The organism is Erwinia persicina (genome assembly GCF_014838825.1).
In the GTDB taxonomy this organism is placed as follows: domain Bacteria; phylum Pseudomonadota; class Gammaproteobacteria; order Enterobacterales; family Enterobacteriaceae; genus Erwinia; species Erwinia persicina_A.
Window position 1 is genome coordinate 115,344 of record NZ_JACYMO010000005.1, and the last position, 57,671, is coordinate 173,014.

At 54.4% G+C, this 57,671-nt stretch carries 48 protein-coding genes and 2 pseudogenes (2 of these 50 cut by a window edge); 28 read left to right on the top strand and 22 right to left on the bottom strand.

The features are described 5' to 3' along the window. Positions 1-553: the 3' portion of an alpha/beta hydrolase gene (locus IFU29_RS14005; RefSeq protein WP_191934461.1), read on the top strand. The gene continues 302 nt to the left of window position 1, outside the view; 553 of the gene's 855 nt are visible here — the last part of the coding sequence; the start codon falls outside the window, past its left edge; the stop codon is at positions 551-553. Positions 554-590: 37 nt separating this feature from the next. Here IFU29_RS14005 and IFU29_RS14010 read toward each other — a convergent pair whose 3' ends face one another. Continuing rightward, a complete protein-coding gene (locus tag IFU29_RS14010; protein ID WP_191934462.1) occupies positions 591-1,412 on the bottom strand; it encodes an alpha/beta fold hydrolase in 822 nt (273 codons plus the stop codon). A 292-nt stretch (positions 1,413-1,704) separates the two neighbouring features. On the opposite strand from IFU29_RS14010, the gene IFU29_RS14015 reads away from it, so the two are divergent. The 3 genes from IFU29_RS14015 to IFU29_RS14025 are packed head-to-tail and all read left to right on the top strand — an operon-like array spanning position 1,705 to position 4,394. Continuing rightward, the gene (locus IFU29_RS14015; RefSeq protein WP_191934463.1) at positions 1,705-2,346 is read left to right on the top strand and encodes a hydrolase; all 642 of its coding nucleotides are present in this window, start codon (positions 1,705-1,707) and stop codon (positions 2,344-2,346) included. Positions 2,347-2,397: 51 nt separating this feature from the next. Further along, positions 2,398-2,817 carry a DoxX family protein gene (locus IFU29_RS14020; protein WP_191934464.1) on the top strand — a complete coding sequence of 140 codons (420 nt, stop codon included), beginning with the start codon at positions 2,398-2,400 and terminating at the stop codon, positions 2,815-2,817. Further along, positions 2,814-4,394 (top strand): MFS transporter, encoded by a 1,581-nt coding sequence (locus tag IFU29_RS14025; protein WP_191934465.1) that lies wholly within the window; start codon positions 2,814-2,816, stop codon positions 4,392-4,394. Before IFU29_RS14020 ends, IFU29_RS14025 begins: the two co-directional genes overlap by 4 nt. Positions 4,395-4,441: 47 nt before the next feature. Here IFU29_RS14025 and IFU29_RS14030 read toward each other — a convergent pair whose 3' ends face one another. Beyond that, positions 4,442-4,981, bottom strand: coding sequence for a MarR family winged helix-turn-helix transcriptional regulator (locus tag IFU29_RS14030; protein ID WP_191934466.1), 540 nt, complete (start codon positions 4,979-4,981; stop codon positions 4,442-4,444). A 63-nt stretch (positions 4,982-5,044) separates the two neighbouring features. Between IFU29_RS14030 and IFU29_RS14035 the strand changes: the two genes are divergently transcribed. Next, a complete protein-coding gene (locus IFU29_RS14035; protein ID WP_191934467.1) occupies positions 5,045-5,908 on the top strand; it encodes an EamA family transporter in 864 nt (287 codons plus the stop codon). Between the two features lie 51 nt (positions 5,909-5,959). Here the strand turns inward: IFU29_RS14035 and IFU29_RS14040 are convergent, their stop codons facing one another. Beyond that, positions 5,960-6,868, bottom strand: a complete 909-nt coding sequence (locus IFU29_RS14040) for a LysR family transcriptional regulator (protein WP_191934468.1) — start codon at positions 6,866-6,868, stop codon at positions 5,960-5,962. Between the two features lie 130 nt (positions 6,869-6,998). Between IFU29_RS14040 and IFU29_RS14045 the strand changes: the two genes are divergently transcribed. The 3 genes from IFU29_RS14045 to IFU29_RS14055 are packed head-to-tail and all read left to right on the top strand — an operon-like array spanning position 6,999 to position 10,124. After that, the gene (locus IFU29_RS14045; protein ID WP_191934469.1) at positions 6,999-7,640 is read left to right on the top strand and encodes a hydrolase; all 642 of its coding nucleotides are present in this window, start codon (positions 6,999-7,001) and stop codon (positions 7,638-7,640) included. A 38-nt stretch (positions 7,641-7,678) separates the two neighbouring features. Next, positions 7,679-8,263: an antibiotic biosynthesis monooxygenase gene (locus tag IFU29_RS14050; protein ID WP_342214477.1), complete on the top strand. Its 585-nt coding sequence runs from the start codon at positions 7,679-7,681 to the stop codon at positions 8,261-8,263. Continuing rightward, the gene (locus tag IFU29_RS14055; RefSeq protein ID WP_191934471.1) at positions 8,253-10,124 is read left to right on the top strand and encodes an amidohydrolase; all 1,872 of its coding nucleotides are present in this window, start codon (positions 8,253-8,255) and stop codon (positions 10,122-10,124) included. The genes IFU29_RS14050 and IFU29_RS14055 overlap by 11 nt, the downstream gene beginning before the upstream one ends. A 77-nt stretch (positions 10,125-10,201) precedes the next feature. Here IFU29_RS14055 and IFU29_RS14060 read toward each other — a convergent pair whose 3' ends face one another. Next, positions 10,202-11,065 (bottom strand): hypothetical protein, encoded by an 864-nt coding sequence (locus IFU29_RS14060; protein ID WP_191934472.1) that lies wholly within the window; start codon positions 11,063-11,065, stop codon positions 10,202-10,204. Positions 11,066-11,088: 23 nt separating this feature from the next. Then, on the bottom strand, positions 11,089-12,066 hold the full coding sequence (locus IFU29_RS14065) for a hypothetical protein (RefSeq protein WP_191934473.1): 978 nt from the start codon (positions 12,064-12,066) through the stop codon (positions 11,089-11,091). 182 nt (positions 12,067-12,248) lie between these two features. Here IFU29_RS14065 and IFU29_RS14070 point away from each other — a divergent pair, with 182 nt between their 5' ends. The 11 genes from IFU29_RS14070 to IFU29_RS14120 all read left to right on the top strand — a co-directional run bounded on the left by IFU29_RS14070 (position 12,249) and on the right by IFU29_RS14120 (position 24,787). Then, positions 12,249-13,169, top strand: a complete 921-nt coding sequence (locus tag IFU29_RS14070) for a substrate-binding domain-containing protein (RefSeq protein WP_244633707.1) — start codon at positions 12,249-12,251, stop codon at positions 13,167-13,169. Positions 13,170-13,849: 680 nt separating this feature from the next. Then, on the top strand, positions 13,850-14,485 hold the full coding sequence (locus IFU29_RS14075; protein ID WP_191934474.1) for a common pilus major fimbrillin subunit EcpA: 636 nt from the start codon (positions 13,850-13,852) through the stop codon (positions 14,483-14,485). Between the two features lie 55 nt (positions 14,486-14,540). Continuing rightward, complete coding sequence (locus IFU29_RS14080) at positions 14,541-15,206, top strand: pilus assembly protein (protein ID WP_191934475.1); 666 nt, start codon at positions 14,541-14,543, stop codon at positions 15,204-15,206. A 29-nt stretch (positions 15,207-15,235) separates the two neighbouring features. Beyond that, on the top strand, positions 15,236-17,824 hold the full coding sequence (locus IFU29_RS14085; protein WP_191934476.1) for a CS1-pili formation C-terminal domain-containing protein: 2,589 nt from the start codon (positions 15,236-15,238) through the stop codon (positions 17,822-17,824). Next, positions 17,805-19,415, top strand: coding sequence for a receptor (locus IFU29_RS14090; RefSeq protein WP_191934477.1), 1,611 nt, complete (start codon positions 17,805-17,807; stop codon positions 19,413-19,415). Before IFU29_RS14085 ends, IFU29_RS14090 begins: the two co-directional genes overlap by 20 nt. A gap of 80 nt (positions 19,416-19,495) precedes the next feature. Further along, on the top strand, positions 19,496-20,068 hold the full coding sequence (locus IFU29_RS14095) for a hypothetical protein (protein ID WP_191934478.1): 573 nt from the start codon (positions 19,496-19,498) through the stop codon (positions 20,066-20,068). A gap of 91 nt (positions 20,069-20,159) precedes the next feature. Further along, positions 20,160-20,354 (top strand): hypothetical protein, encoded by a 195-nt coding sequence (locus tag IFU29_RS14100; RefSeq protein WP_137269207.1) that lies wholly within the window; start codon positions 20,160-20,162, stop codon positions 20,352-20,354. 77 nt (positions 20,355-20,431) lie between these two features. Next, on the top strand, positions 20,432-20,617 hold the full coding sequence (locus tag IFU29_RS14105; RefSeq protein WP_191934479.1) for a hypothetical protein: 186 nt from the start codon (positions 20,432-20,434) through the stop codon (positions 20,615-20,617). Positions 20,618-20,638: 21 nt separating this feature from the next. Further along, positions 20,639-22,795, top strand: coding sequence for a peptidase domain-containing ABC transporter (locus IFU29_RS14110; protein WP_244633708.1), 2,157 nt, complete (start codon positions 20,639-20,641; stop codon positions 22,793-22,795). Next, complete coding sequence (locus IFU29_RS14115) at positions 22,792-23,526, top strand: hypothetical protein (RefSeq protein WP_191934480.1); 735 nt, start codon at positions 22,792-22,794, stop codon at positions 23,524-23,526. Before IFU29_RS14110 ends, IFU29_RS14115 begins: the two co-directional genes overlap by 4 nt. A 4-nt stretch (positions 23,527-23,530) precedes the next feature. Continuing rightward, complete coding sequence (locus IFU29_RS14120) at positions 23,531-24,787, top strand: HlyD family secretion protein (protein WP_191934481.1); 1,257 nt, start codon at positions 23,531-23,533, stop codon at positions 24,785-24,787. A gap of 592 nt (positions 24,788-25,379) precedes the next feature. On the opposite strand, the gene IFU29_RS14125 is transcribed toward IFU29_RS14120, so the two are convergent. From IFU29_RS14125 to IFU29_RS14145, 5 genes are all read right to left on the bottom strand, one after another. Continuing rightward, positions 25,380-26,264, bottom strand: a complete 885-nt coding sequence (locus tag IFU29_RS14125) for a winged helix-turn-helix domain-containing protein (RefSeq protein ID WP_191934482.1) — start codon at positions 26,262-26,264, stop codon at positions 25,380-25,382. Between the two features lie 1,599 nt (positions 26,265-27,863). After that, positions 27,864-29,216, bottom strand: a complete 1,353-nt coding sequence (gene gorA / locus IFU29_RS14130) for a glutathione-disulfide reductase (RefSeq protein ID WP_191934483.1) — start codon at positions 29,214-29,216, stop codon at positions 27,864-27,866. Between the two features lie 183 nt (positions 29,217-29,399). Next, positions 29,400-30,188: a nucleotidyltransferase domain-containing protein gene (locus IFU29_RS14135; protein ID WP_191934484.1), complete on the bottom strand. Its 789-nt coding sequence runs from the start codon at positions 30,186-30,188 to the stop codon at positions 29,400-29,402. 10 nt (positions 30,189-30,198) lie between these two features. Further along, on the bottom strand, positions 30,199-31,416 hold the full coding sequence (locus tag IFU29_RS14140) for an RtcB family protein (RefSeq protein WP_274604295.1): 1,218 nt from the start codon (positions 31,414-31,416) through the stop codon (positions 30,199-30,201). Positions 31,417-31,418: 2 nt separating this feature from the next. After that, positions 31,419-32,552, bottom strand: a complete 1,134-nt coding sequence (locus tag IFU29_RS14145; RefSeq protein ID WP_191934485.1) for a slipin family protein — start codon at positions 32,550-32,552, stop codon at positions 31,419-31,421. 495 nt (positions 32,553-33,047) lie between these two features. On the opposite strand from IFU29_RS14145, the gene rtcR reads away from it, so the two are divergent. Then, positions 33,048-34,631, top strand: a complete 1,584-nt coding sequence (gene rtcR / locus IFU29_RS14150) for an RNA repair transcriptional activator RtcR (protein WP_191934486.1) — start codon at positions 33,048-33,050, stop codon at positions 34,629-34,631. A 19-nt stretch (positions 34,632-34,650) separates the two neighbouring features. Then, positions 34,651-35,565 carry a ribonuclease Z gene (gene rnz, locus IFU29_RS14155; RefSeq protein ID WP_191934487.1) on the top strand — a complete coding sequence of 305 codons (915 nt, stop codon included), beginning with the start codon at positions 34,651-34,653 and terminating at the stop codon, positions 35,563-35,565. Between the two features lie 35 nt (positions 35,566-35,600). Here the strand turns inward: rnz and IFU29_RS14160 are convergent, their stop codons facing one another. Next, positions 35,601-36,443, bottom strand: a complete 843-nt coding sequence (locus IFU29_RS14160) for a 23S rRNA (adenine(2030)-N(6))-methyltransferase RlmJ (protein WP_062748183.1) — start codon at positions 36,441-36,443, stop codon at positions 35,601-35,603. 94 nt (positions 36,444-36,537) lie between these two features. Further along, positions 36,538-37,362, bottom strand: a complete 825-nt coding sequence (locus IFU29_RS14165) for a CPBP family intramembrane glutamic endopeptidase (RefSeq protein WP_191934488.1) — start codon at positions 37,360-37,362, stop codon at positions 36,538-36,540. Positions 37,363-37,590: 228 nt separating this feature from the next. On the opposite strand from IFU29_RS14165, the gene prlC reads away from it, so the two are divergent. Both prlC and rsmJ read left to right on the top strand, forming a co-directional pair. Further along, entirely contained in the window at positions 37,591-39,633 is a 2,043-nt protein-coding gene (gene prlC / locus IFU29_RS14170; protein ID WP_191934489.1) for an oligopeptidase A, read from the top strand. Between the two features lie 7 nt (positions 39,634-39,640). Then, complete coding sequence (gene rsmJ, locus IFU29_RS14175) at positions 39,641-40,390, top strand: 16S rRNA (guanine(1516)-N(2))-methyltransferase RsmJ (protein WP_191934490.1); 750 nt, start codon at positions 39,641-39,643, stop codon at positions 40,388-40,390. Positions 40,391-40,512: 122 nt separating this feature from the next. On the opposite strand, the gene uspA is transcribed toward rsmJ, so the two are convergent. After that, positions 40,513-40,950: a universal stress protein UspA gene (gene uspA / locus IFU29_RS14180; protein ID WP_191934491.1), complete on the bottom strand. Its 438-nt coding sequence runs from the start codon at positions 40,948-40,950 to the stop codon at positions 40,513-40,515. Positions 40,951-41,260: 310 nt separating this feature from the next. Here uspA and uspB point away from each other — a divergent pair, with 310 nt between their 5' ends. Continuing rightward, complete coding sequence (uspB, locus tag IFU29_RS14185; RefSeq protein ID WP_062748195.1) at positions 41,261-41,596, top strand: universal stress protein UspB; 336 nt, start codon at positions 41,261-41,263, stop codon at positions 41,594-41,596. A 104-nt stretch (positions 41,597-41,700) separates the two neighbouring features. On the opposite strand, the gene pitA is transcribed toward uspB, so the two are convergent. Beyond that, positions 41,701-43,200 (bottom strand): inorganic phosphate transporter PitA, encoded by a 1,500-nt coding sequence (gene pitA, locus IFU29_RS14190; RefSeq protein ID WP_191934492.1) that lies wholly within the window; start codon positions 43,198-43,200, stop codon positions 41,701-41,703. Positions 43,201-43,441: 241 nt separating this feature from the next. On the opposite strand from pitA, the gene IFU29_RS14195 reads away from it, so the two are divergent. Continuing rightward, entirely contained in the window at positions 43,442-44,626 is a 1,185-nt protein-coding gene (locus IFU29_RS14195) for an aminoacetone oxidase family FAD-binding enzyme (RefSeq protein WP_191934493.1), read from the top strand. A 158-nt stretch (positions 44,627-44,784) separates the two neighbouring features. Next, complete coding sequence (locus IFU29_RS14200) at positions 44,785-45,804, top strand: alpha/beta hydrolase (RefSeq protein WP_191934494.1); 1,020 nt, start codon at positions 44,785-44,787, stop codon at positions 45,802-45,804. A 65-nt stretch (positions 45,805-45,869) separates the two neighbouring features. Here IFU29_RS14200 and IFU29_RS14205 read toward each other — a convergent pair whose 3' ends face one another. Both IFU29_RS14205 and IFU29_RS14210 read right to left on the bottom strand, forming a co-directional pair. Continuing rightward, positions 45,870-46,109 (bottom strand): helix-turn-helix domain-containing protein, encoded by a 240-nt coding sequence (locus tag IFU29_RS14205; protein WP_191934495.1) that lies wholly within the window; start codon positions 46,107-46,109, stop codon positions 45,870-45,872. 328 nt (positions 46,110-46,437) lie between these two features. After that, positions 46,438-47,031 (bottom strand): annotated as a pseudogene (locus tag IFU29_RS14210) (BCCT family transporter); the annotation flags it as partial. A 4-nt stretch (positions 47,032-47,035) separates the two neighbouring features. Here IFU29_RS14210 and IFU29_RS14215 point away from each other — a divergent pair. Beyond that, positions 47,036-48,205: pseudogene (locus IFU29_RS14215) on the top strand (choline dehydrogenase); the annotation flags it as partial. 64 nt (positions 48,206-48,269) lie between these two features. On the opposite strand, the gene IFU29_RS14220 reads toward IFU29_RS14215, so the two are convergent. The 5 genes from IFU29_RS14220 to IFU29_RS14240 all read right to left on the bottom strand — a co-directional run bounded on the left by IFU29_RS14220 (position 48,270) and on the right by IFU29_RS14240 (position 55,793). Next, complete coding sequence (locus tag IFU29_RS14220) at positions 48,270-49,328, bottom strand: diguanylate cyclase (protein ID WP_191934496.1); 1,059 nt, start codon at positions 49,326-49,328, stop codon at positions 48,270-48,272. A gap of 134 nt (positions 49,329-49,462) precedes the next feature. Next, positions 49,463-51,622, bottom strand: coding sequence for a ferric-rhodotorulic acid/ferric-coprogen receptor FhuE (gene fhuE / locus IFU29_RS14225; RefSeq protein ID WP_244633709.1), 2,160 nt, complete (start codon positions 51,620-51,622; stop codon positions 49,463-49,465). A gap of 329 nt (positions 51,623-51,951) precedes the next feature. Further along, positions 51,952-53,265 (bottom strand): c-type cytochrome, encoded by a 1,314-nt coding sequence (locus IFU29_RS14230; RefSeq protein WP_191934497.1) that lies wholly within the window; start codon positions 53,263-53,265, stop codon positions 51,952-51,954. Between the two features lies 1 nt (position 53,266). After that, positions 53,267-55,039, bottom strand: coding sequence for a GMC family oxidoreductase (locus IFU29_RS14235; RefSeq protein ID WP_191934498.1), 1,773 nt, complete (start codon positions 55,037-55,039; stop codon positions 53,267-53,269). 37 nt (positions 55,040-55,076) lie between these two features. Next, on the bottom strand, positions 55,077-55,793 hold the full coding sequence (locus IFU29_RS14240; protein WP_191934499.1) for a gluconate 2-dehydrogenase subunit 3 family protein: 717 nt from the start codon (positions 55,791-55,793) through the stop codon (positions 55,077-55,079). Between the two features lie 465 nt (positions 55,794-56,258). Between IFU29_RS14240 and IFU29_RS14245 the strand changes: the two genes are divergently transcribed. Continuing rightward, positions 56,259-57,275: a LacI family DNA-binding transcriptional regulator gene (locus tag IFU29_RS14245; RefSeq protein ID WP_191934500.1), complete on the top strand. Its 1,017-nt coding sequence runs from the start codon at positions 56,259-56,261 to the stop codon at positions 57,273-57,275. Positions 57,276-57,332: 57 nt separating this feature from the next. Here IFU29_RS14245 and ahr read toward each other — a convergent pair whose 3' ends face one another. After that, on the bottom strand, positions 57,333-57,671 hold the 3' end of the coding sequence (gene ahr / locus IFU29_RS14250) for an NADPH-dependent aldehyde reductase Ahr (RefSeq protein WP_191934501.1). Its footprint extends 678 nt past the window's final position; only the last 339 of its 1,017 coding nucleotides appear in the window; its start codon lies off the right edge, out of view; it ends in the stop codon at positions 57,333-57,335.

Consider the following 57,671-nt stretch of genomic DNA (forward strand, 5'->3'; position numbering starts at 1 on the left):
GGGAGAACACTGGCAGGATGGCAATCGCGTGGCGTTTCAGGATGCCCAGCGTGCCATACGGCTGGTGCGGTCAATGGAAAATAACGTGCACCTGCTCGGCTTCTCCGCCGGCGGGCATATGTTCGGTCTTGCGGCGGCGCGCCCGGATTATGCCTCCTATGCCCCGCAGGATACGATCGACCAGATCGTGCCGAAAGCGGACAGCGTCGGGCTGATCTATCCGGTGATCACCCTCGAACCGCCGTATACCCACACCAATACGCACCTGTCGCTGGTGGGCAATCACCCCTCCCCGGCGGAGGAAGCAAACTGGTCGGTACAAAACTACGTGACCCGCGCCTATCCCCCGCTGTTTCTGGCGCAGGCAGAAGATGACCACACCTCTGACCCGGAAAACAGCGTGATCATGCACGATACCTGTCGTAAGGCAGGGGTCTCGGTTCAGATGATCCGTATTTCGCAGGGGGGGCACGGCTTTGGCCTCGGCAAGGCCGGTACGCCAGCCGCCATCTGGGATGAGGCCTATGCGGTGTGGCTGGCGGCCAGAACCTAGCGGCCGACCTTCTGTTTCGGTCGGCCTGTGGGAGGTGTTACTGCTGTTGCAGGAACGCCAGCAGATCCTGATTTAAGCGATCCTGATGGGTTACCGCAAAGCCGTGAGGCGCATCGTCGTACACTTTCAGTTCTGAGCCCGGGATCATCGCGGCGGCCAGCTTGCCGGTGGCTTCAAATGGCACAATCTGGTCGTTGCTGCCGTGGATCACCAGCGTGGGTACGGTCACCTTCGCGATATCTTCACGGAAATCCGTTGTTTCAAAGGCGGTGACACAGTCAATGGTGCCCTTCAGCGAGGCCAGCAGCGCGATATTCTGCGTCTGGATCAGGACGCCGTCTGAAAGGGTTTGTCCGGCGTTGATCCCGTAAAACGGTGTGGCAAAGTCTTTAAGAAACTGTGCGCGATCTTTGCGTAATCCGTTACGAATGCCGTCAAATACTGCTTTTTCCACGCCTTCAGGATGGTCGTCTGTCTTGCCGAAAATTGGCGTTACCGCCCCCAGCAGCACCAGCGCACTGACGCGGTCGCTGCCGTAGCGGCCGATATAGCGCGTCACGTCCCCGCCGCCCATTGAAAAGCCCACCAGGGTGATCTCTTTCAGGTCAAGATGCTCAATCAGGTCGTTGATGTCGGAGGCAAAGGTATCGTAGTTATAGCCGTCCCACGGCTGGTCAGAACGGCCAAAGCCACGGCGGTCAAAGGCAATAGCCCGATAGCCACGTTCGGCAAGGAAATTCATCTGGCTGTCCCACATGTCGGCATCCAGCGGCCAGCCGTGGCTGAACAGAACCGGTTTACCGGTACCCCAGTCTTTGAAATACATTTGCGTGCCGTCAGTGGTGGTGAATGTGCTCATATCTGTAACCTCTAAGGTGGATGACGTGATGTTGTGGCTTACGTTAACTCCCCGGTTAAAAGAAAGATAAGGCATTAATTTTGACAACTTGTCCGAAAATCCTTATCAAGATATCTCTATGATTTAGTTATTCATTCCTTTCTGTTTACTGGCAAAACGCCTGTCAAAAAAATCTGAACGAGTTGCCAAATTCTTTCCGCTATCCGCCTTGCCCCGCCGGACGTAATCTTGTTTCCAGCAGCACAACACTCACTCACACCATCGCTGACGGATAACGAAGAGGAATAAAAAAATGTCTAAATTCGACCTGCTGGACCCACAGAACTCCGCCCTGATTTTCATCGACCACCAGCCGCAGATGTCGTTCGGTGTGGCTAACATCGATCGTCAGCAGCTTAAAAATAATACGGTAGCCCTGGCGAAAGCGGGCAAAATTTTTAACGTGCCGACGATTTACACCTCGGTAGAAACGGAAAGCTTCAGCGGCTACATCTGGCCGGAGCTGCTGGCGGTGCATCCGGAGGTGCAGCCGATTGAGCGCACCTCAATGAACTCATGGGAAGATGAGGCCTTTGTGAAGGCAGTGAAAGCGACGGGCCGTAAGAAGCTGATTATCTCCGCCCTGTGGACCGAAGTGTGCCTGACCTTCCCGGCGCTGATGGCGATGAAAGAGGGGTTTGAGGTGTATGTGGTGACCGACACCTCCGGGGGCACCAGCGTGGATGCGCACGAACGTGCTGTCGACCGGATGGTGCAGGCGGGGGCGGTGCCGGTGACCTGGCAGCAGGTGCTGCTGGAGTACCAGCGCGACTGGTCGCGTAAAGAGACATATGACGACGTGATGGACCTGGTGCGCGAGCACAGCGGCGCGTACGGCATGGGCGTGGATTATGCCTACACCCTGGTCCATAAAGCCCCGGCCCGCAAAGCCTGATAACCCACTGATGCCGGGGCTGACCACGCGTCGCCCCGGCAGGAGAGAACCATGCGTAACGCTTCCCTTTCTGCTCTGTCCTCCGGCGCGTCCGGATCGGTCACCGTCCGCTGGCTGGCGCTGTTAGCCCTCTGCTCTGCCTACCTTCAGGGCGGGCTGGTCAAGCTGCTGGATTTTCCAGGCGCCATCGCCGAGATGCAGCATTTCGGCCTGTCGCCGGCCGCGCCGATGGCGGCGGCGGTGATCGTTCTGGAACTGGTCGCATCACTGATGATCCTCAGCGGTCGGGGACGCTGGCTGGGCGCGCTGGCGCTGGCGCTGTTTACCGTTGCCGCGACCTTTATGGCGAACCGCTTCTGGCAGGTGCCGGTGACGGAGCGCGGCGGCGTGATGAATGGCTTTTTTGAACATCTTGGCCTGGCGGGTGCGCTGGTGTACGTGGCATGGAATGACAGGAGGGCGGCAAAATGAGTCAGAATAACGCAGGTGGGGCGTTTGCGCCTCTGAAGCAGGGGCTGTTCGCGGTGATCTGGGCGGCAACCATTCTCGGCAATACCGGCAGTTTTATGCGCGACGTGGCCAGCTCCTGGCTGGTCACCGGGCTGTCGTCCAACCCGGCGGCGGTGGCGCTGATGCAGACCGCCGCCACGCTGCCCATTTTTCTGCTGGCGATCCCTGCCGGGGTGCTGTCCGATATTCTCGACCGCCGCCGCCTGCTGATTTTTGTCCAGCTGCTGCTGGCCAGCGTCAGCGGTACGCTGCTGTTTCTCTCCCATCACAACCTGCTGACGGTGGAATACCTGGTGGCGCTGACCTTTATCGGCGGCATCGGCGCGGCGCTGATGGGCCCGGCCTGGCAGGCGATTGTGCCGGAGCTGGTGCCGCGCCCACAGCTGAAGAATGCGGTGGCGCTGAACTCGCTGGGCATCAATATCGCCCGTGCCGTCGGCCCGGCGACCGGCGGGCTGCTGCTGGCGGCGCTCGGGGCCTGGGCGGCCTACGGTGCCGATGTCCTGAGCTACGTGTTTGTCATCACCGCGCTGATCTGGTGGAAGCGCCCGCACAAAGCGAAAACCGAGCTGTCTGAACACTTCCTCGGCGCGTTCCGGGCGGGTATCCGCTACGTCAAAGCCAGCCGGGAACTGCACCGGGTGCTGGTTCGCGCCGCGATTTACTTCTTCTTTGCCAGCGCTATCTGGGCACTGCTGCCGCTGGTGGCGCGCAATCTTCTGCAGGGCAGCGCCGGGTTTTACGGCACGATGCTGGGGGCGGTGGGCGTGGGGGCGATTGTCGGTGCGCTGCTGCTGCCCGTGCTGCGTCAGCGGATGAAGGTTGACGGATTAATGCTGCTGTCGGCCGGGCTGTCCGCGCTGGTGATGGTGGTGATTGCCCTGCTGCCGGTTAAAGCCCTGGCCCTGCCGCTGATGGTCCTGCTGGGTGTCAGCTGGATTATCGCCCTGACCTCGCTGAACGGGGTGGCCCAGGCCGTTCTGCCGGACTGGGTGCGCGGCCGTGGCCTGGCGGTGTATCTGATGATTTTTAACGGTGCCATGGCCGCTGGCAGTCTGTTCTGGGGGCTGGTGGCGCAGGAAACCGGGCTGGTGAATACCCTGCTGATCGCCGCCGTGGCGCTGACGCTCACCGCGCTGCTGTGCCTGCGTCTGACGCTGCCGACGGGCGACGCTGATCTGCAGCCTTCCGGCCACTGGGATGAACCGGCGCTGGATACAGACGTCACGGCAGACCGGGGCCCGGTCATGATTCAGATTGAATACCAGGTAAAGGCAGAAGATCGCCCGGCCTTCCTGGCGGAAATGAAAAAGCTGTCGCTGATCCGCCGCCGCGATGGGGCCTACGCCTGGGGCATCGCCGGGCACAGCCAGGAGGCGACCACGCTGATCGAGTGGTTCCTGGTCGAATCCTGGCATGAGCACCTGCGCCAGCACCAGCGTGTTTCCCATGCGGATGCAGACTTACAGGAGAGCGTGACGCGCTTCCATCAGGGGGAGGAGAAACCTAAAGTGCATCACTTTATCTCGCTGGAATAATCCCTGTCAGGGGGCGATCTTTTGTCCGGTCGCCCCCTGCGCCGTGCTTATTCGGGCGGGTTGCTGTCCCGGTTTCCGGCCTCTAACGCCAGCAGCAGCGTCGACAGTGAGGCATCAAGCTGCGCCAGCGCACCGGCAGGCAGCGCCGACAGGATCTGCCGTTCGTTTTCAATATGCGGCCCGACCAGACGATTAATCAGCGCCAGCCCTTCAGGCGTCAGCTGTACCAGCGTGCTGCGCGCGTCCTCTGCGCTGGCGACGCGCGCCACCAGTCCCCGGGTTTCCAGACGTTTCAGGCGGTGGGTCATGGTGCCTGACGTCACCATCAGCGCGGAGAACAGGGCGGTGGGGCTGAGGCAGTGGGGCGCACCCGCACGGCGCAGCGTCGCCAGCATATCAAACTCCCAGCTGGCCAAATCAAAGCGCGAAAACCAGGCTTCCAGCTGCTGTTCCAGCAGGACGGTACAGCGCTTAAGGCGGCCAATCGGCCCCATCGGGCTGGCATCCAGGTCGGGACGTTCGCGCTGCCACTGTTCGAGGATGGTGTCGACCGCATCGCGCGGCGGTCGGTGAGAAGAAGGCTTCATTTTATCTTGACTTCAAGGTAAGTGATCAACACAATCATGATATCTTGAATTGAAGGTAAAGTCATGAACACAGGATCCTATCTGCGCGACATTATGCTGACCGCCCTGGCCCCCGCTATCTGGGGATCAACCTATATCGTCACCTCACAACTGCTGCCGCCGGACCGGCCGTTCACCGCCGCGCTGATCCGCGTGCTACCTGCGGGCCTGCTGCTGCTGCTGTTTACCCGGCGGCTGCCCTTGCGAAAAGATGTCTGGCGACTGCTGGTGCTCAGTGCATTAAATATCGGCGTGTTTCAGGCGCTGCTGTTTGTCGCTGCCTACCGGCTGCCCGGCGGGCTGGCGGCGGTGCTGGGGGCCATCCAGCCGCTGCTGGTGATGGTGCTGACCTGGACGGTCGACCGCCGCTCACCGGCGCAAACCACCCTGTGGGCATCGGTAGCGGGGGTGATTGGGATGGCGATGCTGCTGCTGTCACCGCAGACGGTCTTTGAACCGGTGGGTATCACGGCGGCCATCGTCGGGGCGGGCTGTATGGCGACCGGCGTCTGGCTGACGCGCCGCTGGAAGATCGACCTTCCCGTCCTGTCGCTGACCGGCTGGCAGCTGGCGATCGGTGGGCTGATGCTGGCCCCTGTGGCCTGGCAGATGGAGGCCGCGTTGCCTGTGCTGACCCTGCCGCAGTGGGCGGCCTATGGGTATCTGAGCCTGGCCGGGGCGCTGCTGGCCTATACGCTCTGGTTTCGCGGCGTGGCGCGGCTGCCCACGGTAGCCGTGGCCTCGCTGGGCTTACTGAGCCCGCTTTGCGCCGTGGGCCTGGGCTGGGTACTGCTGGGGCAGTCGATAACCGGTACGGCGCTGGCCGGGCTGGTCGTCGTGCTGGCCAGCGTGTTTGCCGTGCAGTGGAAAATGTCGCGCGGCCGTTAAGGCAGGGGCACTCTCTGATTGCGGATGCCCGGCGCTGCCGGGCGTCACCGTTTATTCTGCAGCGTACACGCTGCGGATCCCCTCAAAGCTCTGCAGGCGTTCACGCCACCACATCGCGGCATTGCCGGTCGCGCTGTCATTCCAGGCCAGGAACGCCTGGTCACGGCGGGTTTCGCTGTCCAGCTGGCGTTCTACCAGCGTGCCGTTTGCCAGATGCGGGGCCGCCAGATAGCGCGGCAGGTAGCCGCAGCCCAGCCCGTCAACCTGCGCCTGAACCTTGTCACTGAAGCTGTGTACGCTGAGGATCGGCTGTTCGTCGAGCACGCGCAGGTCGGTGCCTTCGGCGTGGCGCGAGGTGTCGTGTACTACCACGGCCCGGTACTGGCGGATTTGCTCACGCAGCAGCGGGGCGGGCAGCGCCGCCAGCGGGTGATGTGGTGCAATCGCAAAGGTATATTCCAGCCAGCCCACCGGCACGCAGCTCACGCCGCTGTGGCGCACCGGCTCCTGTACGGCCCCAAAGACAATATCGGCCAGGCCATAACTCAGCGCTTCCCAGCAGCCTGCCAGCACGTCCTGACGGAACAGCAGGCGGGTGTGATGATGCGCCTGATAGAACTCATCGATCAGCCCGGACAGCAGGGCAAACGGCACGGAGGCATCCAGGCTGAGGGTAAGCTGACTTTCCCAGCCGCTTTCCACGTACTGCGCCTGCTGTTCCAGTTCGCCCACGGCGCGCAGCAGAATGCGTCCTTTCTCCAGCATCAGGCGTCCGGTGGGGGTAAATGTGGCACGGTGACCGGAGCGATCCAGCAGCGTGATATTCAAATCGCTTTCCATCTTCTGCACCGTATAACTCAGTGCCGAAGCAGTTTTAAACAGCCTGGCCGCCGCTGCGGCAAAGGTACCGTGACGGTCCAGTGCATCCAGAATCAGCAGCGCTTCAAGGTTTAATCGCATGGTGTTCCCCAAACCCAAAATTTGTTTAACAACTTCCTGAATTCTTTCCGTTATCAACCGGGGCGGCCATTTCGTATTGTGTCAACACGCAAGACAAACCCGAAACCTGAAACGTAAAAGGAATAAAAAAATGTCTAAATTCGACCTGCTGGACCCACAGAACTCCGCCCTGATTTTCATCGACCATCAGCCGCAGATGTCGTTTGGTGTGGCTAACATCGATCGTCAGCAGCTTAAAAATAACACCGTTGCTTTAGCAAAAGCAGGAAAGATTTTTAACGTGCCGACGATTTACACCTCGGTAGAAACGGAAAGCTTCAGCGGCTACATCTGGCCGGAGCTGCTGGCGGTGCATCCGGAGGTGCAGCCGATTGAGCGCACCTCAATGAACTCATGGGAAGATGAGGCCTTTGTGAAGGCGGTGAAAGCGACGGGCCGTAAGAAGCTGATTATCTCCGCCTTGTGGACCGAAGTGTGTCTGACCTTCCCGGCGCTGATGGCGATGAAAGAGGGGTTTGAGGTGTACGTAGTGACCGACACCTCCGGGGGCACCAGCGTGGATGCGCACGAACGTTCTGTCGACCGGATGGTGCAGGCGGGGGCGGTGCCGGTGACCTGGCAGCAGGTACTGCTGGAGTACCAGCGCGACTGGGCACGTAAAGAGACATATGGCGACGTGATGGACCTGGTGCGTGAGCACAGCGGCGCGTACGGCATGGGCGTGGACTATGCCTACACCCTGGTCCATAAAGCCCCGGCCCGTAAAGCCTGATGACCCGGCCCCCTGCGGGGGGCATAAAGGAGAACATCGTGGACTATCCCCACCAGCCTGAACATATCACTCTGGTTATTACGCACCGCCTTTTGCCCGGCAAGCAGGACGACTATCAACGCTGGCTGGAAGCCATTATGCCGCAGGCCGCGCTGTTCCCCGGACATCTGGGTGTCAACGTCCTGCGCCCGGTACACGGTGAAATGACCTGGACCATACTGGTCAGATTCGACAATCTGGATAATCTTTACCAGTGGCTGAACTCAACGCAGCGTGCGGCACATGTGGCGGAGCTGGGCGGGTTGCTGGCGGGGAATGAACACATTGAGATGCGCCCCGGCGCGGCGTTCTGGTTTACCCCGGCCGACCCGGCGCGGGTGGCCCCCAGGCAGTGGAAGCAGTTTCTGGTCACCCTGGCGGTGATTTTCCCCTCCACCAATCTGGTTCCCTGGTTCTGGGGGGCGGTGTTGCCCGTCAGCAAAGGTACGCTGTGGGGACATTTTCTCAACGATGCCTGCGTGGTCGGCCTGGTGGTGTATCTGTGGATGCCAGCGATAACGCGTCTTTTAAAAAACTGGCTGTCCCCGCGCGGGAAAATCAGCCCGGAGAGTAATGATGAATAATGCCTCATTGATTCTGACCAACGGTAAGTTCCACACCGTTGACCGTGAAAACCCGCTGGCAACGGCGGTGGCGATAAAAGACGGTAAATTCCTCGCGGTAGGCAGCGAAGCGGAAGTGATGCAGTTTGCCGGGGACGGCACCCGGGTGGTGGATCTGAAGGGCCATACCGGGATCCCGGGCCTGAACGACTCGCACCTGCATCTGATCCGTGGCGGGCTGAACTACAACCTGGAACTGCGCTGGGAGGGGGTGCCGTCACTGGCTGATGCCCTGCGGATGCTGAAAGAGCAGGCGCTGCGTACGCCTAATCCGCAGTGGGTACGCGTGGTCGGCGGCTGGAACGAATTCCAGTTTGCCGAGCGCCGTATGCCAACGCTGGATGAGATCAACGAAGCGGCCCCGGATACGCCGGTGTTTATTCTGCACCTTTACGATCGTGCGCTGCTTAACCGCGCCGCCCTGCGCGTGGTGGGCTATACCAAAGACACGCCAAACCCGCCGGGGGGCGAGATCCAGCGCGACGGTAACGGCAACCCGACCGGAATGCTGATCGCCCGTCCGAACGCGATGCTGCTGTACTCCACGCTGGCAAAAGGGCCGAAGCTGCCGCTGGAACAGCAGGTGAACTCCACCCGTCAGTTTATGCGTGAGCTGAACCGACTGGGGCTGACCAGCGCTATCGATGCGGGCGGCGGTTTTCAGAACTACCCGGATGATTACGCGGTGATCGGCGAACTGCACGAGAAAAAACAGCTGACGGTGCGCATCGCCTATAACCTGTTTACCCAGCGTCCCGGCCACGAGCTGGAAGATTTTGAGCGCTGGACCGACATGCTGAAACCGGGTCAGGGCACGGATTTTTACCGTCATAACGGCGCAGGCGAGATGCTGGTGTTCTCTGCTGCCGACTTCGAGGACTTCCTTGAGCCGCGCCCTGACCTGGCCCCCGGTATGGAAGATGAGCTGGAGCGCGTGGTGCGTCACCTGGTCGAGCACCGCTGGCCGTTCCGCCTGCACGCCACCTATAACGAGTCGATCAGCCGCATGCTAAACGTCTTTGAGAAAGTGAACCGTGAGATCCCGTTCAACGGCCTGCACTGGATTTTCGACCATGCCGAAACCATCACCGAAGCCAATATTGAGCGGGTAAAAGCGCTGGGCGGCGGGATTGCGGTACAGCACCGTATGGCGTTTCAGGGGGAATATTTTGCCGAGCGCTACGGTCATGAGGCGGTGAAGCAGACGCCACCGGTAGCGAAAATGCTGGAAGCCGGGGTCCCGGTGGGGCTGGGCACCGACGCCACCCGCGTAGCCAGCTATAACCCGTGGACGGCGCTGTACTGGCTGGTATCCGGCCGCACCGTCGGCGGCATGGCGATGTATGACACCCAGGCGCGTCTGGATCGCGAAACGGCGCTGATGCTGTGGACACAGGGCAGCGCCTGGTTCTCCAGCGAGCAGGGGAAAAAGGGCCAGATTAAAGTCGGGCAACTGGCTGACCTGGCGATCCTTTCGCAGGACTATTTCAGCGTCAGCGAAGAGGCGATTAAAGGCATTGAATCGGTACTGACCGTGGTGAATGGCGACGTGGTGTATGCGGCAGGACGCTTCAGCCCGCTGTCACCGCCGCCGGTACCGGTTCTGCCGGAGTGGTCGCCGGTGGTGACGACGCCGGGCCACTACCGCAGCGCACCGCCGCTGGCGAACGGGCGTGTCGCCTTTGCCTCACAGCCGCATCAGTGCAGTGGTCCCTGTGGTGTACACCGCCACTCGCACGATGTCGCGCGTCGCTCCGGCGTGCCGGTGTCGGATGATAATGCCTTCTGGGGGGCGCTGGGCTGTTCCTGCTTCGCGTTCTGATTGAGGGTCAGACCTGCCTCATCCCGGCAACGCCAGCGCCTGAGCCGTTTGCAGATTTTGGATGAACCCGCGCTGGGCTAGTCAGGCCCGCTCAGCGCAGCGATCGCCGGGTCGTGATAGTTCTCATCAATCCTGATGCCTGCCGCGCGCAGTCGCGCTTCCTGTTCCGCCCGCTGTTTCGCCATGGTTTTCAACAGCGCAGGTAACAGCGTTTTCCAGCGGTGACGATCCTCATACGGAAAATAGTCCTGATACGTCTGTTGCTCACTGCGGAACACCAGGGTGTACAGGTAAGTGCCGCGTTCCTCAGGGGCGGTGTCGCTGTTCTGACGCTGTACGCGCAGGGTCAGGTATTCATTACCACGGTAAAAATACCAGTCCGCTAAAAAGGGCAGCGTTCGCCACTGCGCGTTATTGAGCGGCGATGACGGGTCATTAAACGGCGTCGTGAGGCTGGACGTGGTCATCACCTGTTCAATCCGCGCGGCGTTAGCTACTTCTGACCCCGGCAAGCGCGGATCATCCTGCATAATAAAACGCTGCCATCCGGCGGCCTGAAGGCGGCCAACCAGTTGATAGAACCACGTGCGGCTATCCGCCAGCAGGCTGTCTTCCGGCAGGCCGAGGGGGTAGAGGTTAATTTCATCAAAACGGTTGTGGTTCTCTGTGTAGACCGGGGCGGTGAAAGAGAACACCCCGTCGATAGTGAAAGGGCGATCGCCGCCGAGGATCAGATTAAGCGTATTGCCGCTTTGCGAGGGCTTGGTGAAATTATACCAGCACATCGTGTCGTCACAGTCGCGGGTCAGGTCGTCGCCCAGCGCGGACTGCATGCCGTCTGTGGCATCGCCCAGCCACACCTTAACGGTGCGGGTCACTGGCGCACTGGCGTTATCACAGCCTGAAAGTAGTGCGATGAGACAAAGCAGTAACGATTTCATCGTTAACTCTCCCGGAACGGCCATCAGCCCTGTTCTGCTTTCAGCAGCGCTAACAGCTCTTTATCGTTGAGGTGAAAGGTCAGTTTTTCCGGCAGCGGGCGTTCAAAGTCGCGCAACCCGCTTAATGAATAGAAAAAGTTGCTGTCGTAAAAGGCATTAATCGCCGCCAGCTCCGGCATCAGATTCAGCATCGGATCCGTGGGGCGATAGCCGGCACGCACGCGGGCCAGCGACTCAAGGGGTTCGCTGCAGGCATCACATCCCAGGTTTATCCCTTTTGCCCACAGTCGGTAAGCGTCTAAACGATGCCCCTCCATCCAGGCCAGTTTGCCGAGGCTGGCATACGCCGGGGCGTACCCCTGCTTAACGGCACATTCCAGCAGGGATTTCGCTAGCGGATGCATCGCCCTGGCCTGGGGAACAAGGGTTCCCCCGATCAGCGTCATCGCCTGTAGGCTGCCGCGATCGACAGCGGTCGACAGCAGGCGGTACATCGTCTTGTAGTCACGGCCGTAAAGTGAGGAGGCATACGTGTAGGTGACGATTGGGACGTCCTGCTCAATCAGTTTTTGCAGGGTGGCATTCGCCCCGGTAGTGGCGTCAGGGCTGGCGGGATAACGCAGCGTCCACAGGCTGTCCAGATACGCGGCTTTCCAGCTTCCGGCTTTGACGGCGGCCGCCAGCAGGTCTTCACGCTTTTTCCTGTTCCCGGCATCCAGCCAGAAATTATCTTTCGCATCGCCAATCGCCGCATAGTCAACCAGCTGGCGAAAAGCGGCCGCTGCCGCCGGGCTCTCCTGCGGCGTGGCGGCTTCCCCGCTGTGGCAAACGAACTTTTTGTCTTTAAACTCCGCCACTAAATGCGGTTCTGTCGCGAGGTCGCCCATGCTGCCATAGGCGGTAGGCCCGTGGTTGAATTCCTCTAACGTTTTGGCCGCTGACGCCGCGCCGCAGGCAAACAGACTGGACAGTACCAGCGCAGAAAACGAAATTAATTTCATGGGGTCCTTAGTCCGGCGCGGCACGCTGCCTGAGCCGGTGAAAGTTGATCAATGCAGGGAGGCTGCTCCCCCGCTAAAGGCGTGCGAAATCACATATCTGCGGCACCGTTCTTTTGACGGGAGCGGGATTCCTCTATTCTGTCCACCCCAGTTTTCGCCACCGGAGCGCCACAGCTTACCTCATGATGAATACATTTCTGTCAGAAAATCCGACGCAGCTTCTCACCGCCACGACGCCGCCGGACAGGCAACCGATTATTGGCGTTGTTGCCGGCGAATTCAGTAATCCGTATACCCTGACGCTGTTGAATGAGGTGACGCGCCAGCTTAACCTGCGTGGAGCCGGTACGCTGCTGTTAAATGTCGGTGACGATGCCAGCTGTCAGGCGGTTTTACGTACGGCCAGGCCGTTACCGGTCGATGCGCTGCTGTTTCTTGCCCATCACCTCAGCGCGGAACAGCTTGCCGCGATGACAGCGCGATATCCGCTTCCTGCCATCCATGTCTGCCACAGTGCGGCAAGAAAAGGGGAAGCGGCGATCGGCGTGGATGATTATGCGGCCGGAGAGCAGATTGGCCACCTGCTGCTGTCGCAGGGCTATCAGCGTTTCGGCTTTCTGAAAGGGCCGGCATCCCCGTCGCCGCTGCGGCGTATGGAGGGCTACGCGGCCAGCCTGCAGGGCGCGGGTAAAACGCTGAACAGCGTGCTGGTGGCTGGGCAGTCTGACCGGGAGAAGGCATATGAAGCGATGATGACCTACCTGAAAACCACCTGGGCCTCTGAGCGTATTGACGGGCTGTTCTGCGAAAATGACGTGCTGGCCTTTGGTGCCATGCAGGCGATCCGTGATTTTGGCGAGGGGGCACATATCGGCGTGGTGGGATTTGACGACGTGGGCGAAGCCCGTTCGTCGATGTGGAGCCTGACCACCTGGGCACAGCGTGGCGATCTGCAAATTGCTGAAGCGCTGAACCGCCTGCTGGATAACCGGCCGGATGAACAGGGCGCATGGCGCACCGGTGAATTGAAAATCCGCCATTCCCATCTGAGCCGGGAAGAGCACGGCGAAATGTCTCAGTGCGGCTGCGCCAGCCGCAGCTGACAGCGTGTGCTGCTTTTATCCATTTGCGACCTTATTCCGGCAGAGATAATCTTATCTTTGTCGGAACAGCGTGCTGGCCAGCGGCGTGATGTCTTTAAAAAAGACATTGTCTGAATTATGCCATCACTTAGTACTATGGAAGTATGTGCTATAAAATGATCTAATCTGAGCATTAATTTAGTGAAAATGTAAATATGAAAAATATTCGCCATAAAGGTTATACAAAACTCTTCCGCCCTGTTCGCAGGTGCATCTCTTAAGCTGATATAAAAGATAATCAACGAAACTCAGATGACCTTAAGATTAAATCACATCCTGTCGCAGTGTGACTTTATTGCCTAACTGATTGATTAATATAATAAAAAATTACACATTTTATATATTTTACTTCTATGATATTCAGAACCCTTGATTCGTAAAGAGTCTTAAAAATTTCCATTCTCTTATCTGATTTATTTTAACAGACATCAGTGATGTTAAATCAGAATTCCTGAAAAAAATAAATCAGATCATTTTCATTTTGTTGTTTGTCATTTCCTGGTTAAAATTTTTCTGCTTTTTTAAATAGCTAGCGGCAACCTTTTGGAACGTATTTTATTGCTGTGGCAACGGAGTGCATTATCCAAAAGAATAATGATTGTCAAACAAATCAACTAATGAACTATGAAAGGGAATATATAATGAAAAAGTTGTTACTTACTGTAGCCAGTTTGAGTCTCATGGCATCTGCTTCATCAGCGATTGCTGCTGCTGATGAAACGGTTACTGCAAGTGCTGTTTGGCAGGCGGAAGCAACAAAGCAGAGCCAATCGAGTTTGGTGATAACCCCGATTCGCACACTGCAATTTAAGTATTCAGAAAATAGTAAATCCTTTAATCAGGATACGGGCACGTTTGATGTGGCTATTCGCGGTGGTCGCCCAGACGCAAATGCGTTCAAACTTGAAGCCCGTGTCGATGATGGCAATAACGTGCTGCGCCAGGTGGGTGGGGAAAGTACGCTGGCGGTGGGTGCTCTCTACGGCAGTAAGGAGCTCGGTTCTACGCTCGGGGGATCGACCGGTGTTGGCAAAAATGCTGACTGGACCACGCTGGTAGATTCTACGGAGGAGGCCGGGAACGGTAGCTCGCTGTGGGCACTGACTAAGTCTGCAAAAGGTAAACCCGATGATAAATATAATGCCCGCGATAACTTTAAATTTATCGTGAAAAAAGCGACAAGCGATGGCACCACATCTACGTCCTTTGCTGATCTGTCAGATGGTTTGTGGACGGGTGAAGTTGCCGTTGCTTTCCGCGCAACCTGGAGCGAATAAGGTCAATGCAGCCGGGGCTCCCCCGGCTGCTGCACGTTAACGTGAAGGGAAAATCATGTTAAAAAAATCTATTATTATTTCTTTAATGACGTTGGTACTGCCTTTCGCCGCTTCAGCCATTAATGTGGGAAGAGTGACGACGATTATTCCTGCGGATAAACAATTAGTGGCAAAAGAGATAAAAAATGAATCTCCAATGGCAAGGGTTATCAGCGTTAAAATTGAGCGAATTGACTCGCCGTTAACGGATGGAAAAGTCATTGCCTTCGATAAAAAAGATGAAATACTTTTATCACCCTCACAGTTGATGATGCCAGGATCATCTAAAAATATCATTAAGTTCTGGTATCAGGGCACAGAAGATAATCAGGAAAGATATTACAGAATCACTTTTACCGATGAACCTATCACTGACGACAGCGCGGTGAGCGGGGGGAAATCTGTGCTGGCACAGGCTAAGGCGATCATCAGTACCATATTAGTCGTGCAGCCACGTAATAAAAACCTTGACTACAGCCTGACCGATGATGGGGTTTCTAATAAAGGAAATACCTCATTCAGAGTTAGCGCAATAGGAGAGTGCATTGATGGCAAAAAGGATTGCCGTGAAGTGTTTTACGTTCTCCCGGGGAAAACATACCGTTTGCATAAGGTCAATTTAAAGGCAAAAGGAACACATTTAAGTCTGTGGGATGTGGAACACTACATTGCTCTTAAATGAAGGGATTCTGGGTTTAAAAAGGTTATTCCGTGAATAATAAACTGGTGTTTTCTGGTCTCCTTATGTGGACGATACCCTTCTCTTTTGTGAGCGCCGAGGGTCTGAAACAAGAGTCTTATGTGATAGCGGGTTATCGCTTTCCTTCCGCACTTTATGGTATGTTGCAAAGCGGACTAAATTTACCTGTATTGATTGAGAATAAGCAACCCAATAGAGAAAATATATCATTAGAAGAAAAGTATATTCAGATAGGTGTTGCCACATTATATGTTGTGGATAAAAAACTTGTGCTACGTAATGTGATTATCAAAAATGAAGATGAGAGTAAAGTTCAACTCTCTGATGAGCTAATCGCTAAAATTAAAAAAATAAGTGAAGAGCATTTTGATGAGAAACTGCATGCACCTGTCTCAGACGAAGGGTATTTTACCCTGGATGGAAAGCAAATGCGCCTTATTCTTAATTTGAGCGAAAAAGGATATGGTACGTTAATCGCACCAAGACTGTTCGATCTGGACGATCCCACGAGTAAAAAACCCAGTGGAACAATAAATTATGACTTCGGGGGCTATAATAATCGAAGTTCACACAGTGGTACTAACAACTCCGGTTATCTGAACTTTAATTCGACGACGTCTCTGGGCGTGGATCATCTGAAATTTGATGGTTCACTCTATACCGGGAACAGTCTCTCCAAAGATAGCAGTGGACGGATTAATGCCGCCTTGTGGGAGCGCGATTTCAAAGGCCTGAGAACCGCCGCCGGCATGCTCGACAGCTGGAATATGCAGTCTGTGGGTTCTGTCAGTGCCCTCACCGGGGGGGAAGTGTATGGTTTTTCTATTGGTAATGCGGCAAATTCCCGTAAGCGAAATGGCAGCCTTTCATTGACGCCAGTGGTTGCTTTCTTTCCAACGGCGGGGGAAGCACAAATACGCAGAGACGGTAACCTGTTAAGTATTCAACGATTTTCTGTCGGCAGCCATGAAATCGATACGTCGATGCTACCCTTCGGCATTTATAGCATTCAGGTCGATGTGATCAGCGGCAGCAGAACCATTTCCAGCGGTACCTACCAGATTAATAAACCCTTTACCTCCAGTATGGGTGACAGCCTGCGTTGGCAATTTTGGGGCGGGGCCTACGATCGAAACAAAATCTACAGTAATAAGCATCGATACAATATCAGAACCACTCACGACATTGATAAGCAGGGTGAACATGACCGGGAAATGATGTCGCTGGTGGGATTTTCAGCGGGAAAAAGTTCAGGCAATTATGACTGGAGTATGTCCAGCTATATGATGCGGGAACATGCTCTGGCAGAGCTATGGGCTTCGTCGAGGCTGACAAACTGGTTGTCGGTTAATACCCAGGCGATGAGTGCCACGGATGGGACATGGCGAACGAATTTCGGCAGCACCCTAAGACTACCCTACGGTATAGGGAGTATTTGGTACAACTACAACCGGCTTCACAGTGGCGAATTTATCTCGCTTTATGAAAATCGCGGCAGTAACTGGGGTGTATCTGTAAATGTACCTTCTATAGGGGCGGCAAGTGGTGGCGTTATAACCTGGACCCAGGACAAAGATACCATCTACGGGTATAACCGACGTCGCCTCGATTATTCACAAGGTATTTACGCCGGGCGCTATGGGTCGATTCGGCTACGGACTGGCATCGGTTATTACGATAATAATGACGGCTTAAATAAATCGAGTAACCGGGAAACTTATGCCATGTTAGATTTCTCAATTCCGTTTGGTAATGCTATTTCGCTGGGGGTTTCTCACTCCAGAGACAGCGGGACAGCGATGAATATTGATGCCACCCACGATTTCGATGGGGATTACCTGAAGTCAGTCTCTGCTAATGTTTCCCGCTCCTTCAGCGGAGATGTCGATCGCAAAATGACCGGGGGGGCCAGTGTAGACTTTGATACACCATTTAACGCTAATGCGTTGAGTTATCAGACGGATAACGACGGGGGCTGGAGTAATACATTAACCAGTCAGGGATCGGTAGCCTGGTCAGGGATGCATATCGGGGCGGGTAAAGGGCGCGAGAGCGCAGGTGTATTAATTGATACCGGACTTCAAAGGGGAGAGAAGCTCACCCTGGATATTGATGGTAAAAAACAGCTCTTACAAGGAAATCGTAACTATATTTCTTTACCCCCTTATGCCCGCTACCGTATGGAGTTGATGAATAATGCTAATACGATGGAAAGTTATGAAATCAGTGAAGGCGCGCGCCGAACGGTTTCTGTTTATCCCGGCAATGTGATTTATCTCCAGCCCAAAGTTAAAAGAGTGGTCACCGTATTCGGCCGGTTAATCAATAGTGATGGATCTGTCGCGGTCAACCGTCAGTTGAAAAATAAAATAGGTATTGCACGGACGGGGGACGATGGACGCTTTGTCATTGATGTCGACCTCAATAATCCGCAGCTGAGTATTGCGACAAAGGATGACAGCCTCTGCTCTCTGCAACTTAATATTACGCAGAGTGACGGAGCCGTGTGGATCGGCGATGTGAAATGCGATCGGAATAACTATGTCTGGCAACAGTCATCGCGTCAAGGAGCGAAAAATCATGAAACGACTGGCTCTTAGTGCCCTGATATTCAGTGCCGCCGCACACGCTGATGTAACCCTTCCTTTTATCACTTTCCACAACGATAACTCGTTGGGAGGCGCTAATACAGGCGCTGTATTCAGCATCAACAGCGGTGGTTCTGAACTGGCAATCGGCTCGTATGAGTACCCCTCTCTGAGTGATAACGGTAACCGAACTGTGGCGACCTATGTCCCTGTCACACCCTCTCAGTCCGGGCTGGGAAGTTCGACGGATGACGTCACCTGGAAGTATAAATTCTCAGGTTTTAATAATACTGCATTTAGAGGGATGTTCTGTCCCACTTGCAGTACGGGGTATAAAGATCCCATCAGTGTCAGCAATAGTGAAATGACACTTCCTTATAATCCCACCTCGGGGTCCTTTGGGTTCGTTGGTTTAACGATGAGTGCCTCTTTAGTCGATTATTTGCTGGCAATGGGGGCAGGGCAATCAGAGACGGTGACGACGTCAGCCTACACAAAAGGGGGGACGGTACTGGCTTCGACGCAGAATAACGTTCTGCAAAAGTTGGGTAATTATAATCTGGACAACTCAGCACATCTTGAATTTTCTGTTGACCCCATTACCGGTGAAATAAATATTAAAAGTGGCATCACGGGCCAGAGATGTACCCCCTATCAGCACATTGCGCTGAGAGGATTGCTCTGCGATGTGATGAAGTACAGCTATCAGGGAAGCTCGGTGGCTGCCTACAGTGGCTCTCTGTCGCTTTCCGTTTCTAAATTGAATCCTTTATTAGACGGGTTTCAGGGAAAAGGCCTGACGGTATCGTTAACCTTTGATGAAAGGACATGGTACGACTTATCTAACGGATCGCTCGGCACTCCGGCGACGTTTGCCGACACCTTCCTTCAGCAGCCCTCGAAAGAGGGGGGGCAGGCCAGTCTGAAGATGTTTTTCCCCACAGACTTCATTAAAGCTGTCGCGCTTAAGGGCGAAGCCAGTAACTTAACCGATATTGTCACCCTGTGCCTGAATAAACCTCTGGCATCGATTGGTGCCGATTTTTGTTTTCGTCCGGGTAAGGGCATCTCTGTTATCCCAGTGGAACCGAGTATCGAGATCAAGCCTGATAATCCAGACTACGCACTGGATCCAACAGGGTATGGTGGGACAGGGAAAGGCAAGATTGGCAGCAGTGAGCCTATTACCATTCCTTACTCCATTTATACGACCTCTAAAGACCCTGCCATTGCTGTCACGGGACGTATTACGGGCCCGGGTAAACCGTTAAATGGTCAGGATTACTGCCTTTTTAGTGGTGTAGGTGGTGTCTCCGGACTTGAAGTTCCCGTACCTGGCGATGTCCTGATTGGATTATCCCGCACCCGCTACAACCACAACTGTACTGGCACGAGCTTCGATATCCCTGCGCCCTCAACAAGCCCGGGAGAATGGATGAGGCTGATGAGCCCAATTTCTGCCGATCTTTCCGTCTGGAAAACACCGCTGATATTGCAGTTCCCTATGAACAATCCTGTGTCTGCTAAAACCTATGCCGGTGGATACTGGGATGGGGTGGTGAGTGCGCAGGGGTCGATTGAAGTATCCGCGTCATGGAACTGAGGGGCCTGTGCAAAATTCTGATTGTCGGTTTGTTACTCACTTCACATACCGCTTCAGCTTTATTCCTTAAAAATCTGAACATGGAATTAGAACCCAAAAAAGGGGTTCATTATGAGGAGATCATCAATCAGACTCCCGGGAAGAAAGTTTATACTATCAGTATGGTTCAAGTTAGCCTCCCTAAAGAGAACAGTAAAGAAACGGTGATAAGTGATGGTGATTTACTGTATTCACCACAGAAATTAGTTCTTAATTCACAAGATAAAAGCGGCTTTAAGTTTTATTATAAAGGGTCTTTAGATGCTAAAGAGCGATATTTCAGGGTTAAGATAATTGAAACTCCGGTGGGAGTTGATACACTGCCTACCAATCGCAATGCATTACTTTATGATTATCGGGTTGCGGTGGAGGCTATTATGGTTGTCCGGCCAGCAAACGAGAATTTTAATTACCAGATGAATAGTGGTGAGTTGATTAATTCAGGGAATACTTTTTTTAAATATATGTCATCTAAAAATTGCGAAAAAAAGTATTCACATTCTAAATTCATTGCACCGGGTGAACACCTCTCCCTGAGTGATGAAATGACAGTCGAAAATCGCGTTATCTTATATAAAAATAAAATCATCACCCTGTCTCGTTGCCATCTTTAACGTGAATTCCCCCTGGGGATATCCCTGAGGGCATCGTGTCTTCATTGATCGTAAGGTGAAGATATAACAAAAGTAAAATAAGGAAGTTAATATGAAATCAATCAGTCTAACTGCAGCAAGTGAAATCGTCGGTGGGGCCCTCAACCCGATTGAAGCAATGACAAAAGGCGCGACAGCGGGTTATAACGCGGGGGCCAGTATCATGGGGCTGCTGGGCGGCTTAGTCGGAGTGGTCACCGGTGGTGTGCTCGGTTTCGTCGGCGGCTTTGTCGGTACTGTTAAATAACGTCAATCATCGTTTCCCTATTTAACCGTTGCATTCATTATCTTGCTCACGGTGTATAGAATTTATCAGGAGTTAAAATGAACACTGTTGAAATGAAAGTTGCAGATGAGATCGTTGGTGGTTGGGATCCTGCTGGACAGGCCATTGCTGGAGCGCAAACCGGTAAAGCTATGGGCGACAGCCTGCTGGGCCCACTGGGTGGCGTAATCGGCGGGGCGTTAGGATTAATTGGCGGATTTATTACCGGCGTGCTGTCTGCTTAAAGTTATTATTGAAATGAATAAATGGCCCCGGATGAGGGCCATTTTTTCTTAACCAATTACTGGGGTGACATGTCATCTTTATTTCGTTTTCACACCACTGAGAAAACGCCGATTATTCGGCAGCATGAATATACTGAATGCGGTCTTGCCTGTCTGGCAATGGTTTTAGGATATTATGGCTATAATACATCCATAAGCCAGCTCCGGCGTGAGTATGAAGTATCGGAAGATTCAGGGACCTCACTGTCTTCATTATTAAAGTGGTCGAGGGAAAAGGGGTTAGAAGGACGATTGCTTCAGGGAAAAGTCACTGAGCTGAAGCAGGTTAATCTTCCCGCTATCGCTTTCTGGCGTGGTAATCATTTTGTCGTGGTGGTAGGCGTAAACGATCGCGGCATTACAATCCACGATCCTGCAAGCGGGCTCCGCCGCTATAAGTATAAAGAAGCCGAAGTCCTGTTCTCCGGTTATGTTCTTGAACTGCGGCCGGCAGCCAGCTTCACCCAGCAGTCAGCAGACGCTTCTTTTTCTCTTAATCAGTTAGCCAGTAACATCACTCATCGGGTGAAGCGTCAGATCACACTGTTTATTTTTTCCTTGTTTGCATTATTGATTATGCTGATATCTCCATCCTATTTTCAGTTAGTGCTGGATGAAGCGATATCACGCAGCGATTATGACCTGGTTATTCTTCTGACTTGTATTTTTGCCATTGTCTATATATTTGATGTAGTAAACCGTTTTTTAAAGCAGATATTAGAAATTTGCTTGCGTAACTTTGCCTATGATGAGCTGAGTCAGTCAATTCGTGGTTATTTACTGCGCGCGCATACCAGCTGGTTTCGTACGCGCCCGGTAGGTGTCATTCTCGCCATTGAGAAATCACTGCATAGTTGCGCAGAATTTATTAGCAACGGCTATGTGGCAATGGCCTATTCTTTCCTGATAAGCATCTTCAGTCTGATTTTTATGATGTTTTACAGCGTTAAAATTGCGCTGGTCACATTACTTTCCATGACTGTTTTCCTGGTTATCCGTTTTGTGCTGATTAGGCCTTATCAGCGTGCGGTGGACAATGCCATCACCAAAACGGCTGAATACGAGTCTTTGCTGGTTGAAACCCAGAAAGGGATTGTCACGTTAAAAGCTAACAATATGCTTAGTAATATGAATAGCGTCATTGACCGGGCCATGCGCAACCACATCAACGGGCTGATGCATCAGGAACGTCTGTTAGCCCGCTTTGATACGGCCTCGGTGTTTGTCATTAATGCAGAGCAGCTGATTGTGGTCTGTATGGGGGCCTGGGCGATTTTACAGGGTCAGATGTCTATCGGGATGCTTGTGGCCTACCTGAGTTATAAGCGATATTTTTCTGATGCGATGGTGCAACTCGCCCATAAATATCTTGAAAAAAATGCCCTTAAAGGTCCTCTGGAACGCATCGCAGATCTCGTGAGCTACCAGGCTGATGAGGATGATTTTGGCGACCGGAAAATTGAAGTGCCACGCGTTCTGACGCTGGATAACGTGTCTTTTTCCTGGCCCGGCAAAGCCGCGATTTTGAAAAACATCAGCCTGACATTGAGCACCTCGCAGGAAACGGTCATTGTTGGCCAAAGTGGGTCAGGTAAAACGACGCTGCTGCGCCTGTTGTCCGGAATTTTGCAGCCTGGCAGCGGAGAAATCAGACTTAACCAGTACCCCCTCACGTCCTATCATTTGGCGGAACTGCGCCAGCATATCCGTATTATCCACGCGGATGACCAGCTTTTTACCGGTAGCTTAATTGAGAACATTTCAGGTTTCTCTCTTGAAGTCGACCTGAAAGAGGTGATTGCTGCATGCAAACTGGCGCAGATTCACCGTGTGATCGCCGCACTTCCACACGGGTATGAAACGAACTTTATTCCGGGTAATCCGCTATTTTCCGCCGGCGAAGTTCAACGTCTGGTGCTGGCACGCGCACTGTATGCCCGCCCTGACTGGCTATTGTGCGATGAGGTGACGGCTAATCTGGATAAACAGACTGCCAGCAAGGTACTGACCAACCTGAGATCGCTGGGTATCGGTTTGGTTTTTGTCACCCATTCTCCGGAAGTTGTTTATCAGGGCGGGCAGCTGGTTGAGTTAGAAAACGGCATCATTCTGGCTAACCCTGAAGTGCAGACATCATGATCCCGGGTTTTATGTGCCACTGGATGGCCAAAAGAGCGTGTAAGCATCACATTGCAGAACGCTTCGAGCAGAACTATTTGCAGTTTATGCGCCAGCCTGAGGGGACCTTTGATGAAGAGATTTTTATACAGAATCTTCAGCAGCGTCTTCGGCTGATGGTAACCCTGCGGAGTTTGTCACCACAACGCTGGTCACGGGTGATGAGTCCGGGGGGGCGTGATGAGATTTATAAATGGGCCACAGAGTACCTCTACCAACAGCGTACCCTGGTGCCGCTGTTAAGATGGAATGGCCTGCCGTTGGTACTGGCCTCGCTTATACAATCAGCGCCAGAGGAGATGGATTTTCTATTTATTTCTCAGGATCCCCTCTATCAACGGTTAGCAACGCTTCGTCGCTGCCGGGATAACAGTCTACTGTCTCACCGCCCGCTGGCCGTATTTGTTTTTATTGATGAGCGTTTGCCTGAGTCTCCTGTAATACCTTTTCTGCTTAATGGCAATCGCCTGCGGGTCACGGCAGTGTTCCCTCATACCCTCACTCGCCTGCATATGGAGATTCAAACGTTAATTCCTGTCGGAATGCCTGACTCCCCCTCTTTCCGGGTCATCGGGCAGCGCTATGCACCGGATGCATGGGAAGACGCTGTCGCAGCTAATTTCCAGCAGTTATGCCGCTTCCCTACGTACTGGGGGCAGTGGGACGATATTTCTGTTCTTTTATACGGGTAAGCCCATGTTGTTTATCAAGCGACGTACCAACCCTGCAGCTAAAGTGGTGAAACGGCAGTATGCACGGGTTTATAATATTCATCTCCCGGGTTTAAAAATGGCCCTGATGATGTTTGCTTTATTTTTTTTGTGTCTGATTATCTATTGTTGTGTCGTTGAATACTCTGAAACTACGCTGGCCCAGGGGGTGGTGATCAATGCCAAAGGGGATGTGCAGGTACGCGCGAAGGCCTCCGGAACCATTATGAATATCCCGATTAAAGAAGGGCAATATGTGAAAGCCAATCAGATACTCTTCAGTCTCTCACGGGATTACGGGGGGAAAGAAGGGTCTGTGATTGAATATGAAGCTGCGCATTACCTCTCGGAGATAAAACGGAATAATGACAGGATGCGTAATATGACCAGCTCAGTCGACAACCTTAAGCGAAACCTGACCCGGCAGCTGGCGATTATTGACGATCAGATTAGCGCATCATCTATTAAAATAAATAAGGCGAAAGAGTTGGTCGCGAATACGCAGGAAACCCTGAAATCTTACACGTTAATTGAGAAAAAGGGCTATGTCTCTAAAAATGATTTGAATATGCGCAGGAACGACGTTCTGAATGCCCAGCTTAATCTCAAACTTGAAGAGTCAAATCTTTTACAGCTGCAAAGTAATAAAAGTTCAATTCGTGATAATACACAGTATCAGATAGATGATCTTAAAACGCAGTCACTCTACCTTGATAATCGTAACAGTGAGATTGAACGTACCCTTGCGACTCAGGGAAGTAAATCACTGACTATGCTGGCCCCGACTGATGGATATGTGGTTGCGATCAACTTCCCACCAGGTAAGGCCGTCACACAGGATACGGAAGTAGTGGTGGTGATCCGCCATGATACCAGCAGCCCGCTGGAAGGATATATTTATATCCCTTCTGATGGTGCGGGACGGATCAACGCCGGTGATAAAGTAAAAATTCGTTTCGATGCCTGGCCTGTTGATAAGTACGGAACTGTCACTACGACACTGGAAGATTTCGTTCCGATCACCATTGATACGCGGTCATTGCTTGTTCCACTACCACAAGGTAAAACATATTATCTTGCACGGGTTCAATTACCTCCTTTTTTCACTGACTCGGGAAAACGGAAAAGAATGCTGCTGGGGGGAATGACGCTTAATGCGGATATCGTTCTTGATAAACGTCCTCTTGTTGTTTTGTTACTGGCTCCGCTGGAGCGTGCGCGCCAACGTTTTCTTTCTTTCTAGTCATGCTCTTCGGTATATAAATTTTCCTGTGAGATGATTTTTAATGGATAGCAAGGAGAACAATTATCCAGATTAGGCTGGTTTATTCTGCCTTGCATCCGATTTTTTGCTATTTTCAGTTTCCCTTACAAAGGTAAGTGGTAATGGGATCGATGAAAAAAAGATACTGACCATTATTCTGTTTTTTTATTTTTAGATAGATGTCTTTATTGGATTCCAGGAAAAAACGAGGAAAGAGTTTTTTAATATCGTTTTCATCAGTATTGTCTGTAGGGAATTTGATGTTTTTTATAGAGTGAAGAAAGTAACTTTCCCCATTATGATTAAAGATGAAAAATATTCTGCGCGAGATTTCCTGTTCACGACCATCATTCATTTTAATATTTCCGTCTATACCGATATAACCTTCCTTTTTTTCAAATGTGTAACTTATCAGTAGATTTGACGTGGATGCTGAATTATGTTGCACAAGATTTATTAAACAGGTGAATGTTGTCGGACTGCGTGTTTCCTTCAGGAGTAAAAAAGAAGTTATCGAAGTTAATATGATAATAAAGGCGATGCTCATTATTAATGATATTTTATACATGTTTTAATTACCCAAAATAAAGTAATCTGAAATGCACAGGCTGTGATCACCCTTTTTTCTTGAGCAGCGCAGCACTGAGACTCTTGGCAACTGAGGAAGAGCATCAATATAAATCCACGGATAGTTATTACAGGCACTGTAAAAAGGTTCTGCATAACGTAGTGTTTTATTCTGAATTTTTCCAAAAACGATATCCGGTGAGACATAAACATTACACGCCGGTGGGCCTGAAACAGGAATGTACTCTTGCAGATACTCTATAGGTGTCAGTTTTTTAACTACCATATAGGACATCATTGAAAGTATTCCCAATCCTGAGATAAGGATAAAAAGAGGTAAATATCGCTGATAAAAAATGCTGTAACCAGACTGCTCTGCAGGGTTGTTATTATTCAGGGATTTTGCAGATATGAACGATGGGCGACTATCAGATGACGGTGTTGTTGATTCGAGTTCATTTTTAATATCGATCTCATCCTCTGTAGAGATATGTGTTTCCGTGATGACTTCTACGTTATGTTGATTGATATCAATGAGTTGCTCTGTCGCCAGCTTAGTAATGTGACAATCATTTGACAGAGTAATCCCTATCCGTGGGATGGTGACGATGAGCTCTTCTTCAAAGCCTATTTTTTTTAACCCTTTTCTGAGGATAGAGATATTTTGATAGAAAGTGTTCGGTGAAACATGTACTCCATTTTTAACCCAAACTTCATCCATGAATTCTTGCTGACTAACAATAATTCCGACTTTTTTTATCAGTAGTAAGAAACAACGACTGGCGGGGGAGTTGAGAATCACCACATTTTCAGGCGAATCTAAACGACGTAAAATGCTTTTAGCAGGATGGAATTCTATCCAGTTATTTATGATGTAATGATTGTGCATGTTATTACCTCTACAGTATTTAAGGTTATTAATAAATATATCTTTTATTTCTGAGCGGATTCCTGGAGGTAAATGACAAGATCCACCCTTTTTTTATGTCACTACTTAACGTAGCGCAAAGCCGGGATTAACAATATTTATTGTTGTTTTACGCTATAAGCTGTTTTTCTTTTTTCTCCTGGTGAAGTGATGCCGATTGCTGATGTTCATATTTCATAAATGAACACAGCATTTTATGAATAAAATTTCTAAAAGTTTATTTTCTGTATGCTATTAGTCTGTTTTTGCACAATTTTTAATAGCTAGCCGGATGTTTCTGTTTATATCCGAGAGGAATTGGAAAAAAATCATTCTTGTATTGATAGCTTTTAAGGGAGCAGGGCGTTTTTCTGCCTGTGACAAACCCCCGGGAGAGAGATGGCCAAAAATCAACTTATTGATTTAACGAGCATTAATTCCCCCGTTAAATGATATCCTAAGCGGTTTTTGTTTCGATTGTCAGTCACTATCCCGCCAGTGGGCCGCAATAATACTTTAGGCTGTTTTTATGCTTGGTTTCCTAAAGAAGCTGAATTTATAGTGGCTTATTGTTGTCATGCTCTTGTCTTTTATTTTTAATAACATCGCAGGCTGTAACCTTGGGAGAGCAGCCATATGATCTCAATCTCCCTTGCGGATACCATGCGGTATTTCTCTGTTGAAGAGGATGATTCTCGCCACTGATGATTATGCTGGATGCCGGTATGGCTATTTAGAAACAAACATTCCAGGAATAACGCATTGATATTAATGGTTATTGCTACGGTATGTTCAGTGTTTTGTACATTTGTCACGAGATTAAATTTTTTTATCTTATAATCGGGGAAGTATTTATCAAAAGCATATCTAAGATAAATAGAAGTGTAAAAGTACTCAATGATTACTAAAATCCTTTTCATTCCGCCTTCTCCTTTTATCTTTTTTTGCTCTTTCCGTAGCAAGAAGATCAGTATAAAACACTAATGATTTTTATTTAGGTATCATGGGGTTTTTGATGCTGTTCTTATACGTGCTGGTTCCTCCTGACACTTTAATTCAGTGATGGGAGGATAGTCATAACAGCGCTCTAAAAAAAATCAATTTTCCTTAATTGATAAATAATAACAACTCATTAATTACTTCAATAAATTAAAATTATCTAAAAACAAGAAGTTAGATGTGCTTAAGGGATGCGTGAAAAAGAAGGTATGAATTGTTGTGAATCTTGTCGGCGCTCACTTAACCTCAACCCATTTTTATCGCTGTCTGCTGGTTCATTCAGTGAAAGACGTGCTCTAATTCCGATACACTCGCCTGTCTATTTCATCATCACTAAAATTGATTTGCTTCTGTGCCTGATAAAAAGCCTTTGAGTGAATATTCTTCGCGGGCCTTCATGGCTTCGTTAAACAGAAAAAACCAGTTTAAAACTAAACTTTTGTTATTTATTGACCGTTTTTTTAGTTATCGCCCTTTTTTATCCTGTCTGATGAATGAACGAAAAAAGGCCGGATAGTTTACTATCCGGCCTGGAAAGGGTTCTTTTATCGTGTGCGGGCTAATGTTCTCTGCCAGCGTTCATTAACGCATGGTGACAAACTCTTCCGAGCCGGTCGGGTGAATCGCCACGGTATTATCGAAGTCTTTCTTGGTCGCGCCCATTTTCAGCGCCACGGCGAAGCCCTGCAGCATCTCGTCCATGCCGTAGCCGATACCGTGGATCCCGACGATTTTCTCATCGGCACCCACGCACACCAGCTTCATGCGGCACGGCTGGCGATGCTGTGTGACGGCGGTGTACATGGCGGTGAATGACGATTTGTAGACTTTCACCTGGTCATCACCAAACTTCTCACGCGCTTCCGGCTCGCTCAGGCCTACCGTACCGATCGGCGGATGGCTGAAGACCACGGTGGGGACGTTGCTGTAATCCAGATGCTCGTCCGGTTTGTTGTTAAACAGGCGCTCGGACAGGCGACGGCCTGCGGCGACAGCCACCGGGGTCAGCTCAACGGCGCCGGTGTTATCACCAACGGCGTAAATACCTTTAACACTGGTGTTCTGGTATTTATCGACGCTGATGTAGCCCTTTTCATTCAGTTTGACGCCGGTGACGTCCAGGTTCAGGTTGTCGGTCATCGGCTCACGGCCAATTGCCCACACCAGGCAGTCTACCGTCTGCTCTTTGCCGTTTTCCAGCTGTAAGGTCAGGCTGCCATCGGCATTTTTCACTACCGCTTTTGGAATCGATTCGGTGTGCAGCGTCGGGCCTTCGGTGTTCATTACTTCCACCAGCGTGTCGACGATCAGCGGATCGAAGCTGCGCAGCGGGGCATGTTTACGCACGTAAAGGTGGGTTTCAGAACCCAGCGCATTCAGTACGCCGGCAATCTCCACGGCAATATAACCGGCACCGACGACCGCCGTACGTTTTGGCAGGGCCTGCAGTTCAAAGAAGCCATCGGAGTTGATGCCATGCTCCGCACCCGGAATGGTCGGCTGGGTTGGGCGACCGCCGGTGGCAATCAGAATATGGTCGGCGGTAATTTTCTCGCCGTTGACTTCAACGGTGTGCGCGTCGACAAAACGGGCATAGCCTTTGATGACATCGACGTTATTTTTACCCAGGACGTTATCGTACGAGGTGTGGATACGGTCAATGTAGGCGCTGCGGTTTTTCAGCAGAACGTCCCAGTTGAACTGGTTAACGGTGGTATCGAAGCCGTAATCCGGGCCGTAGTTATGGATCGCTTCAGCAATCTGGGCCGCATGCCACATCACTTTCTTCGGCACGCAACCAACGTTAACGCAGGTGCCGCCCAGTTCTTTCGCTTCGATCAGCGCACATTTCTGTCCGTGCATGGCTGCACGGTTAATGGAGGCGATTCCGCCGCTGCCGCCGCCGATAGCAAGGTAGTCATAATGTCTGGTCATCGAGTCTTCCGTTTAAGTGAGAGTCTGTCCAAACTGGCTGCAACGATGACGCCGGTCTGGACAGACCCTGATTGAGTTAAATCAGCTGGCGTAGAGTGTAACGCCACAAGGGGAAAAGCCGCAAAGGTTGCGTCTATGATTGTGATAGGGGGAGGCACAGAGCGAACCCTGTGCCTTAGTGTATTACGGTGTCAGCACGGTCTGCATCAGCAGGCGGTTCAGGGCGCTGGCATCGCGGCGCGGCGCATCGGATAGCGGCGGGCGATCCTGCCGGGCCAGCTGATGTTCAATAAAGGCATGGATGTGCTCGCGGCGCGGGCCGATCTCCGCTTCGCCCGCCTGGCGCTTACTCACCAGCAGAGCGTCAATCTCCGCCCGCAGCAGCGGATCGCTGACTGTTTCTGCCATCAGCCGGTCAAAACGCATCGGCGGAGCGCCTCTCCCGGCTTCAATCCACAGCACTGCCAGCAGCGGACGCAGCACGTAGAAATCCTTTTTCAGCCGTACCTGTTCGCCCTGTAAATAGCCACGAAAATTCTTCTTCGCCATCGACAGGTAGTGATAGCGCGCCCGCAGATCGCTGAAGAAGTCCGGCACCAGACTGCGTAATGCCTGCACCGTATCCGGGTGCTGGCGGTAGACCAGCGGCGAATCCAGCCACTCCATCAGCGTCGGGTTGGCCGCTTTCAACAGCCCCAGCGTTTTACGCAGCTCCCAGCCGCAGACGTCCAGCTCACTGTCGATCGGCAGTTCGATCACATCGCGCGGTGGCTCGACGCGCAGATACCACTCGGGTTGATGCACATAGATAAAACGTACGTCATAGTCGCTGTCGGGGGAGGCAAATCCCCAGCCCCGGCTGCCGGATTCGCAGGCATACAGCACGCGCACATTGTGGCGGGCTTCAATCGCGTTTAATGCCGCCAGCACCCATTCCCGCATCGCCGGGCTGACGGCTTCTTCCGTTCTCATTTCCTGTTCCTTATCCTTTTACACACACCACCTGACGCAGCGTATGCACTATTTCCACCAGTGACGCCTGGGCAGCCATCACCGCATCAATATCTTTATAAGCCATCGGGATTTCATCGATGACGTTGCTGTCTTTGCGGCACTCCACGTGTGCCGTGGCGCGCTGCTGGTCGGCGACCGTGAAGCGGTTTTTGGCTTCGGTACGGCTCATCACCCGCCCGGCACCGTGGCTGCACGAACAGAAACTCTCTTCATTGCCCAGTCCGCGCACGATAAAGCTTTTGGCACCCATTGAGCCGGGAATAATCCCCATTTCGCCTTTCCGTGCCGACACTGCGCCTTTGCGGGTGATCAGCACCTCTTCACCAAAGTGCTGTTCACGCTGCACATAGTTGTGGTGGCAGTTAACCGCCTGTTCTTCAGCAATAAACGCCTTCGGCAGGGCCTGCGCCAGTGCCGTCAGCGTCTGTTGCATCATCACCTGGCGGTTATGTCGGGCAAATTCCTGCGCCCATTCCACCGCCTCCAGGTAGTCGGCAAAGTGCTGGCTGCCTTCGCTGAAATAGGCCAGATCGCGATCCGGCAGATTGGCGATGTGCTGGCGCATGTCCTCACGGGCGAGGGTAATAAACAGGTTGCCGATGGCATTGCCCACCCCACGGGAACCACTGTGCAGCATCACCCACACCCGCTGGGCTTCATCCAGACACAGCTCAATAAAATGGTTACCGGTGCCCAGCGTGCCGAGGTGGTGATAGTGGTTGGTTTTCAGCAGCGCCGGGTATTTGTCGGTAATGCGTTTAAACCCCGCTGCCAGCGCCTGCCAGTGGCTGTCTACCGTCTGCGGCGGCGACTGCCACGCCCCCCGATCGTGACGGGCGCGGCCCGTGCTGCGACCGTGTGGCACTGCGCGTTCAATCGCTGTGCGGATACCCAGCAGGTTATCCGGCAGATCGCTGGCCAGCAGCGAGGTGCGCACCGCGATCATGCCGCAGCCAATATCCACGCCCACTGCCGCCGGGATAATGGCCCCTTTCGTCGGGATGACGCTGCCGATGGTCGAACCTTTGCCAACGTGTACGTCCGGCATCACCGCCAGATGTTTATAGATAAACGGCATCCGTGCCGTATTCAGCAGTTGCTGCTGGGCTTTCACGTCCACCGGCACGCCTTCGGTCCACATTTTTATGACGGCCGCGCCTGGCGCGGTCAGCTGTTGCATGCTCATGGTCACTGTCCTTTTATCTGTACCAGTCCGTTCAGCACCTGATCCAGGCCGCCGAAAACGGAAATCTTATCAATGCGTTCTGCCACCCTTTCCAGGGTTTCCAGCTCTTTCAGGCGCAGTGCGACCGGGTTGTTTTCCATCACTTTGGCCGTGTTCAGCAGCGATCGGGTGGCGGCCGTCTCTTCACGCCGGCGGATCACGTTAGCCTGGGCGGACTTTTCCGCCTCCACCAGGCGGGTCAGTATGGTCTTCATCTCGCCCGGCAGAATGATGTCCTTCACCCCGAGGGAGGCCACTTCCATGCCGTACGCCGCGATATTCTGCCGGATCTGCGTGCTCACCAGCTCATCAATCGCCTGCTTGTTTTCCAGCAGTTCATCCAGGCTGCGCGTGCCCACGGCCTCACGCAGCGCAAACTGCAGCTCACGGTAGAGGTATTCCAGCGGTTTGGTCAGCTGCGCATACGCGCTCATCACATCGCTGTACCGCCAGTTAGCCGCCAGGTTGATGCGCAGGCTGACTTTATCACGCGTCAGGATCTCCTGGCCGCTGACTTCCAGCGCCTGTACGCGGGTATCCACCACCTCCACGTCGACCTGATGGTTAAAGCGCCAGTAGCCGCTGGCCCCGGGCGGCAGCAGTGCCTGCGGCATACCGTCGACCTTCAGGATACCCACATGCCAGGCCGGTACCTGCACCAGCAGGACGCCGGCATTGCCGGTGACCACGTGCTGACGGAGCTGGGGCTGCATCAGGGTGGCGACGAGGGACGACGGAATTTCTACCGTATCGGTCGACAGCAAATCGATACGCTGCGGGCTGCCGTTCAGCCACCACAGGCGGCGCGTACCCGGCGGCAGGATCTCCACCAGTTGATCGTTTTTATAGTGCAGCCCGACGTGAGTTTCTGGCACGGCGACCGTCTGGCAGAACGCGCTCACCCACTCGGGGTGATACTGCTGCAGGTAGTCGGCCAGCATGCTGTCCAGCGGCTGATGAAGCTCAAAGGTCGCGACCTTGAGCTGGCGTCGCCAGTCGCGGAGTCGGTGCTCCCCGGCCGGCAGAATCTGTTGGTATTCGTCGTTCTTTGACAGCAACGCGATTTGACCTTTCCGTATGGTGATATGTCTGAACATCTTTTTCTCCTTCATTTAGGGTGCACCACGGAGCACGGGCGTCAGCGTGAAGCCTGGGGGAGCACCGGAGCGGCACCCGGTACAGCGGCGGCGCGACGATGATGCCCCAGACCCGACGCATCAGCCGGTGCTCCGGGTGGGCTGCTGACTGCACAGCCGGGGTACTGCTATCAGGCTCTTTGGAGAGAGGTGCGAAACCGGGAGTCGAACCCGTTCTGGCCCTGTGCCTTCGCAAAATGTCTTCGTGCTGACGGAACGCCTGCGGGAAAACGGTCATCCGTTCCCGGTGCGCCGGCTGGGTTCATAACCCGGGCATCATTCAGCCTGTCGACGGGATAACTATTGCCAGAAGCGTGCCAGAAAAGAGAAAATGCTGAAATTATTTTTAATTCACTGATAATTAACATTTTTATTTTATGGCAACAGAAAGGTGTTGCTGTGCATGAAAGGGTAAATTTATCCTGTGGGATAAATATTGCGATAAAAGGATAAGGCATGAAGCGCAGAGTGGTGATAGGTATGCTGGGGACCACCCTGGATAAACGTGGTAAACGGGAGAACCGCTGGAATAAATGGCGGCCTACGCTGGGGCTGTGTATGCAGCCTGACTTGCCCGTGGACCGCCTGGAACTGCTGCATCAGCCTGACCGCCAGACAATGGCACAGCAAATGTCGGAAGATGTGGTGCTGGTCTCGCCGGATACCGAAGTGAGGCTGAATCCAATTACGCTGAATGATCCGTGGGATTTTGAGGAGGTGTATACCGTCCTGCTCGATTTTGCCCGCCACTATCCCTTTGATACAGAGAATGAAGAGTATCTGGTGCATATCACCACCGGTACCCACGTAGTGCAGATCTGCTGGTTCCTGCTGACCGAGGCGCGCTACCTGCCCGCCGGGCTGCTGCAAACGGCACCCGCCCCGCGGGACCAGGAGAGTGCCAGAACGGAAGGGGTATATACCCTGATTGATCTCGATCTCAGCCGTTATGCCACACTGACCAGCCGCTTTATGCGCGAACGTCAGGAGTCGGTCTCACTGCTGAAGGGGGGCATTTCCACGCGTAATGCGACGTTTAATCAGCTTATCGATCAGATTGAGCGGGTGGCGCTGCGGTCCGATGCGCCGCTGCTGTTGACCGGCCCGACAGGAGCAGGAAAATCCTTTCTGGCGGAACGCATCTACCAGCTGCGCCAGTCGCGTCACCGGGTCAGCGGCAGGCTGGTCGCGGTCAACTGCGCCACGCTGCGCGGGGATAACGCCATGTCTACGCTGTTTGGTCATGTTAAAGGGGCGTTCACCGGCGCGTTGCAGCCGCGTAACGGCCTGCTGCGGGAAGCGGACGGCGGCATGTTATTCCTTGATGAGATCGCCGAGCTGGGGCTGGATGAGCAGGCCATGCTGCTGAAAGCGATTGAGGAAAAGCGCTTTCTGCCTTTCGGCGCAGATAAAGAGGTGAGCAGCGATTTCCAGCTCATCGCCGGCACCCATCGCGATATGCGCCAGTGGGTGGCTGAAGGACGCTTTCGTGAGGATCTGTATGCGCGCATCAATATGTGGAGCTTTACCCTGCCGGGGCTGGCAGCGCGGCGCGAAGATATTGAACCGAATCTGGACTTCGAACTGCTGCGTTTTGCCAGTGATGCGCAGTCGCAGGTGCGTTTTGAGCCGCAGGCGCGTCAGCGCTATCTGCAGTTTGCCTGCGCACCGGCTGCCCTGTGGCGCGGTAATTTCCGTGAGCTGAGCGCGTCGGTCACCCGAATGGCGACCCTCGCTGATAACGGCCGCATTGAACTGGCTCAGGTGGAAGAAGAGATTGCGCGCCTGCGCGCAAGCTGGCAGGGGGAACCCGCACTGGCATTGCCGGACGCGCTGGATCTGTTTGACCACAGCCAGCTGGAGACGGTGCTGAGAGTGTGCCGTGGGTCCTCTTCGCTGTCGGAGGCCGGACGCACGCTGTTTGCCGTATCGCGCCAGCAGAAGAAACAGCCCAACGATGCCGATCGGCTGCGTAAATATCTGGCGCGTTTTGCGTTAGACTGGGACAGCATCAAGTCGGGTGGAGCACCCGGACAATAACGGAAGGAGTCAGTGGATTATGCAACTGCAGTTTTTAGGCACCGGGGCCGGCACCCCCGGCCGCGAGCGTAACGTCACCAGCATCGCGCTGGATCTGCAGGGCGTGCGCAATGCGACCTGGCTGTTTGACTGCGGGGAAGCGACGCAGCATCAGATCCTGCGCACCCCAATCAAGCCGGGTAAGATCGAGAAGATCTTCATTACCCACCTGCACGGTGACCATATTTTTGGCCTGCCGGGGCTGCTCACCAGCCGATCGATGAACGGCTCGACCGATCCTATGACGATTTACGGCCCGGTCGGGCTGAAAACCTTTGTCGATACGGCGATCGCGCTGAGTGGCTCGTGGCTGACCTTTCCGCTGGACATTGTGGAAGTCCGGGCCGGTGAGGTGTGTTGTGATGAGCACTTCCGCGTGACGGCCTGGCCGATGACGCATCCGGTGGAGTGTTACGGCTATCGCATTGATGAACATGATAAACCTGGCGCGCTGGATGCGGCGAAGCTGGCTGCCGACGGGGTGCCAGCCGGGCCCTGGTTTTACGACCTGAAGCACGGGCGCAGCGTAACGCTGCCCGATGGCAGGACAATTAACGGCTGGGATTATGTCGGAGAGAAAATCAAAGGCCGCAGCCTGGCGATTTTTGGCGACACCGCCCCGACGGCGGCGGCGAACGAGCTGGCGGCGGGGGTGGATCTGATGGTGCATGAGGCGACGCTGGAAGTGGCGATGGAAGAGAAAGCCAACAGCCGCGGGCATTCCACTACCGCTCAGGCGGCCAGGGTGGCGCTGGAAAGCGGAGCAAAACGTCTGATCGTGACGCACCTCAGTACGCGTTATCTGCGGGCTGACTGTGAACGACTGCTGGAGGAGTGTCGGGCGGTGTTTCCGCACACCGAGATGGCGCACGATTTTGCGATCTTTACGCTGTAGTGGGGGGCCGTTTACGCGGCCGCCCCTGCCGGGGATTATTCCGGCACAATCCAGCTGACTTTAGAGTAACCGGTACCGGACGGCACCAGCACTTTCTCCAGCCACGGCAGCACGTTTTTCATCTGCTGCTCCAGCTTCCACGGCGGGTTAATCACAATCATCCCCGAGGCGGTCATACCAAAGCGGTCGCTGTCCGGGCGCACGCCCAGCTCAATCTGCAGGATACGGCGGATGCCGGTGGCCTGCAGTTCGTTGAACATGCGCTTGATCTGCTGACGCAGCACCACCGGATACCACAGCGCAAACACGCCGGTACCAAAGCGTTTATACCCTTCCTGAATACCCTGCACCACGGCCTGATAATCACTTTTCATCTCGTACGGCGGGTCGATCAGGATCAGCCCCCGGCGTGACAGCGGCGGCAGCTTGGACTTGAGCTGCTGATAGCCGTCGGCACGGGCCAGGCGTGCGCGGTCGTCTTTCTGAAACTCGCTGCGCAGCATCGGGAAGTCGCTGGAGTGCAGTTCGGTCAGCTGAAGCTGGTCATACTCGCGCAGCAGGTGGCGGGCAATCAGCGGCGAACCCGGGTAGTAACGCAGTTTACCGCCGGGGTTGTAGTTCTTCACCACGCTGATATACGGAGCCAGCTCTTCCGGTAAATCATCCTGCTGCCAGATACGCGCAATGCCTTCCAGGTACTCTCCGGTGCGCTCCGCATGTTCACCGCTTAACAGGTAACGCCCGGCGCCCGCATGGGTATCAAGGTAGAGGTAGGGTTTTTCCTTCTCATTTAACGCGCTGATAATCAGGCTCTGCACGGTATGTTTGAGAACGTCGGCATGGTTGCCGGCATGGAAGCTGTGGCGATAACTGAGCATGTATTGGGATAATCCGGATGGTAAAAGCGAGCGTGCCGCCGTCGGGCGGCACAGGTTGGGGGTATTATAGCGAAAACGGCTTAAAAAAGCGCGTTCAGGTCGGGATTCGCTGCCACATCGGGTAAGTAAAGAACAGCAGGTGCAGCATATTAAAGGCAAAATGCACCAGCGTAGAGACCCAGAGCCGGCCGCTCCACAGCCAGGCCAGCCCGTAAATCAGCCCGGCGAGCGTGGCAAACAGCACCAGCAGCAGGCCGCCGGAAAAATGGGCAAAGCCAAACAGCAGGGCGGCAATGAACAGCGCCCGTTTATCCCCCAGTAACTGGCTCAGACGCTGCTGGATATAGCCGCGAAACAGTGCCTCTTCCGCCAGGCTGACAAAGAACAGATTGGCCAGCATAAAGGCACCCAGCCAGTCCGGCAGGTGGGGTTCTACTCTCAGCCCTCCGGCCAGCGTGGCCAGTAGCAACAGGAGCGGAAGTGACATCACCAGCACCAGCCACCAGAGCGCGTTAGCCGGGGGCTTTGCCGGGCGCTTCAGCAGGGTGGGCAGGCAGGCCAGTAACAGGAATGGGATCAGCGCCTTGTCGATGTTGTAATAAAAAGTAAAAGGCGCGCTCTGTGGCCCGACACGTTCGCCGGAAACAATAATCAGATTATTAAAGCCCGGGATGGTATGCAGCATCAGGGCGATCGCGCTGACTACCAGCACGATTTCACCGGGCAGGGAGAAGGCATTGGGTTGCTTCTGATTACCGCAGTAGAGGGCGACCGTGCCGATAATCGCCAGCGCCACTATCCCTGGCGGGAGCAGCGTCTGGTCAAAGACCGCCAGCCCGAGTGCAATAGCGAGCAGGATAAGCGAACTGCGAAGGTAAAAAGGTAGAAACAGCAACGAGGCCGCCAGCGTATACCACATAAAAAAACTCCCTGTTTGTAACGGAGTAATACGATGTATTTAAGCGGAAAGGAGTATGCAACGCGCACCCTGGTGTGGCAATGCGTAAAGTGCGGTGAAAATCGGGCTTCGCACGCCGGGAATGCCCCCGCCCGGGCGCAGGCCCATTGATTTTCACGCCACTAAACCCCATCTTAAAAAGATTGCGCGCATCTGTGCGCCCCATACCAACGATTAAAGGACTGCGCTATGACCAATCCGTTACTCTCCGATTTCACGCTTCCCCCTTTCTCCGCCATTCAGCCTGAACATGTGGTTCCGGCCGTGACTCAGGCGCTGGCGGACTGCCGCGCGGCGGTTGAAAAGGCGGTCGCACAGGGGGCGCCGTACCGCTGGGATAACCTGGTACAGCCGCTGGCGGAAGTGGATGACCGTTTAAGCCGCCTGTTTTCACCGGTCAGCCATCTGAATGCGGTGAAAAACAGCCCGGAGCTGCGTCAGGCCTACGAGCAGACGCTGCCGCTGCTGTCCGAATACAGCACCTGGGTGGGACAGCACGAGGGGCTTTATCAGGCCTATCGCAACCTGAAAGAGGGTGAACACTTTGCTGGCCTGGATCTCGCACAGAAAAAAGCGGTCGATAACGCGCTGCGCGATTTTGAGTTGTCCGGGATTGGCCTGTCGAAAGAGAAGCAGCAGCGCTATGGCGAAATTTCCGCCCGCCTGTCAGAGCTGGGGTCGACCTACAGCAACAACGTGCTCGATGCCACGATGGGCTGGAGCAAACTGGTTACTGATGAAAGCGAGCTGTCCGGAATGCCGGAGAGCGCACTGGCTGCCGCCAAAGCCCAGGCCGAAGCCCGGGAGCAGGAAGGCTGGCTGCTGACGCTGGATATTCCAAGCTATCTGCCGGTGATGATGTACTGCGACAATCAGGCCCTGCGCGAAGAGCTTTACCGTGCTTACTCTACCCGCGCCTCCGATCAGGGCCCGAACGCCGGGCAGTGGGATAACAGCGAGGTGATGGCAGAAGAACTGGCGCTGCGCCACGAGCTGGCACAGCTGCTGGGCTTTAACTCTTACGCGGAGAAATCGCTGGCCACCAAAATGGCGGAGAACCCGACCCAGGTCACGGACTTCCTGACCGACCTCGCCAGACGTGCCCGCCCGCAGGCCGAGCAGGAAGTGGCCCAGCTGCGCGCCTTTGCTCAGAAAACCTTCGGCGTGGATGACCTGCAGCCGTGGGATATGACCTATTACGGTGAAAAGCAGAAACAGCATCTCTACACCATCAGCGACGAACAGCTGCGCCCTTACTTCCCGGCCCAGCGTGCGCTGGACGGCCTGTTTGAAGTCGTAAAACGCATCTATGGCATCACTGCCAGCGAACGTCACGACGTGGATGTTTACCACCCTGACGTGCGCTTCTTTGACCTGTTCGACGACAGCGGCGAGCTGCGCGGCAGCTTCTATCTTGATCTGTACGCGCGTGATAACAAGCGCGGCGGGGCATGGATGGATGACTGCGTGGGCCAGATGCGCCGCGCCGACGGCACCCTGCAGAAGCCGGTCGCCTACCTGACCTGTAACTTCAACCGTCCGGTCAGCGGCAAGCCAGCGCTGTTTACCCACAACGAAGTCACTACCCTGTTCCACGAGTTTGGTCACGGTCTGCACCACATGCTGACCCGGATTGAAACGCCGGGCGTATCGGGTATCAGCGGGGTACCGTGGGATGCCGTCGAACTGCCAAGCCAGTTTATGGAAAACTGGTGCTGGGAGCCGGAAGCCCTGGCGTTTATCTCTGGCCACTATGAGACCGGTGAGCCGCTGCCAAAAGATCTGCTGGATAAAATGCTGGCAGCGAAGAACTACCAGGCGGCACTGTTTATCCTGCGTCAGCTGGAGTTCGGCCTGTTTGACTTCCGCCTGCACGCCGAATATGACCCGGCGAAAGGCGCGCGTATCCTGGAGATACTGAAGGAGATCAAAGATCAGGTTGCCGTGGTGCCGGGGCCGTCTTGGGGCCGTTTCCCGCATGCCTTCAGCCACATCTTTGCCGGCGGTTACGCGGCGGGATATTACAGCTATCTGTGGGCTGATGTGCTGGCGGCGGATGCCTATTCCCGCTTTGAGCAGGAAGGGATCTTCAACCGCGAAACCGGACAGTCGTTCCTTGACAATATCCTGACGCGCGGCGGTTCAGAAGAGCCCATGGAGCTGTTCAAACGCTTCCGGGGCCGTGAGCCACAGCTGGACGCGATGCTCAAACACTACGGCATCAAGGGTTAAGCTCTCAGTGAACATCTGTCTGTTAGATGAAACGGGCGCCGGAAACGGCGCCTTATCTGTCTTAGCGGCCCGCTGGCAACTGGTGCCGGATGACAACGCGCTTATGGCGCTGGTGCTGACCCCGGAACATCTGGAGCTGCGCAAGCGTGATGAGCCGAAGCTCGGCGGCATCTATGTTGATTTTGTCTCCGGAGCGATGCTGCACCGCAGAAAGTTTGGTGGCGGTCGTGGGGAAGCGGTGGCGAAGGCTGCTGGCGTCAAAAGCGGCTATCTGCCAGACGTGGTGGACGCCACGGCGGGGCTGGGGCGCGATGCGTTTGTCCTGGCATCCATTGGCTGCCGGGTACGTATGCTGGAGCGAAATCCGGTGGTGGCGGCGCTGCTCGACGACGGATTACGTCGCGGCTATGCCGATCCGGAGATTGGTCCCTGGCTGCGCGAACGCCTGACGCTGCTGCATGCCTCCAGTCTGGATGCGCTGACGGATATCCGCCCGCCGCCGGATGTGGTCTACCTCGACCCGATGTATCCGCATAAGCAGAAAAGCGCGCTGGTGAAGAAAGAGATGCGGGTTTTTCAGTCGCTGGTGGGGCCGGATATTGATGCCGATGGGCTGCTGCTGCCTGCGCGGCAGCTGGCGAAGAAAAGGGTGGTGGTGAAGCGCCCTGATTATGCGCCACCGTTAGCCGATGTCGGGACGCCCAATGCCGTGACCACCAAGAGTCACCGTTTTGATATTTATGCGCCGCTGGCCTGAGGAGTCGTTCCCGGCCAGCACGTCGTTACGAATACCCCGTCGTGGCTGACCTTCTTTTCGGGTCAGCCAGTCATTCCGAACCCATCTGATGGCAGACCTTTTTGCCGCCAGCCAGTGGATCCTTAATCGTCTTCGTCATCGCGCAGCGGTACGATCAGCATATCGATATGAACGGTGTTGATCAGCTGGCGCGCGGAAGACATCAGCTTGCTCCAGAAGTCCTGATGGTGGCCGCACACCACCAGATCCACCTGATACTGTTTAATGGCATCGACCAGCACCTGGCCGAGATCGCCGCTGCCGCTTAAGGTTTCTGCAATCGGATACCCAGCGCTGTTGGACAGGTCCGTCAGGGCGGTATGGGTCTCTTCAGAAATGCGTTTCTGCATATCACCGAGGTTAACGTCAATCAGACCGGTGTAGAGATCTGAATAGTTCACATCGACGTGGATCAGCGAGACCTTCGCGTCATAAGGGCGCGCCATGGATACGGCCTTGTCGACCAGTAGCTTACTTTCCGGCGACAGATCGACGGCAATCAGGATGTGTTTATAAGACATTTTGAAAACTCCTTTTCACGTAAGTGTTAAGACTGAGTATAGCGAAAATTGTTTCCAGGTGTTGTGCCCCGGGATGGCGTTTGCGAGGGCGATCAACATGAATTTTGCACCCTGGATCCCTTAAGCCGCAAACATCGCTGGAAAAAAATGAAGCATATCTCCTACACTGATAAAAGACGGTAGCAAACGTCCCTTGTTTTGCCGTCCTGCTTGCAGAAATCATCTCAATAAATAAAGGCTGGCGAACCATCGGGAATATACCCGGTTTTGCCGCGTATCGCATTTCCTGATGAAAGTCCGGGAGGGGATCATGATCAGCACCATTGCGCTTTTCTGGGCTCTTTGTGTCGTTTGTGTGGTGAATATGGCGCGCTATTTTTCATCGCTGCGGGCGCTGTTGGTGGTACTGCGGGGCTGCGATCCGTTGCTCTATCAGTATGTGGATGGCGGCGGGTTTTTTACGTCTCACGGACAGCCGAGTAAGCAGGTCAGGCTGATTGGCTACATCTGGTATCAGCGCTATCTCGACCATCATGATGATGAGTTTATTCGCCGCTGTCAGCGGCTTCGTGGGCAGTTTGTCCTCACCAGTGCCCTGTGCGGACTGGTGTTTATCAGCCTGATTGGGCTGGCTATCTGGCATTAAAAAAGGGCGACCCCAAAAAGGGTCACCCTCTACATCGGTGCAGAACGGCTTTTTTGCGCCGCCCTTCAGGTCGATTGCGAAGACCGGTCGACCTCAGCGGATAGTTAAATCAGCTTCAGCGCCAGCCAGTACAGCACACCGGAAAGCACAATCGACACCGGCAGAGTAAATACCCACGCCAGCAGGATGTTCTTAATGGTGCGACCCTGAACGCCACCGCCGTCAACCAGCATCGTACCGGCAACGGAAGACGACAGGACATGAGTGGTTGAAACCGGCATACCGGTATAACTCGCCACGCCAATCGACACCGCTGCTGTCATCTGTGCCGACATGCCCTGCGCATAGGTCATGCCTTTTTTACCGATTTTCTCACCGATGGTGGTGGCAACACGACGCCAGCCAATCATCGTTCCCAGCGACAGCGCTAATGCCACGGCCAGAATGATCCATACCGGAGCATACTCGATGGTATTCAACAGATCGCCTTTCAGCTTGCTGAGGAAACGTTTGTCGTCAGACTTGGTCTCCGGCAGCTTGGCTGCTTTTTCTGCGGTATCAGAAATACACATCAGCAGACGGCGCAGCTGGCTGCGCTGCTCCACGTTAAGCGCGTCGTAGCTGCTGAGGTTATTCAGCAGCCCCTGCGCCCGGTGGATAGCAGGCAGGGCGCGTGCCGCATCACAGTGGAACTCATGCGGCCCTGAAGGCACCTCTTCCGGCGTTGGTAGCGCAGGCGGTGACATCTGGATGATATGCGTCAGTGAACTGGCATGCTGCTGGTAATACTGTTCCAGATGGTTGACGGCATCGCGGGTGCGAGTGATGTCATAACCGCTGGAGTTCATATTGACCACAAAGCCTGCCGGTGCCACGCCGATCAGGACCAGCATGATCAGGCCAATGCCTTTCTGACCGTCGTTGGCCCCGTGCGAATAGCTGACGCCAATCGCCGAGACAATCAGCGCGGTCCGCGTCCAGAACGGGGGCTTTTTCTTGCCATCGATCTTTTCACGTTCGGCCGGCGTCATATGGATACGCTGGCGTTTTTTACTGCCGCTCCAGTAACGACGCAGAATAAATACCAGGCCACCGGCGACCACCAGGCCAACAATCGGTGAAATAATCAACGACATAAAGATGCCAATCATTTTAGGAATGTTCAGCGCATCCACCACCGAGGTGCCGGTCAGCAACGCGTTGGTGAGGCCAATACCGATAATGGCACCGATCAGGGTATGCGAACTGGAGGCCGGTAACCCGAAATACCAGGTACCAAGATTCCAGATAATAGCGGCAAGCAGCATGGAAAAGACCATGGCCAGCCCGTGAGCCGATCCAACATTTAACAGCAGATCGGTGGGTAGCAGATGGACGATAGCGTAAGCCACGCTTAAGCCGCCCAGGAGTACACCAAAGAAGTTGAATACCCCGGCCATGACAACCGCTAACTGCGAGCGCATTGCACGGGTGTAGATCACGGTTGCTACCGCGTTGGCCGTATCGTGGAAGCCGTTGATTGCTTCGTAAAATAAAACGAACAACAGAGCAAGAACCAGAAACAGGCCGGTATGTAAATCAAGACCAGCAAACAGATGCAGCATAAGCGTTACGCCATTTTGGAGGACATGAACGCGGCGCATTATCAGCGACAAACCGCACCCGGGGAAAGGGAAATATAGACTTTTTTTGACACTAATGTGTCAGGACGAGGAGGGTGCTGGGTGAAAGTATCAAAAAATCATAAAGTTACAAAATGTTTCCCCGTCAAAATGGTGCGACGCTGGTATCCCTGCCGTCGACTCACTACAATCAGCGTTTTTGCAGGTCGGCACGGGGTGTGTGGTGGAAAAGTTTGACGTTATCGTAATTGGCGCGGGTGCGGCTGGCCTGTTTTGCGCAGCCCAGGCGGGGCAGAAAGGGCGGCGCGTGCTGTTGATTGATAATGGCAAAAAAGCCGGGCGTAAAATTCTCATGTCAGGCGGCGGCCGCTGTAACTTCACCAACCTCTATACCGAACCGGCAGCCTATCTGTCACATAACCCGCATTTCTGTAAGTCGGCCCTGGCGCGTTATACCCAGTGGGATTTTATCGATCTGGTCACCCGTCACGGCATTGCCTGGCACGAAAAAACCCTGGGTCAGCTGTTCTGTGACGACTCCGCGCAGCAGGTGGTCGACCTGCTGCTGAAGGAGTGTGAGAACGGGAAGGTGACGCTGCGCCTGCGCAGTGAGGTCCTCTCCGTCAGCCGTGATGACAGCGGCTATACGCTGCAGCTGAACGGCGCGGACGTGCAGGCAGAAAAGCTGGTGATCGCCAGCGGCGGGCTGTCAATGCCGGGGCTGGGGGCGTCGCCGTTCGGCTATAAAATAGCGGAGCAGTTTGGCCTGAAGGTGTTCCCGACCCGCGCCGGGCTGGTGCCGTTTACCCTGCATAAACCGCTGCTTGAACAGCTTCAGACGCTGTCCGGCGTGTCGGTGCCGGCGGTGCTGACCGCTGAAGATGGCACGGTGTTTAAAGAGGCACTGCTGTTCACCCACCGTGGCCTGTCCGGACCGGCGGTGTTGCAGCTGTCCAGCTACTGGCTGCCGGGGGAGTTTGTCACGGTTAACCTGTCGCCGGGCCAGGACATTGATGCGCTGATTAACGATGAGCGGCAAAGCCATCCGAATCAGAGCCTGAAAAATACCCTGGCGAAGCTGCTGCCGAAACGGCTGGTCGAGTGCCTGCAGCTGCTGGGTACTGTGCCGGAGTGTACGCTGAAGCAGCTGAACAGCCGCCAGCAGGCCGATCTGGCCGCCGCACTGCATCAGTGGCGCGTGCAGCCCAACGGTACTGAAGGTTACCGCACGGCGGAAGTGACGCTCGGCGGGGTGGATACCAGCCAGCTGTCGTCAAAAACGATGGAGGCGCGCGACGTGCCTGGCCTCTATTTTATCGGTGAAGTGGTGGACGTGACCGGCTGGCTGGGAGGCTATAACTTCCAGTGGGCGTGGAGTTCCGCCTGGGCCTGCGCGCAGGCGCTATAGCCTCTTTCAACCTGTACTCATCTGATCCCCTGGCGACAGGGGTGATAAGGCTGAATTAAATAGCGCGCGATCTAATCGTTTACAACTCTCCTTCCCTGTGTCATTCTCGGCAAACTAAATAGCGCACTACTTAATAGCAAGCAATACAGGAACCTCCCATGAAACTGAAACTCACTGCCTCCGCTTTGTTACTGGCCAGCCATGCCATGAGCGCCTTCGCCGCACCTGAAGAAAGCACGCCTGCTCCGACGGCTGGCGTTGCGACCTTTTTGAAAGCATTAAACAGCGGCGGGGGTAAGCCTATTGAACAGCTTTCGCCGCAGGCAGCGCGTGCGGTGCTGACGGGTGCCCAGCAGGGGGCCGTTCTGCCACCCGCAGAGGTGTCAGAAAAAGTGATCACGGTGTCAGGAAAACCGCTGACGCTGACGGTGGTTAAACCGGCCCAGGCTGGCGGGATACTGCCGGTATTTATGTTCTTCCACGGCGGCGGCTGGGTACTGGGGGATTTTCCGACGCATGAGCGTCTGGTTCGCGACCTGGTGAATGAGTCGGGGGCGGCGGCGGTCTTTGTTAACTACGCCCCTTCACCTGAGTCCCACTATCCGGTGGCGATCACCCAGGCCTACGAGGCGACGAAGTGGGTAGCCCTGCACGGTGCTGAGATTGGCGTGGATGGTTCGCGGCTGGCGCTGGTCGGTAACAGCGTGGGGGGGAATATGGTCGCGGCCGTCGCCTTGCAGGCGAAACAGTTCCACACGCCGGCAATCCGCTACAGCGTCATGCTCTGGCCGGTGACCGATGCGCGTACAGACGATGCGTCTTATCATCAGTTTGCGGAAGGGTATTTCCTGACCAGAAATATGATGAAATGGTTCTGGAACAGCTACGCCCCCTCAGAAAAAGACCGCAACAATATCCTTGCCTCGCCGCTGCGTGCCAGCCGTGAGCAGCTTCAGGGCTTACCACCAACGCTGATCCAGACCGCAGAGCTGGACGTGCTGCGCGATGAGGGCGAGGCATTTGGTCGTAAGCTGGACGAGGCAGGCGTCCCGGTCACGGTCACGCGCTATAACGGTATGATCCACGATTACGGCCTGTTAAACGCCCTGAGCAATGAGCCGACGGTGAAAACTGCCCTGCGCCAGGCCTCGTCAGAGCTGCGGTCGCACCTGAAGTGAATGATAAAGCCAGCCTGTGGGCTGGTTTTTTAGCATCTTGAAGGGGCTGCTGTCTGCCGGACCGGTTACCGCATCGGCGATGGTGCCAGAGAAAAATGCGGATGAAGGCCCGCCAGCAGCAACAGGAATTCATATTCCGCCTGGCCGAGCTGGCCCGGGTTGCTGGCCGCTTCTTTGGTCTGCCAGACGCGCAGGCTGAGGCCAAACCGCTCGGCAGCGCGCTCCTGTGAGAGCCCGGCGGCGAGGCGAAGTTCACGTACGTTGGTTTTCACCGGTACAAAGTGCGGGAGAGGTGAGTTTGGCATAGGCGATTCCTGTATCTGTTTTTTTTAGTTGCTGCATAAGTTTTCCCTGGTGTTACGAGTGACTACTAAAAATAAAGCCTGCACTACTTTAAATAGCACGCTATTCAATAGCGCATTATGTTTGTGTATATGATTGTGGCATTAACCGGGAAAAAGAGAAGGGGAAGTTGATTAAATATTTCTTTCGTCAGACGATAATATTTTTTTCAAAGTGGGAGGGTGAAAAGGGAATGCCGCAGCGCATAAGCCCTGGCGGGGCGGCATTCCCTGTTAATTACTTTTTCCATTTGCACTGATAGGGCCAGCCTCTGGCGGAAAAGCCGTTTCTTTATCCCTTAGCTTTCGCCTCATTCTGTTCGCGGTGTGGTAGCCCCTGAGGCCTGTCGGTAAAGGCGTGCAAATCGCGATACAGACTGGCCATGTAAAGCACGATCACGGCTGAGAAGGGCAGACCACAAATAACCACGGCGGTCTGCATTGCACTGAAGCTGCCCGCATACAGCAGGCCCGCGCAGACCAGCGTGGTGACTGATGCCCAGAATATGCGTAGCCAGGCTGGCGCATCATCGTCATTGGTCCCTCCCTTGCTGGAGAGATTGGCGATCATGAGCGTACCGGAGTCTACCGGGGTCAGAAACAGCACGAAGCTGATAATAATCGTGAAACCGGCCGTGATTTTAGTGAACGGCAGGTATTCAAACAGTTTGAATACGGCCATGGGCGGATCGCTCAGTGCAACCTGGCCCAGGATATGATCGGCATGCTCAAGTACGAGGCTGATGGCGGTATTGCCAAAAATAGAGAGCCAGGCGAGGGTGAAGCCCAGCGGGATCAGCATCACACCGAAAATCAGCTCACGAATCGTTCTTCCCTTCGATATGCGGGCAATAAATAAGCCGACGAAGGGGGCCCAGGCCACCCACTATGCCCAGTATCCGCGCACAGACGATTTAAATGGTTATCAGCAGGAGGGGTTTGGTCCGATGGACCGCACCGTTACGCCCCGGGGCCGCCGCGCCAGTACCGCCCGGGGCTATCTGGATCAGGCGCGCAGGCGTCCTAATCTGACGATTGAGATCCACGCCGTTACCGACCGGATCCTCTTTAAGGATAAGCGGGCCACCGGCGTGAGCTGGCTGCAAAAAGAGACGCAGCATACGGCCCATGCCCGGCGTGAAGTCTTACTCTGCGCGGGGGCGATTGCTTCCCCACAAATCCTGCAGCGCTCAGGAGTAGGGCCTGCCGGCTTGCTAAAAAGTCTGAATATTCCGCTGATTCACGATCTGCCCGGCGTTGGGGCGAATTTGCAGGATCATCTTGAAATGTATCTGCAGTACGAGTGCAAGCAGCCGGTGTCGCTGTCCCCTGCACTGAAGTTACATAATCAGCCGTTGATTGGTGCTGAATGGCTGGCAATGGGAACCGGTATTGGGGCCAGTAATCACTTTGAGGCAGGCGGGTTTATTCGTAGCCATGAGGAGTTTGACTGGCCGAATATTCAATATCATTTCCTGCCAGTGGCAATTAACTATAACGGTTCTAACCCGATTAAGACCCACAGTTTCCAGGCGCACGTCGGCTCGATGCGTTCACCCAGCCGTGGACGCGTGCAGATCGTCTCGAAAAACCCGCATGACCATCCCAGCATCCTGTTTAACTATATGTCACAGGAGCAGGACTGGCGTGAGTTTCGGGCGGCCATTCGCATCACCCGGGAGATCATGCAGCAGCGCGCGCTCGATCCCTACCGTGGCAAGGAAATCTCGCCGGGGGCAGGCTACCAAAGTGATGATGATCTGGATCGCTTTGTACGCGAACATGCGGAAACGGCCTACCATCCGTCATGCTCAAATGCGATGGGCTATCATGACATGGCCGTGGTCGGTAACGAGGGTAAAGTCCACGGCATGGAAAACCTGCGCATTGTCGATGCGTCCATTATGCCGCGGATCACCACCGGCAATCTTAACGCCCCGACGATTATGATCGCCGAGAAAATCGCCGATATGATCCGTGGACGTCCACCGCTAGCGCGAAGTGACGTGCCGTACTATGTCGCCAACGGTGCCCCGGTACGCCATCGCCGGGATAAATAACCGACGTGTTTACCCACAGGCTTCCGGTCGCCCGTACCGGAAGCCCTCTGCAGGTCAGCGAACGTTACGGGTTCCAGAGGTGGATGCCGTCGCGGCCGGTGCGCTTCACGTTGTACAGTGCCTGATCGGCATGGCGCAGCCACTGATGAATGGAGTCGGCGCTGCCCGCCGGGGCAATGCCGATGCTGACCGAGCACTGAAAGTGCGGGGAGGCCGGTAAACGTATCTGCGCAATTTTTTCCTTCAGTGCGGCAGCCAGCATCACAATGGTGTTGCTGTCTGCATCACGGACAATCACCCCCAGCTCATCCCCACCGAAGCGGGCGGGAATATCCCGGATACCTACTTCCGTGCGCAGCAGCATGGAGATTTCAGCCAGCAGATAATCTCCGGCCTCATGGCCGAAGCGGTCGTTGACCTGCTTGAAGTTATCCACATCCAGCAGCATCAGCCAGGCATGACCCTCCCCGCGCTGGGTGCGCAGATATTCGCTTTCCAGACGGCGGTCGAACAGGCGACGGTTGGGGATTTTCAGGCTGGGGTCCATCAGCGAAATGCGTTCCAGTTCGCGATTCTTTCGGCGCAGGGTCAGGGTCAGCTGGTAGGAGACGGCGCTCAGCACCAGCATATAGCAGGTGGCAAGCGGCAGCGTCAGCCAGACCGTGCGCGTGCTGAACGTGGTCACCAGCGGCATTCCGGCCACGCTCCACGCGGGAATAAACGCCAGCAGGAAAGCGGCAATCGCCGGTTTGAGCTGCGGCCAGCCACCGGCCGCATAGCGGTCTGAGGCCAGCACCGCCATAATGATAAAGGAGGGCACCGGGCTGATGCCCATCAGGGCGACCCAGATACCGCCGAAGGCGGCATCGATCGTCAGATTACGCCGTTCCGTTGCCGTCGGATCCCATGATGAGTGAGCCAGTATCCACGCAATCACCGGCCAGACGAAAGCATTAATGCCCAGCAGAATGGCCAGCCACAGCCCCCGGTCCAGTTCGGACAGTACAGAAAGAAACGGGAAAAAACATAAAAAGGTGCCCAGTTGCCGCATGGCGAACATGCGACGAATAAAGCGTACAGAGCGCTGTTTTAACTGTGTGTCGTCAGGAGAGTAATAGTGCATGAATACGCGACATTGAGCCGATCAATGCTGCAGTGTATCGGAAAAAAAGTAGCCTGTTCGTTATTTTATCGGGTGGGAAGAACAATGCCGGCCAGTCTGCGCAACCGGCATAGTTCCTGGTAAAAATTATCTCATTAAAACGAGTAGTTAGCCGATACCGTGACGTTTCGCGGTGCGCCATACACCACATAAGTCCCGAGGTAATCGTAATACTCTTTATCGAACAGGTTGTTAATATTCGCCTGAACGGAAACCTGCTTCGTGACCTGGTAGCGGCTGAACAGATTCACCAGGGTCACCGGCGACTGGTCAATATAATCCGCCGGGGCACTGGCAACGTTGGCCCAGGTTTTGTTCTGCCAGTTTACGCCGCCGCCAACGGTCAGATCCTGCAGCATCGGCAGACGGTAGCTGGTGAACAGCTTCGCGGTAGTCCGCGGGATTTCCGGCATCACGGCAGTGCCGTTACGCTGTTCGGCAATGTAGCGTGATGCACCGAAGGTCATCTGCCAGTTGTCGGTCAGCGCGCCGTTCACTTCAAATTCTACGCCCCGGCTTACCGCATCAACCGAATCGTACGCATATTCTGTGGTGTTCGGAATATAGACGTAGCTGTTTACCCCCAGGCCGTTTTGCTCGGTACGGAATAACGACAGCGATGCAGTCAGGCGACTGTTCATCCAGTCGCCTTTCATACCCGTTTCGTAGCTTTTTCCCGTCACGGGGGCGAGATATTTCGCGCTGCTGCTGCGTGTGGTTTGTGGCTGGAAGATACGGGTGTAACTCGCGTACAGCGAGTAGGTGTCATTAAGATCGAAAGTCAGACCCGCATAAGGGGCGACTTTATCACTGGTGTTTGAGCCTGATGTACCGTTGGCGCTCCAGTCGGTATAGCGGGCACCCACTAACAACGACAGTGGGTCAGCCAGTGAGAAGCGTGCGGCGGTGTAAACCGATTTCTGGCGGATAGTATCAGCCAGTGAATTTGTCCACGGTGACCAGGTCCCTTCGGTGACGCTGCCGTTCCAGTCGTGATAGTTACCGGTATCTACCCCTGACAGGTCTGAGAAGCTGTTATAGAAGGTATTTTCCTGTTTGCTGTAGCTGCCGCCGACCATCAACTCGTGAGAGCGTCCCAGCAACTCGAAAGGGCCGTTGGCATACAGATCGACGCTGTCCGTAGTACGGCGGCCTTTGTTCCAGCCGCTGTACAACGTATTACCGGTGCCGGTGACTTTATCCGGGTAACCATCAGAGTACATCAGACGTGTATCGAAAGTCGTTCTGGTGTGGCTGCCGCTGACCTGTGCCTGCCAGCCGCTGTCGAATTTTTGCATCAGCGTGGCAAAGATCTTGTTGGATTCTTTGTCACTATAGGCCCAGTCCGCACCGGAGTTGAAACTACGGTCAAAGTGGGTACGTTCGCCGTTACTATAGAACGTCGGGATGCCGCCCCAGCTTGGGTCTTCGGAGCTGCTGTCCTGGTAATCCCAGCCCAGTGACAGCGTGGTGGAATCGGTTAAATCGGCATCCAGCACCGTAGAAAGAAATTTCTTTCGGGCATGGTAGCGATCAAGCCAGCTGTCATTTTCCTGATAACCCCCGATGGCGCGGCCGCGTAGGGTGCCAGATTCATTTAACGGCACGGTGACGTCCCCGACGTAGCGCTGTTTATCCCAGCTGCCGGTTTCTGCAGACAGCTTACCGGTGACCACTTTGCTGTCGGCATGTTTTCGCACCATATTGACGGAGGCTGACGGGTTACCGGAACCCAGGGCCAGGCTGTTCGCACCGCGAATCACTTCGATACGATCGTAAATGGCGGTATCCGAACGGGTATCGCCCAAGTCCCAGACATCGGTCACCACGGTGGGCACGCCGTCGAAAAGGTAGTTATTAATCAGGAAGCCGCGGGAATAATAGTTTGATCGGTCGGAATCGATATTAGAGGCCGACACGCCCACCGTGTTGTTCAGAACATCGCCCACGCTCTGCAGTCCCTGGTCTTGCATCCGTTGTTGACTGACAATAGAAACAGACTGCGGAATATCACGCACGGTCAGCGGCATTTTGGTACCTGCGCTGGTGACTGGAACGCTGTAATCCGTGGCGGCCTGGGCTGCTGCCGTATCCGTATTCGCCTCCACGGTCAGCGTATCGGTTTTGGCGCTGTCGGCGGCAACGGCGGGCTGCAATACAGACATTACCAACAGTGCGGCAAGCGACGGGGTGAGAATACGTGAGGCAGATAATGGCGCTGAGTGAGGCTGCTTACGGGATTTAGAGCGAGACATTGGCACGATCATTCCTGGAATAAGTTGCTGATGTTGAGTCAATACCTGCACCGGGCACGAAAATATCTACCGATTATCCTTAGGCGGTATGAGTACTCTGACTGATCCATGAAGTAGCGGCGAGGTTCACTGATACGGCAATCAGGCAGATTAGCGCCTGTAATGATAAAGCAAATGAGAACTATAATTATTTGATTATGAGATGTAAATATTTATTCATCGTGAAGGGAACTAAATTGGGGGCGAGAAACCTGTGCGGAAACGTACCATGTTCTCTCTTTATTCAGGGGACAATCCTTTATCCGATTGTCCCCTGTTGAGACTGCTGTTTACGGATTGGCCGTGAACTGTTCTGGCTGTTTCAGCAGCGCACGTTTCTCTGCCACGTCCTGCTCCGTTACGGCGGGAGCCGCATTGCCCCAGCTGTTGCGAATATAGGTCATGGTGGCGGCCACCTGCTTGTCTGACAGTTTCCAGGCAAACGGCGGCATCGCCCCACTGGTCGGGTTACCGTGTGTCACCGCGCCGCGTCCTCCCTGCAATACGGTGGTGATCAGCGAAGAGGCATCCGGTGCCATCAGTGCCGGATTATCCGCCAGGCTGGCCGCCAGATGAGGAATGCCTTTGCCGTCACTGTTGTGGCAGGCGGTACAGTTGGCAGAATAGACATTCGCCCCCATGCGCATCTGATCACTGTCAGCGGAGAGCGGCGCGGGTTTCTGGCGATCAGAGCCCGGCTGTGACTTGATGTAAACCGCGATGGCTTTCAGGTCGTCGTCGCTGAGATGCTGGGTGGAGTTGGTGACCGCTTCGGCCATTGGCCCGGATGCCACCGCCACATGGTTGCTACCCAGTTTCAGATACTGCACCACCTGCTCGTCGCTCCAGCCGCCAATACCGGTGTAACGGTTACTGGTGATCTCTGGTGCGTACCATTCGCCAAGATTGCTGCCCTGCAAATACTCGCCGGTATCACCGCCAATAATATTTTTTGGTGTATGGCATGCGGCACAGTGTTCCAGCCCCTGCACCAGATAGGCCCCACGATTCCATTGTGCTGACTGAGTACTGTCGGGCGCAAACGGTGCGTTTTTAAAGAACAACAGATTCCATCCCATCATTGCCAGACGGATGTTATACGGGAACGGCAGGCTGGTTTCCGTCACCTTTTTATTCACCGGTTTTACCGAACGCATGTACATCCACAGGTCGTGCATATCCTCGTCACTGACATTAACATAGGCGTTGTACGGCATGGCTGGATAGAGATTTTGCCCCTCTTTCCCCTTGCCGTGGCGCACGGCACGATAGAAATCACGTTCGGTCCAGTTACCAATGCCGGTATCAGCGTCCGGAGTAATATTACTGGCAAAAATGCCGCCAAACGGCGTACTGATCGCGTAGCCTCCGGCGTAGGCCTGTTTGCTTTCCGGTGCGGTATGGCACGCCACACAGTCACCCGCCAGCGCCACGTAATGACCCCGCTCAACGGCTGCTGCATCATCGGCGGTGAGCGGGTGTTTCATCAGAATCTGGTCATCTGCCACATTGTCGGCGCGCGTATTGCCGTTTTGATATAGCAGAACACCCGCCAATGCTGCTGCAATGGCGAGAGTACCCACGGCTAATTTGATTTTATTCATATCACACCTTCACCAGCGGGCCGGGGGTTTTCAGGTACTGCTCAATGATGGCTTTCGCTGTCCACAGACTGAGTGCACCAATAGTACCGGTCGGGTTATATCCGGCGTTATTCGGGAAGGAGGAGGCTCCAAGCACAAACAGGTTGTGCGCGTCCCAGCTCTGCTGATAACGGTTCAGCACGCTGGTTTTCGGGTCAGTTCCCATCACCGCTCCCCCGATGGTGTGATCGCTGGCAAAATTGTATGGCGAGTAGTTGCCTGCGGCGGAGTTGGTACCAAGGACAATTTCAGCCCCCATCGCCTTGCCAATCTCCACGCTTTTTTCTTCGATAAACTTCGCTGAGCGACGGTCGTTCTCGTTGTAGTCGAAGGTCACGCGCAGCAAGGGATTGCCGTTGTCATCGTTATATTCCGGATCCAGATCGAGGTAGTAGTCCTCGTGCGAGAAGCTGGTACCCTGGCCAAAAATAAAGGTGCCGTTCTGGAACGCGTGGGTGTAAGCTTTTTTCCACGCCTTGCCCCAGCGTGGTGTGCCAGGGGGCAGTGCATCAGCATTGCCGATAGGGCGCGCGCCACGTGCCACTACCAGAATCCCGGCACCACCAATAAAATTGAGATCGCTGTGATCGAAGTTATCGCCGTTGAAATCATCCACCTGCTGCGACAGCGCCCCGGCACCAATGTACTGGTTGAGGTTCTCATCTTTGAAGAACAGGCTGGCCCCGGAGACGGTCTGGAAACTGTAAGCACGGCCGACCACGCCCGTTTTAGTCACTGGATCGTACGGCTGGCCGATTTTCGATAGCAGCAGCAGGCGCACGTTCTGCATCTGGAAAGCAGACAGCACCACGATCCCGGCTGGTTGCTCCCACTCTTTTTTATTTTTGTCGAGATAGGTGACGCCTGTGACGGTCTTGCCATCGGCGGCTTTGTTGACCCGCACTACAGCGGAATCGGTCAGCACCGTAAAATTCTCACGCTGCATCAGCGCCGGGATCACACAAGCATTGGGGCTGGATTTGGAGAAGTTGCCACAGCCGTAATAGAGGCAGTAACCGCAGTAGGTGCAAGGGCCCATTCGTACGCCGAGCGGGTTGACATAGGCGCGTGATGTCTGGCCTGCCGGCACCATAAACGGATGCTGGCCGAGGGATTTCGCTGCATCACGGAACAGGTCTGTCAGACGCATACTTTCCAGCGGTGGCAGCGGATATTCGTTGCTGCGGTTGCCTTCGAACGGGTTGCCGCCCTCAACGATCTCCCCATTGAGTTTGCCAGCTTTACCGGACACCCCGGCGATCTTCTCAAAGCGGTCGTAGAACGGCTCCAGCTCGTCATAGGTCACTCCCCAGTCCTGTAAAATCAGTCCCTTGTCGATTTTCTCTTTGCCATAGCGTGCTACGGTCTGACTGTAAGGTTCCAGATCCCACGGCGTGAAGCGCCAGGCCATACCGGCCCAGTGGGTGCCAGATCCCCCTACGTTGTAGCCCAGTTCATTCAGGTTCCAGTCGCGCGATGGCAGGGCTTTCTGAGTGATGTTATTGCGGAACGTGGTGGTTTCAACGGCGGGTGGAAGCAGCATACTGCGGCGCGTATCCCAGCGCAGTTCATCGGTATCAATTGACGGTGGAAAATCGGTGGCGGTTTCGAACCACGGGCCACGTTCAATGGCAACGACATTCAGGCCTGCGCGGGTTAGCTCTTCGGCGATCAGAGAGCCGCACCAGCCCAGACCCACAATGACGACATCAGCGTTTGGACGGACATTTTTCATTTCGGGACTCTATTACTCAATGGCATAAGCAGCCGGATTACAGGGTGTTGTCGATCAGGCTGGTGGGGATAATATTCAGCTTCTGCCCTTTTTTGCTCAGCAGATCGCGGAAGTCGTAACGGGCACCGGGGAAGCCCAGCATCTTCCAGCTGGTCATCTCTTTATTGCCGCCATAGATCGGATCGGCGAGAAAACCTTCGCGGACGTTCTGCAATAGCAGCTCAAAAAACACCTTGGTTTCCACTTCCGCACCCATGTTTAGTCGGTTAGCTTCCATCGCGTGCAGCACCTGATCCTGCTGGTCATCGTTGAGGCTGAGAAATGTTTGGCCATACTGCGCACGGGTGGCGGCATCCAGAGCGGCCAGTCCCTGGCGATAACGCTGTGCGGGCGTCAGCGGCGATTGTGGTCCCTGCTCTGGGGTGCCTTTGACGAAACGTCCCAGACGATAAAGTGCCACGGCATTGCCATAATCACCGGCCAGCTGACGGTCAATAAACACAGCGCAGCCAGCCTCCTTTCCACCAAGACTCATCTCATCAGCAGGAATAAAACGGTCAGCAATGGCTGCTACGGTGTCGAATTCATGGCGTGTGAGATACTGCAATCCGCCAGTACGTGGCGGTGGTGGGGGTGTATTGATTTGACCGGCTTCCCAGGGTTGGCCTCCGTTCACTTCCCTGGCATCAGCCACGGGCAGTGTAGAAGCCAGGCCGAGGGCGGCGACTGACGTGAGGAACTCTCTGCGTTTCATGACATTTCCCTGCTTCTTAAATAATTTAATTGCCTGACGATGAATGTCTGTTTGAAAAAATGGCTTCGCCCCGTCTATTTATAAATAAAAAACGTATTGGGTCGTGGTGAAGTCACAACGTTTAAGGTCAATTTTACGTTGGGTTTTCCAGATGTATTATTTTTATGAGTTACATGAATTTAAAATAATTAATAACTTAGTAACATTGGGGGTATCATAAAATCTTTACCCGATGATGGGTACTTTTGGCTTGATGGTTTTCCATCAGAGTGACTTTTTTTTGTATGGATAATGAACAAAAAAAGTCGTCTGTTTTTTTTGGCAACAATTGTCATCTTGCCTGTGCCCGCAGCTTTTCCATACTATCTGCGCGTTTCTCGTGGTTTTTTATGGTGTCTTCAAAACGGATGTGTGACGAGCATCATCTGCCTGATAGCATCAGAAAATGAGAGTGTTGGAGCAATAATGAAAAAGCATACGCTTGATATGCTGGCAAAAAAAGCAGGTGTCGGCGTGGCAACTGTTGACAGGGTGTTAAATGAACGTGGCGGTGTTTCACCCGAAACAACGCGTAAAGTATTACTGGCTGCGCAGGAAATCGGATTAAACAGAATATTGCCTGTGGCTTATCAGCAACCCTGGCAAATTGAAGTTTTTCTGAGTGGAAACGGCTCGTTTTTCTTTAAGCAGCTGGCGCGAGATTTTGGTGAAATAGCCAATCATCTTGGTTATCAGCGCATGACATTATTGAGGACCTTTACCGTTGAAACTCAGCCGGAGAAACTGGCGCGTCTGATCATCGACAGCAGTACAAAGCGTGACGGGATCATTGTGGTCGCTCACCATTCTCCGGCGCTGTACGAGGCGCTGGAGGTGTGTAAGGCGCGCGGGGTGCCGGTGATCACTATCGTGACCGATCTGCCCGATGCCGAACGCTTATGTCATGTGGGAATTAATCAGATGCAGGCCGGGCGCACCGCCGGGCTGATGATGGGACGTATGGTGAAGGGGGCTGGCGAAGTGGTGATGGTCAGCGGCCGCTGTGATTACAGCGCACACCGCCAGCGCATTGCCGGGTTTCGTGCGGTACTGGAGCAGAAGTTCCCCCAACTGCGGCTGCGCGAAGTGCTTGCCGGGCAGGATCAGCGCGATGTCATCAGCCGTTTGCTGGAGGAGTGCCTGAGCCATGCGCATGACGTGATCGGCCTGTATAACACCGGGTCAGGGAATACCGAAGTGAGCGCCGCACTGGATCGACATCAACTACTGGGGCGCTGTGTGTATATCACACATGAGTTGTATAGCATTACCCGGGGCCTGATGGCAGATGATTTACTGGCAATGACGCTGGATCAAAATGCGCGTATGCATGCGCAGCTGGCGACGGATATTTTGCTGCGCCATCTGGAAGAGGGATACCAACCGACGCTGTATGAGGACGGAAAAGTAGATTTCCGGCTGATAACACCGGAAAACGCCTGAGGATGAGCCTTAGAAGCTGACGGGACGACCTTTTACGATAGCCCCGCTATTAACGCATTAAAAATCCGCTTTCAGTACCACACGGAAATTGGCTTTTCCGGCGCGCACATGGTCCAGCGCGTCGTTGATTTTTGACATCGGGAAGAACTCGACGTGCGGTGCAATATCACGGCGTGCCGCCAGCTTGAGCAGCGAACGCAGCTGGCCCGGAGAGCCGGTGGAGGAACCGGTAATCGCTTTGTCGCCCATAATCAGGTCGAAGGCGCTGACCTGGAACGGCTTCATCACGGCCCCGACGGTGTGGAATTTGCCCTGCGGTGCCAGCGCATCGAAGTACGGCTTCCAGTCGAGATCCACGGCGACGGTGCTGAGGATCAGGTCAAAGCGTCCGGCCTG

Excerpts from the sequence above, each read along its gene's own strand:
- IFU29_RS14010 (WP_191934462.1), bottom strand. The coding sequence starts at position 1,412 with ATGAGCACATTCACCACCACTGACGGCACGCAAATGTATTTCAAAGAC.
- IFU29_RS14015 (WP_191934463.1), top strand. The coding sequence starts at position 1,705 with ATGTCTAAATTCGACCTGCTGGACCCACAGAACTCCGCCCTGATTTTC.
- IFU29_RS14020 (WP_191934464.1), top strand. The coding sequence starts at position 2,398 with ATGCGTAACGCTTCCCTTTCTGCTCTGTCCTCCGGCGCGTCCGGATCG.
- IFU29_RS14025 (WP_191934465.1), top strand. The coding sequence starts at position 2,814 with ATGAGTCAGAATAACGCAGGTGGGGCGTTTGCGCCTCTGAAGCAGGGG.
- IFU29_RS14030 (WP_191934466.1), bottom strand. The coding sequence starts at position 4,981 with ATGAAGCCTTCTTCTCACCGACCGCCGCGCGATGCGGTCGACACCATC.
- IFU29_RS14035 (WP_191934467.1), top strand. The coding sequence starts at position 5,045 with ATGAACACAGGATCCTATCTGCGCGACATTATGCTGACCGCCCTGGCC.
- IFU29_RS14040 (WP_191934468.1), bottom strand. The coding sequence starts at position 6,868 with ATGCGATTAAACCTTGAAGCGCTGCTGATTCTGGATGCACTGGACCGT.
- IFU29_RS14045 (WP_191934469.1), top strand. The coding sequence starts at position 6,999 with ATGTCTAAATTCGACCTGCTGGACCCACAGAACTCCGCCCTGATTTTC.
- IFU29_RS14055 (WP_191934471.1), top strand. The coding sequence starts at position 8,253 with ATGATGAATAATGCCTCATTGATTCTGACCAACGGTAAGTTCCACACC.
- IFU29_RS14060 (WP_191934472.1), bottom strand. The coding sequence starts at position 11,065 with ATGAAATCGTTACTGCTTTGTCTCATCGCACTACTTTCAGGCTGTGAT.
- IFU29_RS14065 (WP_191934473.1), bottom strand. The coding sequence starts at position 12,066 with ATGAAATTAATTTCGTTTTCTGCGCTGGTACTGTCCAGTCTGTTTGCC.
- IFU29_RS14070 (WP_244633707.1), top strand. The coding sequence starts at position 12,249 with ATGATGAATACATTTCTGTCAGAAAATCCGACGCAGCTTCTCACCGCC.
- IFU29_RS14075 (WP_191934474.1), top strand. The coding sequence starts at position 13,850 with ATGAAAAAGTTGTTACTTACTGTAGCCAGTTTGAGTCTCATGGCATCT.
- IFU29_RS14080 (WP_191934475.1), top strand. The coding sequence starts at position 14,541 with ATGTTAAAAAAATCTATTATTATTTCTTTAATGACGTTGGTACTGCCT.
- IFU29_RS14090 (WP_191934477.1), top strand. The coding sequence starts at position 17,805 with ATGAAACGACTGGCTCTTAGTGCCCTGATATTCAGTGCCGCCGCACAC.
- IFU29_RS14095 (WP_191934478.1), top strand. The coding sequence starts at position 19,496 with ATGGAATTAGAACCCAAAAAAGGGGTTCATTATGAGGAGATCATCAAT.
- IFU29_RS14100 (WP_137269207.1), top strand. The coding sequence starts at position 20,160 with ATGAAATCAATCAGTCTAACTGCAGCAAGTGAAATCGTCGGTGGGGCC.
- IFU29_RS14105 (WP_191934479.1), top strand. The coding sequence starts at position 20,432 with ATGAACACTGTTGAAATGAAAGTTGCAGATGAGATCGTTGGTGGTTGG.
- IFU29_RS14110 (WP_244633708.1), top strand. The coding sequence starts at position 20,639 with ATGGCCCCGGATGAGGGCCATTTTTTCTTAACCAATTACTGGGGTGAC.
- IFU29_RS14115 (WP_191934480.1), top strand. The coding sequence starts at position 22,792 with ATGATCCCGGGTTTTATGTGCCACTGGATGGCCAAAAGAGCGTGTAAG.
- IFU29_RS14120 (WP_191934481.1), top strand. The coding sequence starts at position 23,531 with ATGTTGTTTATCAAGCGACGTACCAACCCTGCAGCTAAAGTGGTGAAA.
- IFU29_RS14125 (WP_191934482.1), bottom strand. The coding sequence starts at position 26,264 with ATGCACAATCATTACATCATAAATAACTGGATAGAATTCCATCCTGCT.
- gorA (WP_191934483.1), bottom strand. The coding sequence starts at position 29,216 with ATGACCAGACATTATGACTACCTTGCTATCGGCGGCGGCAGCGGCGGA.
- IFU29_RS14135 (WP_191934484.1), bottom strand. The coding sequence starts at position 30,188 with ATGAGAACGGAAGAAGCCGTCAGCCCGGCGATGCGGGAATGGGTGCTG.
- IFU29_RS14140 (WP_274604295.1), bottom strand. The coding sequence starts at position 31,416 with ATGAGCATGCAACAGCTGACCGCGCCAGGCGCGGCCGTCATAAAAATG.
- IFU29_RS14145 (WP_191934485.1), bottom strand. The coding sequence starts at position 32,552 with ATGTTCAGACATATCACCATACGGAAAGGTCAAATCGCGTTGCTGTCA.
- rtcR (WP_191934486.1), top strand. The coding sequence starts at position 33,048 with ATGAAGCGCAGAGTGGTGATAGGTATGCTGGGGACCACCCTGGATAAA.
- rnz (WP_191934487.1), top strand. The coding sequence starts at position 34,651 with ATGCAACTGCAGTTTTTAGGCACCGGGGCCGGCACCCCCGGCCGCGAG.
- IFU29_RS14160 (WP_062748183.1), bottom strand. The coding sequence starts at position 36,443 with ATGCTCAGTTATCGCCACAGCTTCCATGCCGGCAACCATGCCGACGTT.
- IFU29_RS14165 (WP_191934488.1), bottom strand. The coding sequence starts at position 37,362 with ATGTGGTATACGCTGGCGGCCTCGTTGCTGTTTCTACCTTTTTACCTT.
- prlC (WP_191934489.1), top strand. The coding sequence starts at position 37,591 with ATGACCAATCCGTTACTCTCCGATTTCACGCTTCCCCCTTTCTCCGCC.
- uspA (WP_191934491.1), bottom strand. The coding sequence starts at position 40,950 with ATGTCTTATAAACACATCCTGATTGCCGTCGATCTGTCGCCGGAAAGT.
- uspB (WP_062748195.1), top strand. The coding sequence starts at position 41,261 with ATGATCAGCACCATTGCGCTTTTCTGGGCTCTTTGTGTCGTTTGTGTG.
- pitA (WP_191934492.1), bottom strand. The coding sequence starts at position 43,200 with ATGCTGCATCTGTTTGCTGGTCTTGATTTACATACCGGCCTGTTTCTG.
- IFU29_RS14200 (WP_191934494.1), top strand. The coding sequence starts at position 44,785 with ATGAAACTGAAACTCACTGCCTCCGCTTTGTTACTGGCCAGCCATGCC.
- IFU29_RS14205 (WP_191934495.1), bottom strand. The coding sequence starts at position 46,109 with ATGCCAAACTCACCTCTCCCGCACTTTGTACCGGTGAAAACCAACGTA.
- IFU29_RS14220 (WP_191934496.1), bottom strand. The coding sequence starts at position 49,328 with ATGCACTATTACTCTCCTGACGACACACAGTTAAAACAGCGCTCTGTA.
- fhuE (WP_244633709.1), bottom strand. The coding sequence starts at position 51,622 with ATGTCTCGCTCTAAATCCCGTAAGCAGCCTCACTCAGCGCCATTATCT.
- IFU29_RS14230 (WP_191934497.1), bottom strand. The coding sequence starts at position 53,265 with ATGAATAAAATCAAATTAGCCGTGGGTACTCTCGCCATTGCAGCAGCA.
- IFU29_RS14235 (WP_191934498.1), bottom strand. The coding sequence starts at position 55,039 with ATGAAAAATGTCCGTCCAAACGCTGATGTCGTCATTGTGGGTCTGGGC.
- IFU29_RS14240 (WP_191934499.1), bottom strand. The coding sequence starts at position 55,793 with ATGAAACGCAGAGAGTTCCTCACGTCAGTCGCCGCCCTCGGCCTGGCT.
- IFU29_RS14245 (WP_191934500.1), top strand. The coding sequence starts at position 56,259 with ATGAAAAAGCATACGCTTGATATGCTGGCAAAAAAAGCAGGTGTCGGC.